The 56357-nt window shown below is 74.6% G+C and carries 47 protein-coding genes and 2 pseudogenes (1 of these 49 running past the window's edge); 20 read left to right on the top strand and 29 right to left on the bottom strand.

The features are described from left to right. Positions 1-92 precede the first annotated feature (92 nt). On the top strand, positions 93-3992 hold the full coding sequence (locus tag ACZ3TI_RS08685) for an nSTAND1 domain-containing NTPase (RefSeq protein ID WP_465724854.1): 3900 nt from the start codon (positions 93-95) through the stop codon (positions 3990-3992). 19 nt (positions 3993-4011) lie between these two features. Here the strand turns inward: ACZ3TI_RS08685 and ACZ3TI_RS08680 are convergent, their stop codons facing one another. The 3 genes from ACZ3TI_RS08680 to ACZ3TI_RS08670 all read right to left on the bottom strand — a co-directional run bounded on the left by ACZ3TI_RS08680 (position 4012) and on the right by ACZ3TI_RS08670 (position 9173). Beyond that, positions 4012-4968 (bottom strand): DUF4232 domain-containing protein, encoded by a 957-nt coding sequence (locus tag ACZ3TI_RS08680; protein WP_465724852.1) that lies wholly within the window; start codon positions 4966-4968, stop codon positions 4012-4014. Between the two features lie 104 nt (positions 4969-5072). After that, positions 5073-7916: a protein kinase domain-containing protein gene (locus ACZ3TI_RS08675; protein ID WP_465724850.1), complete on the bottom strand. Its 2844-nt coding sequence runs from the start codon at positions 7914-7916 to the stop codon at positions 5073-5075. A 78-nt stretch (positions 7917-7994) separates the two neighbouring features. Beyond that, positions 7995-9173: a hypothetical protein gene (locus ACZ3TI_RS08670; RefSeq protein WP_465724848.1), complete on the bottom strand. Its 1179-nt coding sequence runs from the start codon at positions 9171-9173 to the stop codon at positions 7995-7997. Between the two features lie 269 nt (positions 9174-9442). Here ACZ3TI_RS08670 and ACZ3TI_RS08665 point away from each other — a divergent pair, with 269 nt between their 5' ends. Continuing rightward, a complete protein-coding gene (locus ACZ3TI_RS08665; protein WP_465724846.1) occupies positions 9443-10561 on the top strand; it encodes an NADAR family protein in 1119 nt (372 codons plus the stop codon). Positions 10562-10595: 34 nt separating this feature from the next. Here ACZ3TI_RS08665 and infA read toward each other — a convergent pair whose 3' ends face one another. Then, positions 10596-10820, bottom strand: coding sequence for a translation initiation factor IF-1 (infA, locus tag ACZ3TI_RS08660; protein ID WP_465724844.1), 225 nt, complete (start codon positions 10818-10820; stop codon positions 10596-10598). Between the two features lie 61 nt (positions 10821-10881). Beyond that, positions 10882-11676 (bottom strand): GNAT family N-acetyltransferase, encoded by a 795-nt coding sequence (locus tag ACZ3TI_RS08655; RefSeq protein WP_465724842.1) that lies wholly within the window; start codon positions 11674-11676, stop codon positions 10882-10884. 500 nt (positions 11677-12176) lie between these two features. Here ACZ3TI_RS08655 and ACZ3TI_RS08650 point away from each other — a divergent pair, with 500 nt between their 5' ends. After that, on the top strand, positions 12177-12461 hold the full coding sequence (locus ACZ3TI_RS08650) for a hypothetical protein (RefSeq protein ID WP_465724840.1): 285 nt from the start codon (positions 12177-12179) through the stop codon (positions 12459-12461). Here the strand turns inward: ACZ3TI_RS08650 and ACZ3TI_RS08645 are convergent. From ACZ3TI_RS08645 to ACZ3TI_RS08615, 7 genes and pseudogenes are all read right to left on the bottom strand, one after another. Next, positions 12433-13926 carry an SDR family oxidoreductase gene (locus tag ACZ3TI_RS08645; protein ID WP_465724838.1) on the bottom strand — a complete coding sequence of 498 codons (1494 nt, stop codon included), beginning with the start codon at positions 13924-13926 and terminating at the stop codon, positions 12433-12435. The two genes, ACZ3TI_RS08650 and ACZ3TI_RS08645, sit on opposite strands and share 29 nt — an antisense overlap. Before the next feature lie 134 nt (positions 13927-14060). Beyond that, positions 14061-14327 (bottom strand): annotated as a pseudogene (locus tag ACZ3TI_RS08640) (MerR family transcriptional regulator); the annotation flags it as partial. Positions 14328-14630: 303 nt separating this feature from the next. Then, complete coding sequence (locus ACZ3TI_RS08635) at positions 14631-15977, bottom strand: carotenoid oxygenase family protein (protein WP_465724836.1); 1347 nt, start codon at positions 15975-15977, stop codon at positions 14631-14633. 69 nt (positions 15978-16046) lie between these two features. Beyond that, entirely contained in the window at positions 16047-16487 is a 441-nt protein-coding gene (locus ACZ3TI_RS08630) for an SRPBCC family protein (RefSeq protein WP_465724834.1), read from the bottom strand. A 126-nt stretch (positions 16488-16613) separates the two neighbouring features. Continuing rightward, on the bottom strand, positions 16614-17180 hold the full coding sequence (locus ACZ3TI_RS08625; RefSeq protein WP_465724832.1) for a TetR/AcrR family transcriptional regulator: 567 nt from the start codon (positions 17178-17180) through the stop codon (positions 16614-16616). Between the two features lie 105 nt (positions 17181-17285). Beyond that, complete coding sequence (locus ACZ3TI_RS08620; RefSeq protein WP_465724830.1) at positions 17286-18383, bottom strand: baeRF3 domain-containing protein; 1098 nt, start codon at positions 18381-18383, stop codon at positions 17286-17288. 77 nt (positions 18384-18460) lie between these two features. Beyond that, the gene (locus ACZ3TI_RS08615; RefSeq protein WP_465724828.1) at positions 18461-18610 is read right to left on the bottom strand and encodes a hypothetical protein; all 150 of its coding nucleotides are present in this window, start codon (positions 18608-18610) and stop codon (positions 18461-18463) included. Between the two features lie 316 nt (positions 18611-18926). Between ACZ3TI_RS08615 and ACZ3TI_RS08610 the strand changes: the two genes are divergently transcribed. The 3 genes from ACZ3TI_RS08610 to ACZ3TI_RS08600 all read left to right on the top strand — a co-directional run bounded on the left by ACZ3TI_RS08610 (position 18927) and on the right by ACZ3TI_RS08600 (position 23272). Beyond that, positions 18927-19394, top strand: a complete 468-nt coding sequence (locus tag ACZ3TI_RS08610) for a MarR family winged helix-turn-helix transcriptional regulator (protein WP_465724826.1) — start codon at positions 18927-18929, stop codon at positions 19392-19394. 294 nt (positions 19395-19688) lie between these two features. Beyond that, positions 19689-20885, top strand: a complete 1197-nt coding sequence (locus tag ACZ3TI_RS08605; RefSeq protein ID WP_465724824.1) for an MFS transporter — start codon at positions 19689-19691, stop codon at positions 20883-20885. Between the two features lie 377 nt (positions 20886-21262). Further along, the gene (locus tag ACZ3TI_RS08600; RefSeq protein ID WP_465724822.1) at positions 21263-23272 is read left to right on the top strand and encodes an NHL repeat-containing protein; all 2010 of its coding nucleotides are present in this window, start codon (positions 21263-21265) and stop codon (positions 23270-23272) included. A 344-nt stretch (positions 23273-23616) separates the two neighbouring features. On the opposite strand, the gene ACZ3TI_RS08595 is transcribed toward ACZ3TI_RS08600, so the two are convergent. Beyond that, on the bottom strand, positions 23617-24000 hold the full coding sequence (locus ACZ3TI_RS08595; RefSeq protein ID WP_465724820.1) for a hypothetical protein: 384 nt from the start codon (positions 23998-24000) through the stop codon (positions 23617-23619). Between the two features lie 147 nt (positions 24001-24147). On the opposite strand from ACZ3TI_RS08595, the gene ACZ3TI_RS08590 reads away from it, so the two are divergent. From ACZ3TI_RS08590 to ACZ3TI_RS08580, 3 genes are all read left to right on the top strand, one after another. Further along, complete coding sequence (locus tag ACZ3TI_RS08590) at positions 24148-24795, top strand: hypothetical protein (RefSeq protein ID WP_465724818.1); 648 nt, start codon at positions 24148-24150, stop codon at positions 24793-24795. A gap of 143 nt (positions 24796-24938) precedes the next feature. Then, the gene (locus ACZ3TI_RS08585) at positions 24939-25586 is read left to right on the top strand and encodes a hypothetical protein (RefSeq protein WP_465724816.1); all 648 of its coding nucleotides are present in this window, start codon (positions 24939-24941) and stop codon (positions 25584-25586) included. Positions 25587-25729: 143 nt separating this feature from the next. Further along, positions 25730-26365, top strand: coding sequence for a hypothetical protein (locus ACZ3TI_RS08580; protein ID WP_465724814.1), 636 nt, complete (start codon positions 25730-25732; stop codon positions 26363-26365). A gap of 252 nt (positions 26366-26617) precedes the next feature. Here the strand turns inward: ACZ3TI_RS08580 and ACZ3TI_RS08575 are convergent, their stop codons facing one another. From ACZ3TI_RS08575 to ACZ3TI_RS08565, 3 genes are read right to left on the bottom strand one after another with little or no spacing between them, the layout of a single operon-like run. Beyond that, a complete protein-coding gene (locus ACZ3TI_RS08575; protein ID WP_465724812.1) occupies positions 26618-26923 on the bottom strand; it encodes a DUF7701 domain-containing protein in 306 nt (101 codons plus the stop codon). Further along, positions 26920-27453, bottom strand: coding sequence for a RipA family octameric membrane protein (locus tag ACZ3TI_RS08570; RefSeq protein ID WP_465724810.1), 534 nt, complete (start codon positions 27451-27453; stop codon positions 26920-26922). The genes ACZ3TI_RS08575 and ACZ3TI_RS08570 overlap by 4 nt, the downstream gene beginning before the upstream one ends. Positions 27454-27509: 56 nt before the next feature. Beyond that, positions 27510-30302: an AfsR/SARP family transcriptional regulator gene (locus ACZ3TI_RS08565; protein WP_465724808.1), complete on the bottom strand. Its 2793-nt coding sequence runs from the start codon at positions 30300-30302 to the stop codon at positions 27510-27512. A gap of 351 nt (positions 30303-30653) precedes the next feature. Between ACZ3TI_RS08565 and ACZ3TI_RS08560 the strand changes: the two genes are divergently transcribed. Together ACZ3TI_RS08560 and ACZ3TI_RS08555 are read left to right on the top strand one after the other, a co-directional pair. Next, complete coding sequence (locus ACZ3TI_RS08560; RefSeq protein ID WP_465724806.1) at positions 30654-32048, top strand: uracil-xanthine permease family protein; 1395 nt, start codon at positions 30654-30656, stop codon at positions 32046-32048. Between the two features lie 134 nt (positions 32049-32182). Further along, complete coding sequence (locus ACZ3TI_RS08555; RefSeq protein WP_465724804.1) at positions 32183-32905, top strand: heparin lyase I family protein; 723 nt, start codon at positions 32183-32185, stop codon at positions 32903-32905. A 70-nt stretch (positions 32906-32975) separates the two neighbouring features. Here ACZ3TI_RS08555 and ACZ3TI_RS08550 read toward each other — a convergent pair whose 3' ends face one another. From ACZ3TI_RS08550 to ACZ3TI_RS08540, 3 genes are all read right to left on the bottom strand, one after another. Beyond that, entirely contained in the window at positions 32976-33191 is a 216-nt protein-coding gene (locus ACZ3TI_RS08550) for a DUF397 domain-containing protein (RefSeq protein ID WP_465724802.1), read from the bottom strand. A 132-nt stretch (positions 33192-33323) separates the two neighbouring features. Then, positions 33324-33539, bottom strand: a complete 216-nt coding sequence (locus tag ACZ3TI_RS08545) for a DUF397 domain-containing protein (RefSeq protein WP_465724800.1) — start codon at positions 33537-33539, stop codon at positions 33324-33326. Then, on the bottom strand, positions 33536-34363 hold the full coding sequence (locus ACZ3TI_RS08540; protein WP_465724798.1) for a helix-turn-helix domain-containing protein: 828 nt from the start codon (positions 34361-34363) through the stop codon (positions 33536-33538). The genes ACZ3TI_RS08545 and ACZ3TI_RS08540 overlap by 4 nt, the downstream gene beginning before the upstream one ends. 131 nt (positions 34364-34494) lie before the next feature. Between ACZ3TI_RS08540 and ACZ3TI_RS08535 the strand changes: the two genes are divergently transcribed. Then, positions 34495-34740, top strand: a complete 246-nt coding sequence (locus ACZ3TI_RS08535) for a hypothetical protein (protein ID WP_465724796.1) — start codon at positions 34495-34497, stop codon at positions 34738-34740. Positions 34741-34787: 47 nt separating this feature from the next. After that, entirely contained in the window at positions 34788-35297 is a 510-nt protein-coding gene (locus tag ACZ3TI_RS08530; protein ID WP_465724795.1) for an NUDIX domain-containing protein, read from the top strand. A 109-nt stretch (positions 35298-35406) separates the two neighbouring features. On the opposite strand, the pseudogene ACZ3TI_RS08525 reads toward ACZ3TI_RS08530, so the two are convergent. The 3 genes and pseudogenes from ACZ3TI_RS08525 to ACZ3TI_RS08515 form a co-directional block, all read right to left on the bottom strand. Further along, a pseudogene (locus ACZ3TI_RS08525) lies at positions 35407-35475 on the bottom strand (DUF397 domain-containing protein); the annotation flags it as partial. A gap of 19 nt (positions 35476-35494) precedes the next feature. Beyond that, entirely contained in the window at positions 35495-37153 is a 1659-nt protein-coding gene (locus ACZ3TI_RS08520) for a PLL family lectin (RefSeq protein WP_465724793.1), read from the bottom strand. Between the two features lie 59 nt (positions 37154-37212). Further along, positions 37213-38898, bottom strand: coding sequence for a PLL family lectin (locus tag ACZ3TI_RS08515; RefSeq protein ID WP_465724791.1), 1686 nt, complete (start codon positions 38896-38898; stop codon positions 37213-37215). Positions 38899-39077: 179 nt separating this feature from the next. Here ACZ3TI_RS08515 and ACZ3TI_RS08510 point away from each other — a divergent pair, with 179 nt between their 5' ends. Continuing rightward, complete coding sequence (locus ACZ3TI_RS08510) at positions 39078-41885, top strand: AfsR/SARP family transcriptional regulator (protein WP_465724789.1); 2808 nt, start codon at positions 39078-39080, stop codon at positions 41883-41885. Positions 41886-42095: 210 nt separating this feature from the next. On the opposite strand, the gene ACZ3TI_RS08505 is transcribed toward ACZ3TI_RS08510, so the two are convergent. Further along, the gene (locus ACZ3TI_RS08505; RefSeq protein WP_465724787.1) at positions 42096-42917 is read right to left on the bottom strand and encodes an alpha/beta fold hydrolase; all 822 of its coding nucleotides are present in this window, start codon (positions 42915-42917) and stop codon (positions 42096-42098) included. A gap of 428 nt (positions 42918-43345) precedes the next feature. Here ACZ3TI_RS08505 and ACZ3TI_RS08500 point away from each other — a divergent pair, with 428 nt between their 5' ends. The 3 genes from ACZ3TI_RS08500 (at position 43346) to ACZ3TI_RS08490 (ending at position 46371) form a co-directional block, all read left to right on the top strand. Beyond that, positions 43346-44800, top strand: a complete 1455-nt coding sequence (locus ACZ3TI_RS08500; RefSeq protein ID WP_465724785.1) for an MFS transporter — start codon at positions 43346-43348, stop codon at positions 44798-44800. A 179-nt stretch (positions 44801-44979) separates the two neighbouring features. Then, positions 44980-45405 carry a carboxymuconolactone decarboxylase family protein gene (locus tag ACZ3TI_RS08495; RefSeq protein WP_465724783.1) on the top strand — a complete coding sequence of 142 codons (426 nt, stop codon included), beginning with the start codon at positions 44980-44982 and terminating at the stop codon, positions 45403-45405. Positions 45406-45726: 321 nt separating this feature from the next. Beyond that, positions 45727-46371, top strand: a complete 645-nt coding sequence (locus ACZ3TI_RS08490; protein ID WP_465724781.1) for a hypothetical protein — start codon at positions 45727-45729, stop codon at positions 46369-46371. 66 nt (positions 46372-46437) lie between these two features. Here ACZ3TI_RS08490 and ACZ3TI_RS08485 read toward each other — a convergent pair whose 3' ends face one another. From ACZ3TI_RS08485 to ACZ3TI_RS08465, 5 genes are all read right to left on the bottom strand, one after another. Further along, positions 46438-47571 carry a hypothetical protein gene (locus ACZ3TI_RS08485; RefSeq protein ID WP_465724779.1) on the bottom strand — a complete coding sequence of 378 codons (1134 nt, stop codon included), beginning with the start codon at positions 47569-47571 and terminating at the stop codon, positions 46438-46440. Next, a complete protein-coding gene (locus ACZ3TI_RS08480) occupies positions 47568-48398 on the bottom strand; it encodes a hypothetical protein (RefSeq protein WP_465724777.1) in 831 nt (276 codons plus the stop codon). Before ACZ3TI_RS08480 ends, ACZ3TI_RS08485 begins: the two co-directional genes overlap by 4 nt. Beyond that, complete coding sequence (locus tag ACZ3TI_RS08475; RefSeq protein ID WP_465724775.1) at positions 48395-49255, bottom strand: hypothetical protein; 861 nt, start codon at positions 49253-49255, stop codon at positions 48395-48397. The genes ACZ3TI_RS08480 and ACZ3TI_RS08475 overlap by 4 nt, the downstream gene beginning before the upstream one ends. A gap of 83 nt (positions 49256-49338) precedes the next feature. Continuing rightward, entirely contained in the window at positions 49339-50277 is a 939-nt protein-coding gene (locus ACZ3TI_RS08470; protein WP_465724773.1) for a hypothetical protein, read from the bottom strand. A 140-nt stretch (positions 50278-50417) separates the two neighbouring features. After that, on the bottom strand, positions 50418-51458 hold the full coding sequence (locus ACZ3TI_RS08465; RefSeq protein ID WP_465724924.1) for a GlxA family transcriptional regulator: 1041 nt from the start codon (positions 51456-51458) through the stop codon (positions 50418-50420). Between the two features lie 152 nt (positions 51459-51610). Here ACZ3TI_RS08465 and ACZ3TI_RS08460 point away from each other — a divergent pair, with 152 nt between their 5' ends. Both ACZ3TI_RS08460 and ACZ3TI_RS08455 read left to right on the top strand, forming a co-directional pair. Next, the gene (locus tag ACZ3TI_RS08460; RefSeq protein WP_465724771.1) at positions 51611-51937 is read left to right on the top strand and encodes a cupin domain-containing protein; all 327 of its coding nucleotides are present in this window, start codon (positions 51611-51613) and stop codon (positions 51935-51937) included. Between the two features lie 138 nt (positions 51938-52075). Then, positions 52076-54928, top strand: coding sequence for a M4 family metallopeptidase (locus ACZ3TI_RS08455; protein WP_465724770.1), 2853 nt, complete (start codon positions 52076-52078; stop codon positions 54926-54928). Between the two features lie 96 nt (positions 54929-55024). Here the strand turns inward: ACZ3TI_RS08455 and ACZ3TI_RS08450 are convergent, their stop codons facing one another. Beyond that, the gene (locus ACZ3TI_RS08450; protein WP_465724768.1) at positions 55025-56008 is read right to left on the bottom strand and encodes a hypothetical protein; all 984 of its coding nucleotides are present in this window, start codon (positions 56006-56008) and stop codon (positions 55025-55027) included. Positions 56009-56279: 271 nt separating this feature from the next. Between ACZ3TI_RS08450 and ACZ3TI_RS08445 the strand changes: the two genes are divergently transcribed. Then, a protein-coding gene (locus tag ACZ3TI_RS08445; RefSeq protein WP_465724766.1) for an alpha/beta hydrolase crosses the window boundary here: on the top strand, positions 56280-56357 show its beginning. Its footprint extends 1116 nt past the window's final position; only the first 78 of its 1194 coding nucleotides appear in the window; the start codon lies at positions 56280-56282; its stop codon lies off the right edge, out of view.

Raw genomic sequence — 56357 nt, 5'->3', positions numbered from 1 at the left:
TCCACTCCTTCGAGGGGTCGGGCCGACACCCCGTGACCGGCCCCGCGCGGGCTCGTTGAACGGTTGGGACACGACCGGATCGGGGGCGGCGGGTGGACACGGAGGGCAAGCAGGGGCGGGTGCCCGGGCAGCAGGGACGGAGCCGCGGGGCAGCGGAGCCGGAGCCGGGCTTCGGGGCGGTGCTGCGCGAACGGCGCCGGGCGGCCGGCCTCTCGCAGTCCGAGCTGTCCCACCAGGTGCACTACGACAAGTCCCACATCAGCAAGGTCGAGAACGGCGACAAGCCCGCCACCGCCGACTTCGCCCGCGCCTGCGACCAGGCGCTGCGGGCCGGCGGCGAGCTGGTGGAGCTGGCGACCCGTGGCCAGTGCCCCTACCCGGGGCTCGCCTCCTTCCGGGCGGAGGACGAGCGCTGGTTCCACGGCCGCGAGCGGGCCCGCGGCGAGCTGCTCGGCCTGCTCGGCGAGCGGCTGGCGGACCGCGGCGGGCCGGTGGTGGTGGTCGGGCCCTCGGGCGCGGGGAAGTCCTCGCTGCTGCGCGCCGGGCTCGTGCCCGCGCTGCGGCGCGGCGCCCTGCCGGGCCTGGGCCCGGCGACGGCCGAGGTGTTCTCCCCCACCGCCGCGCCGCTGGAGCGGCTGGCGGCCCTGGCCGACGGCCCCGCCCCGGTCTGGATCGTCGACCAGGCCGAGGAGCTGTTCACCCTGTGCGCCGACGCCGGCGAGCGGCGGGCCTTCCTGGACCGGCTCTGCGTGCAGGCCGGCCCCGACGGCACCCGGCTGGTCGTCCTGGGGGTGCGGGCCGACCTGTACGGGCACTGCCTGGCGCACGAGGGCCTGCTGCGGGCGGTGCGGCGCGGCCAGCTCGCCCTCGGCCCGATGAGCGCCGCGGAGCTGAGCCAGGCCATCACCGCCCCGGCCCGCACCGCCCGCCTGGACCTCGAACCCGGCCTGCTGGAGCTGCTGCTGGCCGACCTGGGCCTGGCCGGCGGCCCGGCCGCCCGGCCGGGCCGCGACGCGCACGCCTACGACCCGGGCGCGCTGCCGCTGCTCGCGCACACCCTGCGCGCGGTCTGGCAGCAGCGCACCGGACGCTCCCTCACCCTGGCCGACTACCGGGCGATCGGCGGGCTGCACGGCTCGGTGGCGCTGACCGCCGAGCGCGCCTGGTCCCGGCTGGACGAGCCGGCCCGGGCCACCGCCCGCCGGGTGCTGCTGCGGCTGGTCCACCTCGGACCCGACGGCCAGGTCTCGCGCCGCCGCGCCGAGCACTCCCGGCTGGCCGCCGCCGACACCGACGCGCGCCACCCCGGCCGGGCCCTGGACCGCGTCCTGGCCTCCTTCGCCGCCGACCGGCTGATCACCCTGGACGCCACCGGGGCGACGCTCTCCCACGAGGCCCTGCTGCGCGCCTGGCCGCGGCTGCGCGCCTGGATCGACGAGGGCCGCAGCGGTCTGCGGCTGCACCAGCAGCTCGCCCAGGACGCCGAGCACTGGGCCGCCTCGGGGCGCGAGGCCGCCCTGCTCTACCGGGGCAGCCGGCTGGAGGTCGCCCGCCGGTGGGCGGCGGACGACGGCGACCAGGCCCTCACCCCGGTCGAGCGGGAGTTCCTGGCCGCCTCCGGCGCCCGCGCCGAGCAGGAGGCGCGGGCGGAGCGGCGCCGGGTGCGGGCCCGGCGCCGGGTGGCGGGCGCACTGGCGCTGCTGCTGGTGTCGGCGCTGCTCGCGGGCGGGCTGCTGTGGCAGGAGCACGACCGCGCGGTCACGGCCGTGCGCGGGCGCACCGCGCTGACGCTGCTCACCGACGCGCAGCGCAACACCGCCCGCGACCCGTACGCGGCGCTGCTGCAGTCGGTGGAGGCGCGCCGGGTCGCCGGGTCCGCCGTGCCCGAGCTGCGCCGCAGCGCCGACGACGCGGTGCTCAGCACCCAGTCCCAGTACCTGGCCGGGCGGATCCCCGGCTTCCCGTGGGGCGTCAACGCACTCGCGCTCAGCCCCGACGTCCGCCTGGTCGCCACCGGCGACTCGCGGGGCCGGGTGGCGCTGTGGGACACCGCCACCACCGCCCTGGTCGCCGAGCTGCAGGGCGACGTGGAACATCCCGTGCAGGACGTGGAGTTCAGCCCCGACGGCCGGCTGCTGGCCGCCGCGCTCACCCGCGACCCGCAGCGGCGCGTACTGCTGTGGCGGGTGGCCGACCGGCAGCGGCTGCCCTCCCCGGTGATGCCGACGAGCACCACCGGCGCGCCCACGGTCGCCAAGCGGCTGGCGTTCAGCCCGGACGGCACGCTGCTCGCGGCGGGCACCAGCGACCCCGACCTGCCGGGGCAGGTGTGGGTCTGGCGCACCGACGCGGGCGCCGCCCCGCCGGTGCGCACCCTGGTGGACCACACCGGGGCGATCCAGGGCCTCGGCTTCGGCGCCGGCCACCGGATCGCCTCGGCCGCCACCGACGGCACCGTGCTGGTACGGGACCTGGACGCGCCGCCGCGGGCGGACGGCGGGGCCCCGGTGGTGTTCTCGGGGCGCTCGCCGTCCCCGCGCTCGCTGGCCTTCGCCGCCGACGGCACCCTGCTGGCGGTCGGCGACGAGCAGGGCGGCATCCGGCTGTGGCGGCCCCCGGCAGGCAGCGCGGGTACGGGCGGCGCGGGTACGGGCGGCGCGGGCACCGCGGGCGCAGGCATCACCGGGGCCACCGGCGCCGCGTGGGAGGAGGCCGAGCCGCAGGACTGGCCGGCCACCGACCTGCCGGCCCGTCACCTCGGCTCGGTCAACGCCCTGGCCCTCACCCCCGACGGCGCCACCCTGGTCTCCGCCGGCGCCGACCGCAGCGCCCTGGTCTGGGACCTCGCCACCCGCCGGGTCACCGCCGAGCTGCGCGGCCACCCGACCTTCGTCCTCGGCGTCGCCGCCGGCAGCGACAACCGCACCGTCGTCACCTCGGCCGGGATCAGCCCGCCCTCCGGCAGCGTGCTGGTCTGGGACCTGCGGCGCGGCACCGACCTGGCGCCCGGCCCGGACCGCCCGCCCGTCACGGCCGTCGCCGCGGCCGGGGACCGGGCGGCGGTCGGCACCGCCGACGGCCGCACCGCGCTGTGGGACGTCTCCGGGCCGGTGCCCCGCCCGGTCACCGTCACCCCGGCGACCGGGAAGCCCGTCACCGCCCTGGCCCTCGACCGCGCCGCCCGCACCCTGGTGAGCGCCGGTGCCGACGGCACCCTGCACGTGCGCAGCGCCCGGGACGGCTCCCCGCGGGCCTCGGTGGGCGTCGGCGACGGCCCGGGCGGCGAGCCCACGGCCGTCGCCCTCAGCCCCGACGGCTCGCTCCTGGCGGCGGGCACCGCGGACGGGCGGCTGCTCACCGGCGCTCCGGACGGCTCAGCGCTGCGCCCACGCTGGCACCACGACAAGGACCGCGTCCAGGCCGTGGCCTTCCTCGGCGACGGCGCCGAACTGGCCTTCGCCCACGACTCGCAGTACGTGCGCCTGCTCGCCGTCGCCGACCCGGCTGACCGGGTGCGGCAGAGCGCGTTCAGGCACGACGACCTCGTGCGCCGACTCGCCGTCAGCGCGGACGGCCGGCTGCTCGCCACCGCCGGGAACGACCGCCTCATCCACGTCTGGGACACCCGCACCGGCGAGCGGAAGGACAGCGGCGGGCGCGCGACCGGCGACGACACCGTCCAGGCCCTGGCCTTCGCCCCGGACGGGCGGGCGCTGGCCGGGGTCGGACGGGAGGGCAGGCTGCGGCTGTGGGAGCCGGACTCCCCCGCTGCCCCGGCCACGCTCACCGGGGCGGGGCAGCCGCTGAACGGACTCGCCTTCCTGCCCGACGGGCGGGCCCTGGTCGGCGGTGACAACGGTGCCGCCCCGGTGTGGAGCCTGGTGCCCGGCGACGCCGCCGCCGGGGCCTGCGCCGTGCTCCGCGCGCCGCTGGCCCGGGAGGAGTGGTCCCGTCTGGTGCCCGCCCTGCCCTACCGCCGGGGCTGCGGCTGAGCGCCGCGCGGAGGGGATGTCAGCTGCCCGGCCTGGTCGCCGGCGGGCGCGCGGCGGCGTCCTCCCTGGCCCAGGCGCCGATGCCCAGGCGCCCGGTGGTGCCCAGGTCGAGGTCCGGGGTGATCATCACCGGGGCTGCCGCCGGGTTGGCGCGGACCCGGACGTAGGGGACGTTCAGCGCGGCGCCGTCCCCGGTGGTGTTGCGCCACACCAGGGTGGCGCGGGCGCCCTCGCCCGGGCGCAGCGCGATCTTCTGCGGCGGGTTGTCCGCGCCGGTGCCGCCGGCGATCGCGGCGCCGCCGGACAGCAGCTGCACCCCGTCGACGGGCCGGTGCTCCAGGTCGAGCAGCTGCAGGGTCGGGTAGCCGTCGAGGTTCACCGTGGCGGTGCCGCAGTTGCGCAGGTGCACGCCCATCACGCGCAGGCCCATCGCGGCGTCGCCGTCGTCCGCGTACAGCCGCAGGCCCGAGGCCGGGCAGGGGCCTTCGGCGTTCGGGGCCTCGGCGGTGGGCACGCTGCGGACGTTGAGGATCTTCACCTTCGGTGCGGTTTCCGGCGTGGCCCGGCCGGGCGTGGCCAGGTCGAGCTGCCCCTTCGCGCTGGCCCCGGGGGCGAGCGCCGCGACGGTCCGCGACACCGTCTCCGCCCCGGTGCCCCAGCTCGCCGGCCGGCTGAACTGCACCGTGACGTCGGAGGGTTCGGTGCCCGGGTTGGTCACCTCGTACTCCGCGCAGACCGGGCTGACCGCCGTGATCCGCACCCCGTCCCGCGCGAGGGCGGACGGCGCCTGGACACCCCCGGTGGGCGACGGCAGCGCCACCCCGCACGGTCCGACGCTGCCGGACGCCGTCGGGCTGCCGCCCGCGCCGGCCACCTGGGACCCGCAGCCGGTGAGCAGGACGGCGGCGACCGCGGCGGCGGCGACCGCCGGCCGTCGGGCCGTCAGGGGGATCGGACTCTTTTCGAACTGACGCATCGACCGAGTCGATCATGCTCCGCACCCGAACGGCTGTGAGCCGGGCCACTCGCTGTGCAACAGCTGTGCAATGATCCGGGCCGCGGGGGCCGGCTTGCGGGAGGTCAGTCCGTGGTCTCGGGGTGTTCGGCCTCCAGGCGGGCGATGTGCTGCGGGGCGTCGGCGGCGCCGTACTCCTGTGCCCAGCGGTACCAGACGAGCGCCTGGCGGTGGGCGCCGCGCTGCTCGTGGATCCCGGCCCCCTCCAGCCAGGCCGCGGTGTCGCCGGCCTCGGCGGCGCGGCGCAGCCAGGCGAGGGCGGTCCAGTGGTCCCGTTCGTCGAGGTGGGTCCGGGCGACCGCGCGCATGGCGGGGACGTCCCCGGCCCGGGCGGCCCGCAGCTGCCAGCGGGGTGCGTTGACGTCGTCGAGGTCGATCAGGATCCGCACCGCGTCGAGGTCGCCCGCCTCGGCGAGGTCGCGGTAGCGCTTGAGTGCGCGCTTGCGCAGGCGCCGGCGCTCGACGCCCTCGGTGGAGCGGTCGCGCAGCTGCAGGCAGAGCCGGGCGACGTCGCGCTTGGCCTCCGGGTCGCCGGCGACCTCGGCGCGGGTGAAGGCCTCCAGTGCCTCGGCGAGCCGGCCCTGGCGTTCGTACGCCTCGGCCTCGGCGCGCGGTGACGGTGGTGCGGGCGGCGGGGGCGGTGGCGGGGTGGGCGGCTCTTCCCGGACGGGTACCTCCACTTCTGCCGCGGTGTCCTCGGTGTCGGTGTCGGCACCGGTCTCGGCCGGGGCCAGGGCGCACCGCAGGCGGTGGGCTTCCTTCCTGGCCTTGGGGTCGCGCCTCAGGGCGGCGCGGGCGTAGCACTCCAACGCCTCGTCGAGGCGGCCGAGCCGCTCGAGGATCTCCGCCGTGTCGACCAGGCAGTGCACGATGCCCTTCTCGGCCCCCGGGCGCAGCCGTGCCAGGGCCTCGGCGAGCCGGCCCTCGTCGCGGAGCCTGCGGCTCACCCACAGCACGGCTTCCTCGTTGCCGCGTTCCGCCGCCCGCCGGTACCACTCGGCCGCCTCGTCCTGCCGGGCCGGATCCCGCTTGAGCAGGTGGGCGGCCGACGTCATGGCGTGGGGGCTCCCCGCGGCGGCCGCGCGCAGGAACCAGCCGAGGGCCTGCTCGTCGCGCTTGCGCCCCTGGTGCCAGGAGCCGAGCGTCAGCATGGAGGCGACGGCCCTGTGCTCGACCGCGGCGAGTTCATGGCGATGCATCAGCGCCAGCTCCTGCTCGGTCAGTGAGCCGAACCGCTCCGCGAGGGCGGCCCGGACCCGGGCCAGGGCCTCGGGCGCGTCCTCCACGTGGAGCGCCGCTGCCCGCTCGTACCAGGCGATGGCCTCCACCGGCCCGGCCAGGCCCTTGCCCTCCGCCAGCAGTTCGCCCAGTCGCATCATCGACGCGGTGTCCCCGGCGTCGGCCGCCATCCGGTGGAAGGCGAGGAGTTCCGTACGGCGCCCGGTCAGCTGGCGCTCGATCATCTCGGCGGCCTCGCGGGGCGCCTCGCTCCGGCCCGCCTCTGCCGCGCTCCGGTACCAGAGCAGGGCCGCTTCCCACTGCCGGGCGCTGCGGTAGCTGGTGGCGAGCCGGTGCATGGCCTCGGGGTTCCCGGCTTCCGCGCCCGCCCGGTACCGGGCGCCGGGCATCCCGGGCCCGGGCAGCGGCGCGGCCGTCCCGGCCGGCGGGGGCGCGGACGGGGGCACGGGCAGGGGCGCGGGCAGGACGGCGGTCTGGTGCTCCTCCCCGCGCGGCCGGGGCGGCGGCAGGGTGGTGCCCTGGTGTCCGCGTTCGGTGGGCGGGGTGGGTGCCAGGTCGTGCTCCAGCCGCAGCCGGGCGCCGGGCACGGCCGACGACTCGTTCGGGGCGCAGTCCGGCCCGCCGGCCGGCCCGCCGTCGGGTTCACCGTCCGGTCCGTCGGCCCACGTGTCCGCCCGTGTGTCGACCCAGGTCGGCTCGGGCGTGGACGGCCGGGCGGGACGCGGCGGCGCCGGTGCGTACGGGCGGCGGCGCAGCGGCTCCTCGAGGTCGACGGCCAGGCCGGAGCGTTCCTCGACGGCCGCCCAGAGCGCGGGCGGGAACCAGTCGCGCTCCTCGGGCGGGGGTTCCGGCAGCAGGGCGGCGAGGTCCTCGAGCGAGGGGCGGTCGCGTGGGTCCGGCGCCAGGCAGGGGCGGACGACGCGCTCGGCCTCGGGCGTCAGCCCGTCCAGCCGCAGCCGCCCGTCGAGGATGTTGGAGACGATCTGCGCGGGGGCTCCCGGGCCGAAGGGGTTGCGGTTGAGGGCGACGGAGGCGAGGACCAGGCCCAGGGCGAAGACGTCGCAGGACGGTTCGACCGGCTGGTTGAGCAGTTGCTCGGGAGCGGCGAAGGTCATCGTCGCGGGGACCTGGGTGCCCGTCAGCGCGGCGTCGTCGGCGGGGGCGAGGTGGCGGGCGATGCCGAAGTCGATGACCCGCGGTCCGGCGCCGGCCAGCAGGACGTTGGCGAGTTTGAGGTCGCGGTGCACGAGGCCGGCGGCGTGGATGGCGCCGAGCGCGCCGACCAGGCCGGTGGCGAGCACCCGCCAGGTCCGCGGCGGGATCGGGCCGCCGCAGACCTCCAGCGCGGTCGCCAGGTCGACCCCGCGGATGTAGCCGGTGGCGAGCCAGGGTTCGGGGGCGTCGGGGTCGGCGTCGACCACCTCGGCGGTGTAGGCGCTGTCGACCGCGCGGGCCGCCGCGACCTCGCGGGCGAAGCGGGCGCGGAAGAGCCCGGGGTCGCGGGCGAGCTTGTCGGGCCGGATGGTCTTGAGCGCCACGCCGCGCCCGAACCGCGCGTCGTGGCCGCCGCGCCGCGCGTAGTAGACGTTGCCCCAGCCGCCTCGGCCGAGCCGGCCGAAGAGCCGGAACGGGCCGATCGTCTCGGGATCGTCCTCCTCCAGGTACTGCACCGCGAAAAACCTCTCACTGTTCCCGACCGGACCGCCGCCCACCGACGCCGGCCCCGACCCGCCGGCCCCGACCCGCCGTCAGCCCCGGCGCGTCGGCTCGTCGCCGTCCGGCGGGCGCCTGGGCGGCTTGGCGCGTACGCCCTCGGCGCGCTCGCCGGGCCAGCGCTGGCCGCTGCGGCGCAGGACGATCCCGGGCAGGATCTCGATCTCGTCGTCGGGGCCGAAGGCGTGGAACAGCCGTTCGCGGGGCCGTTGTTCGCAGGCCTGCCGCTGGTGCGGCAGCGGCTTCCACGGGGTGGGTTCCTGCTCGGGGCGGACGGTGCGGATCCTGCTGACGGCCGTGCCGCTGGTGTCGAGCGCCCGCAGGGTGCCGCGGCGCGAGACGACGACCAGGTGCCGGCGGGAGACCGCGAGGCGCCGCTCCTCGTCCAGGTGCTGCTCCCCGATCCGGGCGAGGTTGCCCCGGCCGAGGACGAATTCGGTGCGGTCGTCCTCGGACAGGTTCTCCCAGGCCCGGCACTCCCCGTCGATGACGATCTTGAGCTGGGCCCGGCGCCGCCGGGGGCCGGCGTCCTTGAGCAGCGTTCCGTGTACGCGGCAGACCACCTTGCCCCGTCGTACGGCGGGGCCGGGGTGGCAGCCGGACACCGGGCACAGCCAGGCGTGGTCGAGGATCTCGGCGCGGGGCCGGCCGCGGACCAGCAGGTTGCTCGCCCGCAGGGCGTCGATCTCGCGCTCTCGGGAGACCACCCGGTCGGCGAAGACCCGCATGTCGCGGCGGACCAGGCGCACCGGGCGGCCGCCGCCCCACACGGGGCCGAGGAACTGCTCGCGGTTGCCCTGGATCCAGGGGTGGCGGCCGCGGTGGCCGGTGTAGAGGTCGCTGCTGATGACCGGGGTGCCGAGCCGCTCGGCGTGGTCGAGCAGGTCCGGGTCGGCGCTCTCGCGGGAGGTGATCAGGCCGCGGTCGCGCCATTCCCGCAGCAGGGCGCCCTCGGCGGGGTCGGGGTACTGCGCGTCGTCCTCGGGGCGCAGCAGGCTGTCGTCCGCGATGGCGTGGACGGTGACCTCGCGGTCCTGTTCGAAGGCGCGCAGCGCCGCCAGGACCAGGCGCAGCCGGGCGAGCGACCTGGGGGCGGCGCCGCCGAGGCCGCGTTCGCGGACGATGTTGGAGAGGTCGAGCAGGTAGTCGGCCCGGTCGGGCCGTCCCCGCAGATGGCGTTCCATGCGGCGCAACGCCGCCAGGTCGCTCGCCACGCCCTCTCCCACCCCACGCCGTTCGCCCGCCGTTGTGCCGGTGTAGAGGCTATGCACTTCGGGGGGTGTCGCGCGGGCAGTTCCCGGACGGTGCGTCAGTCTCGTTACGCGATCGGGAAGTTCGCGGGCGACCGGCCCGGTGGTCCCCGTGGGGTGCCCCGGGGAGCCGGCGGCGTCGGGCGTGGTCGGCCGTCGTCGGGCGTCAACGGCGGTGGACGTCGCAGGGCCTGCCGGAGGGCCGTGGGAGGCCTCCCTCTACGCTGGCGGCCATGTCAGGCTCCCGGCGCACCTTCAGGCAGGCGGACGGCGAACGCGTCCCCGGCACGTGGCGGCACGTGTTCATCAACAACGGCGGCACCTACTTCCTCAGCGATCTGATCGTCTACGCCGACGCCCTGGTCGACTGCTGGGGCCTGGTCACGCTCGAGGAGTTCGCCGAGAAGCTGGACGACGGGTGGGTCGCCACCGGGCTCGAGGAGGGCGCGCAGGCCTCGGCCCACCACGTGGGAGCGTGGACCTTCGGCGAGGTCCACTGGTCGATGACGCCGCAGGAGCTGCTGGGCGAGGTCCGCGACGAGATCGACCGCCTCAACGACCGGCCGGACTCCTCCGGGCGCTGCCGGGCCGCCGCCGCGGAGTTCTGCGCCGACCCGAGCGAGGAGCGGCGCGCCGCGCTGCGCGAGGCGTACCTGGCGATCCCCCCGCACCTGCGCCGCTACGCGCTGGGCGACATGGACCGCAAGGACTGGCCGCTGAGGGTCCTCGCCGCCGGCCCCGGGGCGCCCGTGCCCGGCGAGGGGCCGGTCGTCACCGAGGAGATGCACCGCGAGGCGCTGGAGTACTTCGCCGAGCGCGACGCGGCCGGCGAGCGGGCCGCCGCGCGCCGGCCCGCGGACGGCCCGGACCGCGCGCACGCCCCGGCCGTCGAACTGCAGCAGGTCCACTACCCCGGGGGCTGGCCGGCCGACCCCGGGCCGCTGGCCCTGCGCAACGAGTACCCGGCGCCGATCGAGGTCGACGGCGCGGTGTACCCGACCGTCAGCCACGCCTACTGGGCGCTGTCCACCGCCGACGAGCGGCAGCGGGAGGCCGTCCGCACCGCGGACACCCCGTACGCCGCGCGCGAGGCGGCCGCGCGGGCGCCCCGGCGGGCCGGCTGGGAGCAGGCCCGCGCCGCGGTGATGGCCCGGCTGCTGCGCGCGAAGTTCGCCCAGCACCCCGGCCTGGCACAGGTCCTGGCCGACACCGGCGACGCCACCCTCCTCTACACCGACACGGACTCCCGTTACTGGGACTGGTACGGCGAGGCGGGACGCAACTGGACGGGGCGACTCCTGGAGCTCGTCCGCGCCGAACTCGCCGCGCAGCAGCACGCTCTGGCGTACTGACCGCGCGGCGGGCCCGGCGGGCGGGCCCGTCGCGCTATGACCGGTAGCGGTAGCGGATCCGGCCGCGGGTGAGGTCGTAGGGGCTGAGCTCCACGAGTACCCGGTCGTGCGGGAGGATCCTGATGCGGTGCTTGCGGACCTTGCCGCTGATGTGGGCGAGCACGGTGTGCCCGTTGGGCAGTTCCACCTTGAAGGTGGCGTTGCGCAGGCACTCGGTGACGGTGCCTTCGACTTCGATGCCGTCTGTTGTCTTGGTCATGTCTCTCACCTCTTCGTTCGTTGCTGGGGTGTCGGTTGCTGGGGTGTCGGTTGCCGGGGTGTCAGGGGCGGGCGAGTTCGAGGGTGGCGCCCGTGCGGCGGGCGCCGATGCCCTCGAAGAGGGCGGTGGCGGGCGCGTTGGACTCCGTCACGTCGGCCCAGACCGAGGCGACGCCGTCGTGGTGCAGCGATTCCAGCGCGTGGGCCAGCAGCGCCCGGGCGATGCCGCGGCGCTGGTGGTCGGCGCGGACGGCGAGCAGCCCGATCCGCGGGCGGCGGGGCGGCGCGATCCGCAGCAGCCCGACGTAGCGGCCGTCGTGGCGCGCCACCGCGTACTTCGACGGGTCGACCACGGTGGTGCAGTCCGGTCGGGGCAGCACCTGGGCGGGCATCGCCGGCCAGCCGAGGCCGGCCGCGACCTCCTCGTGGATGACGCGGTCCAGCTCGCGCAGCGGGCCCTCCTCGGCCTCGCCGGCGGGCACGATGGTCACGCCCGCCGGGGGTCGTGCCGGGGCGAGCCCGGTGGCCCGCGGGTCGGTGGGCACGGCGTAGGCCCGCTCGCGGCGCACGGTCGTGAAGCCGGCCCGCTGCCAGGCGGCGGTGGTGTCCTGGTCGTCCTCGTCGGTGACGGTGTGCAGCGGCTCGGGCAGGTCGGCCGACATCGCCGCGGCGAGGCGGTCGAAGACCGCGCCGTGCCAGGCGTCGACGCTGACGAACAGCCGCCCGTCGGGCCGGCGCGAGGTGTCGCCGGAGCCGACCACGCGGTCGTGCTCCACGGCGTGCCACTGGGTGTCCGAGATCCGGGTGACCACGAGCGCGCGGTCGTCGGTGCCGGGAATGGGAAGCGAAGCGTTCATGGTGGTGCCTTTCGGGAGTGCCTGGTCTGAGGCGCTCCCGGGCGCGACACCTCCGTCAATCGCCCGCCGTGGTGGAGAGGGGGAGCACCCACACGGATACAGCCTTCATGGGTCTCACCTCCTCGCGTCGTCTCACGGCTGCCCAGACGCTAGCAGCTCTTTACCGTCCCGCCCAAACGATTTGTTCGCGTCCGCTCGCGCAGGGCGGCCCGGGGTGGCGCCGCCGGCGGCCCGCCGCGGTGTCCCGCAGTGTGAGACGACCCGTCCCAGCCGCGCGGGTTTCTGCCAGCATGCGGGGCATGCAGCAGCAGCTGATTACCGGCGGCGGCGTGCCGGCACCGCGCCGGGAGGAGTGACCCTCCCCGGCCCACCGCCCGCACGCAGACCTCTCGCACTCCGCGAGGGGTCTTTCTGCTTTTCCGACGCTCTTTCCGACGCGTTTCCGACTCCTCCCGACGCCTTCCGGCCCGCCAGTCCCACCCACAGACAGGACCGCCGCCATGGAACACACCCGGCTCACCGTCACCCTGCGCCCCACCGCCGGCACGCTCGCGCGCCTCGCCTCCACCCTCAACAACCACCGGGTCCTGGACCTCGCCTTCAGCAGCGCGGCGCCGGCCTCGGCGCGGGCGGTCGTCCGCGTCCCGCGGCCCGAGGCGGTACGCGTCCAGCAGAAGCTGCGCAGGATGGTCGACGTGCTGGACGTGGCCCTGGAGCCGGCCGAGGCCGTCGACGGGGTCGGACCGGTCGACAAGGTCAGCCGGGACGCCTGGCGCGGTCGGTGATGTTGCGGGCCATCGCGCCGAACACCAGGCCGTGGAAAGGCGCCATCGACCACCAGTAGGCGTGTCCGGCCAGTCCGTGCGGGTGGAACAGCGCGCGCTGGCGGTAGAGCGCGCCGCCGTTCCCGTCGGGGGCGACCCTGAGTTCGAGCCAGGCCAGGCCCGGCAGGCGCATCTCGGCCCGCAGGCGCAGCAGGCGGCCGGGCTCGATCTCCTCCACCCGCCAGAAGTCGAGGGCGTCGCCGACCCGCAGGCGGTGGCGGTCGCGGCGGCCGCGGCGCAGGCCGACGCCGCCGGCCAGGCGGTCGAGGGTGCCGCGCAGGGCCCAGGCGAAGGGAAGGGAGTACCAGCCGTTGTCGCCGCCGATGCCCTCGACCACCCGCCACACGGCGGTGGGTTCGGCGGCCACGTGCCGTTCGCGCAGGTCCTGGTAGAGGCTGCCGCCGGCCCAGTCGGGGTCGGTGGGCAGCGGGTCGCTGGGGGCGCCGGGCAGCGAGGCGGAGGACCAGCGGGTGTCGACGCGGGCGTCGCGGATGCGGCGCAGGGCGAGTTCGACGGCGTGGTCGAAGCCGGTGAGGCCCGCGGGAGGGTCGGGGATCCAGCGGGCGATGTCGTGCTCGTGGCAGACCACCTCGTGGCGCAGTGACTCCACCAGCGGGCGGGCGAGCGGGCCGGGGACGGGGGTGACCAGGCCGACCCAGTGGCTGGACAGGGCCGGGGACAGGACGGGCACGGGCACGATCAGCCGCCGGGGCAGGCCGGCCGCCTCGGCGTAGCGCCGCATCATCAGACGGTAGGTCAGCACGTCCGGTCCGCCGATGTCGAAGGCCCGGTCGGCCTCGGGCGGCAGGGCCGCGGCGCCGACCAGGTAGGACAGCACGTCGCGTACGGCGATGGGCTGGATGCGGGTGTCGACCCAGCGGGGGGTGACCATGACGGGCAGGCGCTCGGTGAGGTAGCGGAGCATCTCGAAGGAGGCGGAACCGGAGCCGATGATGACCGCGGCCCGCAGTTCGGCGGTGGGCACCCCGGTGGAGCGCAGGACCCGGCCGACCTCGGCGCGCGAGCGCAGGTGCGGGGAGAGCCCGGACGGGGGGACGCCGGCGGGCAGCAGCCCGCTGAGGTAGACGATCCGTGCCACCCCGGCCGCGGCGGCGGCCCGGGCGAAGGCGCGGGCGGCGCGCCGGTCGGTGTCCTCGAAGTCCGGGCCGGTGCCGAGCGAGTGGACCAGGTAGTAGGCGACGTCGACGCCGTCGAAGGCGCCGTCCAGGGTCCCGGGCCGGGTGACGTCGCCGGCTGCCGCCTCGACCTCGGCGCGCCAGGGCTGGTCGCGCAGGCGTCCGGGGTCGCGGGCCAGGCAGCGCACCCGGTACCCGGCGGCCAGGAGTTCGGGCACCAGCCGTCCGCCGATGTAGCCGGTGGCTCCGGTGACCAGGCAGCACCGCCCGGTCGGGGGTCGCTCGTCCATGGTCCGCTCCTTTCGGTGGCCGCGCCGGGCGGCCTCGGTCAGCGCAGCAGTCGTTCCAACTGGTCGAGGGCGGTGGCCAGGTCACGGGGCCTCAGGGCGTCCGGCGGGCGGCGGGGGCCGGCCCAGCCGGGGCCGGCGGCCAGGACGACGGGGCCGGTGCGGGCGGCCAGGACGGCGCGCGCGGCTTCGGCGGGAGCGACGCCGCGGGCGGTGAGGCTGCACATCGCCTCCAGCACGGCCACGTCGTGCGGCCCCCACCGGCGGTGGCGTCCGGGGTCGCGGTGGGCGGGGCCGATGCCGTAACGGCTCTCCCAGGAGCGGATGGTGGTGGGCGAGACGCCGAGCCGGCGGGCGAGGGCGCCGGTGGTCAGTGCGGCGGCCGCGGCGGCGGGGGCGGTCACGGCGGTGAGCCTACGACGGGGCGGGCCGGGGCGCCGGGCGGACGCGCGGACCGCCGCGGCGGGAGGCCCTCGAAGGCCCGCTCGTCCGCGCGCGCGGTACGGGCCGTCGGCGCGCGCAGCCCGGCCCGCCCGTCACCGGGTGCCCCGGCGGGTGCTTCACGGGCGGGTGTTTCGGGGGCGGGCGCTGTGGTCCACCCTGCCCGGGTGGGCACCGACTGAACCCGGCCGCCCCCGCCGGCGGCGCCGCCCCTGCGGGCCCGCTCGCCGGGGCCCGCCGGGGCGGCTTCCGTGGGACGGCCGGGTTCAGTCGGTGCCGTCCGGGATCCAGGAGCCGTGGATGCCCGCCGTGACGCGGCGCGGCAGGTGGACGGCGGCGACCTGCTCCAGGCCGGAGGCGTCCAGGACGAGGAGCCGGGAGGCGTCCTGCTTGAGGTCGGAGACGACGGTGAGCAGGTAGCCGTCGTCCTCGCGGGTGGCGCCGGCGGCGGGGACGAAGACGGCCTCGCTGGGCATCCGGGCGTCGCCGACCCGGTGGATGCGGCGCTCCCCGGTGGCGCGGTCGTACTTGACGACGCCGTAGCCGCCGAGGCCGTGGTCGTCCGGGAAGGAGACGGCGTACTGGTAGCGGTGCTCGGCGCCGAGCAGGTCCTCGTTGATGGTGGGGAACTCGGTGGCGAGATCGTCCACGGTGTGTTCGCGGACCGTCCCGGCGGCCGGGTCGACCACCCAGCGGCGGGTGCGCGAGCGGGCGGTGGGCTCGGTGCCGCGGCCGGGGGCGCCGACCCACCAGTTCCAGGAGAGTTCGAAGCCCTCGCGGTCGACGGTCGGGCCCTCCAGGACGATCCGCCCGCGGGCGTCCTCGTAGGCGTTGGCGGCGTGCAGCATGCTGCCGGGCTCGACCGGGTACCAGCGGATCCGCGCGGCGCCGCCCTCGCCGCGCGGCATCACGCCGATCCGGGCGGGCTGCTCGTCCTTCCAGCCGTACGGGATCCCGGAGCGCTCGGCGGGGTCGAAGGTGACGCTGCCCTCGACGAACACCACGTGGTGGCGGGTGAGGCCGAAGTCGTGCTTGAGGGCGGCGCTCGCGCCGGGGACCTCGACGCTGCGCACGAGCTGCCCGCTCGCGTCGGCGACGTGGTAGGTGAGGTACGGCGGGACGGGCGAGGAGCCGAAGAAGTGCAGCTCGCCGGTGACCGGGTCGCTCTTGGGGTGGGCGGTCATCGCGGTGCGCAGCCTGCCGCCGAAGTCGTAGGCGCCGACGGTCTCCAGCTCGGGGGTCAGCTCGAAGGGCAGGGCGGCCTCGCTGAGCGCCAGCAGGCGCCCGGCGTGCTCGATGACGTGGGTGCCGGCGGTGCTGGCGGTCAGGTCGGGGCCGTACTCGGTCAGGTAGGGGGCGCCGTCCAGGGCGGGGGTGTGCACCCAGCGGTTGCGGTACCACTCGGCGCGTCCGGCGCGCAGCCGGATGCCGTGGACCATGCCGCTGCCCGTGAACCAGTGGGCGGGGGTGACGCCGGGCTTGGGATTGTGGCTGTTGCGGACCAGCCGACCGGTGAGCTCGGGGGGCAGGGTGCCGTCGACGGTCAGTGCGGTGGCGGTGATCTCGTCGACGGCCGGGGCGTAGTGGCCGGTGAGGTAGGGCTTGGCGGTCATGGTCGGGTCCTCGCTGTCTCGGTGGCGTGACGTGGCGTGACGTGGTGCGGCGGAGCGGGTGCCGGGCGGTCAGGAGCGCTTCTCGGCGCGGTTCTTGAGGCAGGTGAGCCAGTTCTCCAGGGAGGTGCGCAGGGCCTGTCCGAGCTCCTCGGGGGCGGCGTCGACGGGCTCGCCGCTCCAGGACTCCTCGGTGCGGACGGTGACCTGCCCGCCGGTCTGCTCGAAGGTCCAGACGTGGACGCCGTGGATGCCGTGGGCGGGGCCGCCCCAGACGATCCGGGCGCCGGGCACCAGCTCGCGGACGGTGGAGGTGACGGTCAGCCCGTGGGTGCGCCAGGTGAAGGCGGCGCCCTCGGCGAGCGGGCCGTCGAGGCGGGCCTGGTCGATGTCGGTGTTCCAGACGGGCCAGTCGCCGATGCCGGTGTGCAGGGCCCAGACGGTGGCGAGCGGTGCGTCGATCACGGTGGACAGCCGGACGACGACGGGGGCGGTGGGGTCGATGGTGTGCACGGCGGGCTCCCTCTCGATTGGTATGTGTGGTTGACCACTCACACTCGTGGCCGAAGAAACGGCGAGGCGCGCGCAGCCGGTGCGCGCCCCGCCGGCGCCGGGCCAGGCGTGGGGCCAGGCGTGGGGTCAGTAGTGGGTGATGCCGGCGGACAGGGTCCTGGTCCAGGGCGCGTCGACGGCGTCCGCGCCCATCGAGACCAGCAGGTGGCAGAGCATCCCGGTGGCGAAGAACTCCTGGACCTGCCGCTCGTCGCCGCCGGAGGCGCCGCGGACGTACTCCACCAGGCGGGCGTAGCCCTGGCGGACCGCCTCGCGCACGGCCGGCTCGGAGACCGCCGCCGCCTGGGCGTGCAGCTGGATCAGCATCAGGTCGTTGTCGCTGATCAGCCGGGCGTAGGACTCCCCCATGGCGTGCAGCACCACCTCCGCCGAGCCGCCCTTCGCCTCGGCGGCGGCCCGCTCCAGGCTGGCCCGCACCTGGACGAAGCAGTGCTCGACCACGGCGACGAAGAGCGACTCCTTGCTGGGGAAGAGCCGGTAGACGTAGGCCTGGGAGATGCCCGCCGCCTTGGCGACCTCGGTGGTGGTCGTCCCGAAGTAGCCGCGGGCGGCGAAGGCCCCGATCGCGGTGCGCAGCACCGTCTCCCGGCGCTCCTCGGCGGTGGACAACTGTCGGCGTCGTTCCGTCTGCATGTGAGTACTCAACCACTCACACTTACGGGGCGTCAAGAACCCGACGCGCGGCGGCTGCCCGCCGGAGGGCTCCGGCGGGCGGCCGCGAGGAGGGGAAGCGGCGGGTCAGTAGCGCAGGGCGGCGGCGATCCGGCCGCTGTCGGCGAGGGTGTCGTCGGGGACGAAGCCGATCGTGGCGCCGGTGTCGAGGGCGCGCTCGATGACCTCGTCGACGATGTCCTCGCGGGCGCCGGGGGCGTCGGCCTCGGCGGGGACGAGGTGCTCGCCGTCGTCGCGGACGGTGGCGCGGTAGTTCTCCTCGACCACCAGGCGCTCGACCCGGCCCTCGCGGGCGGCCTGCCAGACCTCGTCGAGGCCGGCGGCGAACCCCTTGCCGCCGCGGGCCTTGTCGAGCAGGGCGAGGGCGTCGGCGACCTCGCGCTCGGCGCGGGCGCGCACGGCGGGCCGGACCACCCGGCGCACGGTCTCGGCGTCGGCCTGGGCGAGTCCGCCGTGCGGGATCTGCGCGGCGGCCTGCTGGGCGATCGGGCCGACGGAGTCCAGCAGGGCGAGCGCGGCGGCCTCGCCGACCACGTACAGCGGGCGCGGGTCGGCGGCGAGCACCTTGCCGATGCCGGTGTCGGCCTGCCGCAGGAAGGTCTTGGTCTCCTCGTCGCGGAAGGTGCTGGGCGTGTCGCCGATCTGCTCCTGCCGCTCGGGGTCGGGGTTGTCCTGGACGCGCACCAGCGGGAAGCCGTCGCCGGTCTCCTCGGCGACCCGCTCCTCGGTGCCGCCCCACAGCGCCACCCGGTCGGCGGCGATCGCGACCACCCAGTGCGGGCGCTCGGCGGCCTGGGCGGCGACCAGGTTGCGGGTCAGGAAGGTGTCGGACAGGACCACCCGGGCGGGGGCGGTGCGCCCGAGTGACCAGACCTGGTGCTCGCCGGGCGCGGCGAGGATCGCCAGGCCGTCCTCGGCGTGCACCAGGTCGACCTCGGCCAGGGCCCGGTCGAGCTGCTCCAGCACGTCGATCCGCTCGGCGCGGGAGACCCTGGGGTCGGCCTGGACCTTCGCCTTCGCCTCGGCCAGCAGGTTGCGCAGCCTGACCGGGTCCTGCGCGTTGTCCGGCTCCCGGCGGTGAGTGGGCATCAGGATCGACACCGCCGGGTAGGGCCGGGGCCGGCGCAGCTCGGCGAGGGCGGCGGGGCTGAGGGTGGGGTGCATGGAGACCCTTTCCGAAGGCGGTTCGGCCTTCTGTGCGTGGACGCGCGAAGCCTGGCACTGCTGCCCCCCAAATGTCCTCAATGTACCGATCTGCGGCTTCCGCGGCGTCTACGGCGTCCCGCCGGCGCCGCCCGGGCGGGGGCGGGCGCCGCCTCGATCTCCCAGGTGAAGGTGAGCTGCTGGCCGGCCACGGCCGCGGCGGCCGCGATCAGGTGGCGTGTGCGCATGATGCTCCTCCGTGGGGGTGGATGGAGTGGGGCGCGGGGCGTGCGGCGGGCGTGCGCGTGGGGGTGCGCACGGGGCCCGGTCGGGACCTGGCGTGCCCGCGCCAGACCGGTTGCCCGACACCGTAGGAGCTGCCCTCCCCGCGCGTCACTGGTCTGAACCATTGCGCCAACTCCCCGCAACCACAAGGTAATTGCCGGACATCGAGTGCCGTTCGGACAGATGATTGCACAGGCCCTATACAGGCCCCAGCCGATATTTCCATTCATGGCTTATCCTGGCTGGAGTACAGCTGTACCCGGAAGGAGGCCAGGCCCCATGACCGCCACGGACCCCGCGCTCACCGCCCTCGCCAGCGGTTGGGGCGCACTGTCCCTCCTGCACGGCAGGATCGAGTCGCACATCGAGCGCGCCCTGCAGTCCAAGCACGACCTGAGCGTGCGGGAGTACTCGCTGCTCGACGTGCTCAGCCGCCAGCACGACGGCGAGGGCGGGCACCTGCAGATGAAGCAGGTCGCCGACGCCGTCGTCCTGAGCCAGAGCGCCACGACCCGCCTGGTCACCAGGCTGGAGGACCGCGGCCTGCTGCTGCGCTACCTGTGCCCGACCGACCGCCGCGGGATCTACACCAACGTGAGCGAGGACGGCCTGAAGCTCCTCGAGGAGGCCCGGCCGACCAACGACGCCGCCCTGCGGGAGGCGCTCGACCAGGCCGCCCAGAACCCCGAGCTGGCCTCGCTGGTCAAGGCGGTCGAGGCCGTGGACGCCGCCTCACCGCGCCGCTGACCCCCCAGACGGCCCCCGCCGGCCCGCTCCCCCACCCCCTCCCACCGGGCCCGACCCGCCCTGCCGCCCCGCGCGGCACGGACGAGTCGGGCCCGGCCGCGTTTCCGGCCCCCGCCATCCCCGCCCCTTACGGCCCGCCCTTCGCGAACCCGCCTTCGCGGCCCCACCCCTTACGGCCACGCCCGATCTTTGGCGCACGCCCTCTGTCCGCGCTTGGACGTATCGCGCGCCTGCAACTATTGTGGAAGCACGCTAGGCGCTCGCTCAAGCAACATCCAGAAGGGATGGGCCCCCATGCCTCTCGCTCTCCTCGCCCTGGCCATCGGCGCGTTCGGGATCGGGACCACCGAGTTCGTGATCATGGGCCTGCTGCCCCGGATCGCCGACGACTACGGCGTCTCGATCCCCGATGCGGGCCTGCTGGTCACCGGCTACGCCCTCGGCGTCGTCGTCGGCGCGCCGCTGATGACCGCCCTCGGCACCCGGATCAGCCGCAAGACGATGCTGATGCTGCTGATGGGCCTGTTCGTGGCCGGCAACCTGCTCTCCGCGTTCGCCCCGAGCTTCCCGGTGATGCTGGCCGGCCGCCTCGTCACCTCGCTGGCCCACGGCGCGTTCTTCGGCATCGGCTCCGTCGTCGCCGCCGACCTGGTCGCCCCCGAGAAGAAGGCCGGCGCCATCGCCACCATGTTCACCGGGCTGACCGTCGCCAACATCGTCGGCGTGCCGGCCGGCACCTTCATCGGCCAGGCCGTCGGCTGGCGCACCACCTTCGGCATCGTCGCCGCGCTCGGCGTGGCCGGCCTGCTCGGCATCGCCAAGCTCGTACCCGCCCTGCCGCGCCCCGAGGGCGCCCGCCTGCGCCGCGAGCTGACCGCCTTCCGCAACCCGCAGGTGCTGCTCGCCATGGCGATGACCGTGCTCGGCTTCGGCGGCGTCTTCGCCGCGATCACCTACATCGCCCCGATGATGACCGAGGTCGCCGGCTACTCCGAGGGCGCCGTCACCTGGCTGCTGGTGCTGTTCGGCGTCGGGATGTTCCTCGGCAACCTGATCGGCGGCAAGTTCGCCGACCGCAAGCTGATGCCGATGCTCTACGCCTCCCTCGGCGGCCTGGCGGTCGTCCTGGCGCTGTTCACCCTGACCGCGCACAACAGGATCCTCGCCGCCGCCACCGTCCTGCTCGTCGGCGCCCTCGGCTTCGCCACCGTGCCCCCGCTGCAGAAGCGGGTCCTGGACCAGGCCCACGGCGCGCCCACCCTGGCCTCCGCCGTCAACATCGGGGCGTTCAACCTCGGCAACGCGCTGGCCGCCTGGCTCGGCGGGACGGTCATCGCCGCCGGCCTCGGCTACACCGCCCCGAACTGGGTCGGCGCCGCCCTCGCCGCCGCCGCGCTCGTCCTCGCCCTCTGGTCCGCCGCCCTCGAGCGCCGCACCCCCGCGCCCGCGGCCACGGCAGCCGCTCCGGCTCCCGTCCCCGTCCGCCACTGATCCCCTCCCCCATCCCCCTACGCGACGGACTCATCAGCGCCCGGACCGTCCGCTACACCCTCACCGCCCGCGACGGCTGAGAAGCGGTCGCCGCCACCGACCGCGCCCTGCGCACCGGCCCGCCCCCGGACCGGTGCGACCGACGCGACCGGCCGGACGGCCCACCCGTCCCGGGCAGCCCGCCCGCTGCCCGGGAACGGGCCCCGGCCCCGCAGAGCGCCTGAGCGGGCGCCGCCTCGCCCGTACCGGGCAATTTCCGCCGCGTCCCGCGGCCGGTCGCGCGCCGGCGGCCCCCGGATGTGGCAGGCAGGAGGACGGCGGCCCCGCCCGTGGCGGGCACCCCGGCCGCCGCCCTCCTGCGACCGAACGGAGCCCCCATGCGCCGACGCCGCGGCGTCCTGCTGACCGCCGCCCTCCTGGCCCAGCTCGCCGCCGGACCCTCCCACGCGGCGACGTCCCCCGGGTGGCAGCCCACCGGCCAGTGCGGAGTGGTCCGCAGCGGCGACACTCCGCTCGGCGGCGCCCAGGTGACGCTCTACCAGGCCGGCGACGGCCAGGGCGCGGCGCCGCGGGTGCTGGCCCGCACCCGCAGCGCCGAGGACGGGCGCTTCACCCTCGACTACCGCCGCCCGCACGACCCGCACGCCGTGCTCTACGTGCTCGCCGACCTCGGGCACCCCGGCAGCCGCGCCCCGCAGGACGCGCCACCGCCCCAGGACCGACCGGACGGACCGGCCGTGCTCGCCGCCGTGCTCAGCGGCGCCGACGCCCCGCCCGAACTCGTCGTCAACGAACGCACCACCGTCGCCGTCGCCTACGCCCTGGCCCGCTTCACCGGCCCGACCGGCGTCTCCGGCACCCGCCCCGGCCTGCAGAACGCCGCCGCCATCGCCCACAACCTGACCGACACCGCCACCGGCGACATCGCCGCCCCGCTCGCCACCGAGCCCAACGGCGCCCTCACCTCGACCATGGCCGAGTTCAACACCCTGGCCAACCTCCTCGCCTCCTGCGTCACCGGCGACGCCTGCGACCAGCTGTTCGACCTGGCCCGCCGCCCCGGCCACGACCGCCCCCGCGACACCCTGCGGGCCGCCGTCGACATCGCCCACGACCCCGGCCACAACGCCGCCGCCCTCTTCGCCCTCGCCGACACCACCCCCCGCTACCGGCCCGCCCTGCCCGCCGCCCCCGACGCCTGGACCGTCGCCCTGCGCTACGACGGCAACGGCCACGAGCTCGACGGCCCCGGCAACATCGCCTTCGACACGGACGGCAACGCCTGGGTCACCAACAACTACGAGTACGGCCCCGACCCCACCGTCCCGGTCTGCGGCGGCCGCACCGTGCTCAAGTTCACCCCCACCGGCCACGACGCCCCCGGCGCGCCCTACCGCGGCGGCGGCCTGTACGGCGCCGGCTTCGGCATCACCGTCGACGCGAAGGGCAGCGCCTGGGTCGCCAACTTCGGCTTCCAGGGCAGCGGCTGCCCCATCGACCCGACCGAGCTCGAACGCAGCCTCTCCCGGTTCGCCCCCGACGGCACCCCGCTCTCCCCGCCCGATGGCTGGCGCGCCGGCGGCATCGCCCAGCCGCAGGGCATGGCCGCCGACCGCTCCGGCACCGTCTGGGCCGCCGACTGCGGCGCCGACAGCGTGACCCGGATCCCCGACGGCGACGCCACCCGCGCCCGCCAGGTCCCCACCCCCGCGCTGAGCAAGCCCTTCGGCGCCGCCGTCGACCCCGCCGGACGGCTGTGGGTCAGCGGCAACGGCAACGACAGCGTCCAGGTCCTCGCCCCCGACGGCACCCCCGAGCGGACCGTCACCGGCGGCGGCCTGCGCCGCCCGCTCGCCGTCGCCACCGACAGCAAGGGCTACGCCTGGGTCAGCAACAGCGGCATCCTGCCCGTCCCCTGCGGCAACACCACCGCGGACGACCTCGCCGCCGCCGTCGCCACCGAGGCCGGCCCGCGCCCGGGCGCCTCCGTCACCCTGATCGCCCCCGACGGCACCCCGGCCCCCGAACCCTTCACCAACGGCGGCCTGTTCCTGCCCTGGGGCGTCGCCGTCGACGGCGACGACACCGTCTGGGTCGCCAACTTCGGCGGCCACCGCGTCGCCCGGCTGTGCGGCACCGACCTCACCGCCTGCCCGCCCGGCCACCGCACCGGACAGCCCATCTCCCCGCCCGACACCGGCTACCCCAGCGACGGCCTGGAACGCAACACCGGCCTGCAGATCGACCCCTCGGGCAACGTCTGGCTGGCCAACAACTGGCGCACCGTGCCCGTCCAGACCAACCCCGGCGGCCACGAACTGGTCGTCCTGATCGGCGCCGCCGCCCCCGTCACCACCCCCCTGCTCGGCGGCCCCGCCCGGCCCTGACCGCCCCGCGCCCCCCGACGGCCCCGACCCCCACCGCGGGGCCGGGGCCGTCGGGGCGCCTACCCACCGGTACTGGAGGAAGCCGGATGTCACCACGCGGCGTGGCGATCCCCGACGTGCGCGAGCGGCTGTTCTCGGCGGCCGAGCGGGTGCTCGCCCTCGAGGGCCGGCCGGGCTGACCAACCGGGCCGTCACCGAGGAGGCGGACTGCGCGATGCCGGCGCCGGCCCTCGTGGGCACGGTCCACCACCTGCTGATGTACGGGGACCGGTAGGCCGACGGCCCGGCGCTGGTCCGCCGTCTGGTCACCGCTGGTGCCTGGCGTCTGAGCGCCCCGGGGCCCGTCAGGCGCAGTCCACGGCAGCCTGGACGATGTTGGCCTGGTGCTCCGCCTGGCGGGCCACCGGGAGCCAGGCGGGCCGGAAGCGGTGCTGGTAGCGGGCGCACCAGTCCTGCAGGAGGGCGTCGAGGCGGGCGGTGTCCGGGGCGATGCGGGCGTCGGCGGGCTCGACGGCGCGGCGCAGCAGGGCGGTGGCGCGGACCGGGATGCGGTGGGCCCACAGCTCGATGCCGGCGAGTTTGGCCCGGGTCATGAGCCCGGGGCGCAGCAGGGGGGTGTCGTCGCAGGGCAGGTGGGGTCGGGCGGTGTCGGAGAGTTCGGCGAGCGTGGGACAGCGGTCGTGGAGCAGGACGGCTTTGCCCGCGTCGGTCGAGGTGTCGGTCAGCATCCGGTTTCCCCCTGTGGTCGTCTTCTCCGGGCTCCCCCGGGGGCTCGGAGCGTACGACGGACGGGGGTGCGGGGCGGGGGTTTTCCGTAGGGCTCTGAGCTGACATATCATCCGATGATCTTGAGGGCTAGGAACGGGGAGTACGGTATGGCCGCGCACATCGGCACCACCGCACGGGGGCTGGGCATCGGCATCGCGACGATCGTGCTGGGGGGTGCGCTGAGCGCCTGCGGGTCGAGCCCGGTCTCGGGTGAACTGGCGGCCGGCGCGCAGAAGTGGGCGGACTTCCAGACCGTGCTGTCCGACAAGGTCGCGCTGAAGCAGACCCTGCCGGGCCGGGCGGCGATGCCCGGCTGGTCGGTCCACAACAACCGGGTCTCCGTCGAGGACGGCACCGACGAGGACTGCCTGGGCTGCAAGCTCGACGGCACCGCGGACTTCGAGGACGGTGTCGTCACCGCCTCGTTCCGGATCACCACATTCGGCAGCAAGGCCGAGGCCAGCGCGTACCTGGCGAAGCTGGCGGAGCACGCCGACAAGAAGAAGGGCGACGACTCGAAGGCCACCAAGTTCCCGGTGCCGACCATCGGCAACGAGACCGTCGCCTTCGGCGGCACGTACGAGAGCAGCGAGCGGAACGTCATCATGATGCGGGTGGGCACCACCGTCGCGGGTGCCATGCTCGAGGACTCGGCGGACGTGCCGAAGCTGCAGAAGCTGGCGACGATGCTCGCCCGGCGCGTCGAGCAGGCCGCCGCCGGGCAGCCCGTCGATGCCGGGCTGGACGCCGGCTGAGTTTCCCCCTGTGGTCGTCTTCTCCGGGCTCCCTCGGGGCTCGGAGCGTACGACGGACGGGGGTGCGGGGCGGGGGTTTTCCGTAGCGCTCTGAGCTGACATATCATCCGATGATCTTGAGGGCTAGGAACGGGGAATACGGTATGGCCGCGCACATCGGCGCCACCGCACGGGGGCTGGGCATCGGCATCGCGACGATCGTGCTGGGGGGTGCGCTGAGCGCCTGCGGGTCCAGTGCGGTCTCGGGTGAACTGGCCGCCGGCGCGCAGAAGTGGGCGGACTTCCAGACCGTGCTGTCCGACAAGGTCGCGCTGAAGCAGACCCTGCCGGGCCGGGCGGCGATGCCCGGCTGGTCGGTCCACAACAACCGGGTCTCCGTCGAGGACGGCACCGACGAGGACTGCCTGGGCTGCAAGCTCGACGGCACCGCGGACTTCGAGGACGGTGTCGTCACCGCCTCGTTCCGGATCACCACATTCGGCAGCAAGGCCGAGGCCAGCGCGTACCTGGCGAAGCTGGCGGAGCACGCCGACAAGAAGAAGGGCGACGACTCGAAGGCCACCAAGTTCCCGGTGCCGACCATCGGCAACGAGACCGTCGCCTTCGGCGGCACGTACGAGAGCAGCGAGCGGAACGTCATCATGATGCGGGTGGGCACCACCGTCGCGGGTGCCATGCTCGAGGACTCGGCGGACGTGCCGAAGCTGCAGAAGCTGGCGACGATGCTCGCCCGGCGCGTCGAGCAGGCCGCCGCCGGGCAGCCCGTCGATGCCGGGCTGGACGCCGGCTGAGTTTCCCCCTGTGGTCGTCTTCTCCGGGCTCCCTCGGGGCTCGGAGCGTACGACGGACGGGGGTGCGGGGCGGGGGTTTTCCGTAGCGCTCTGAGCTGACATATCATCCGATGATCTTGAGGGCTAGGAACGGGGAATACGGTATGGCCGCGCACATCGGCGCCACCGCACGGGGGCTGGGCATCGGCATCGCGACGATCGTGCTGGGGGGTGCGCTGAGCGCCTGCGGGTCCAGTGCGGTCTCGGGTGAACTGGCCGCCGGGGCACAGAAGTGGGCGGACTTCCAGACCGTCCTGACCGACAAGGTCGCGCTGAAGGACACCGTGCCCGACCGGGCGGCGATGCCCGGGTGGGAGATCCAGAAGAACGACGTCGACGTGAAGGACGGCGACGAGGACTGCCAGGGCTGCAAGGTGGAGGCCAGCTCCGAGTTCGAGGACGGCAAGGTCACCGCCACCTTCGACGTCACCACCTTCGCGACCAAGGAGCAGGCCGGCGCCTTCCTGGCGAAGACGGCGGCGGCGTTCGAGAAGAAGGCCCAGTCGCCGGCCAAGCTGGCGATGCCGACCATCGGGAACGAGACCGTCGCGTACGGCGCCACGTTCCGCAAGGGTCCGCGCAACATCGTGCTGATGCGGGTGGGCACCACCGTCGCGGGCGTCATGCTCCAGGAGTCCTCGGACATCAAGCAGTTGGAGAAGCTGGCGACGATGCTGGCCCGGCGCGTCGAGCAGACGGCCGCCGGGCAGGCCCCCACGGCCGCCCTGGACGCCGGCTGAGGCGCGGCCCCCGCGTCGGCGTCCCGCGCCCCGGTCGGCCGTCAGCGGCGGCGGCCGTCGGCGGGCGCGGGCCCGCGGGGTTCATCGGGCTCCGGCGGCGGCCGGCGCGGTGTCCGGCGCGGCGGGGCACGGACGCGGGGACACCGCCCGCCCCCGCCGGGGGCCGCCGCGCCTCGCACCCGGGCTGCGGCGGGGGTGCGCCACCGCCGCGGCCCCGGAAGCCCTGAGGCCCTGAGGCCCTGAAGACGGGCCCTATCGGGCCGTGGGGTGGTGGAGGCGGCGGGCGGCGGCGCGGATGGCGCGGGTGTAGGGGGCGTCCAGGGCGCGGGTGGGGGCGTCGAGCTCGTCGAAGGGCACCAGGGCCTGGTGGGTGTTGTCGTCGGTGGACTGGGTCCAGGCGGTCCAGGCGTTGTGGACGTCCTCGTCGGTGACCGCCTCGCCCTTGGCCTGGAGCAGGACGGCGTAGAGGCGGAAGAGGTCGTCGGAGCCCGCGGGAGGTCTCGCCTCCGTGGGCAGGCAGTCGCGGATGAGTTCGGCGATCGGGTCGAGGTGGCTCATGAGGCAAGTGTGCCGGTGACGAGGCTGCCGGTGAGCAGGATCAGGTGGGCTGCCGCGAAGACCACCGGCACGGCCCGTTCGGTGGTGCCGAGTTCGGTGTAGTGCTTGTGCCAGCGCCCGGTGCGGGTGGCGTTCCTGAGGGTGTCCCACTCGTCGGTGTAGATCCGCGCCGCGAGGTCCTCCTCCAGGGCGTTGATGACCTTGAACTTGGCGGCGTTGAGGTCCCGGTAGCTGCGCAGCTGCATCCACCAGGCGCCGGAGAGGGTGATGCCGGCCAGGGCGACGGCGGTGGGCACCCACCACGGCGACTCGGAGAGCTTGGGTATGCCGAACCCGATGAGGGTGACCAGGGCGGTCTGCACGGACAGGAAGAAGGTGTTGGCGGTGCCCCGGCGGGCCGATACGCGGTCGGCCATCTCCACGGCGAGCTTGTAGAGCTCCAGCCGTTCGCTCTGGCGGGTCGGTTCCGGCGGCACGGTCATCGCGGCTCCCTCGGTCGAGCGGAAGGCGAGGACGAGCCGTTCGGCCACGGTGCCGCCCCCCGCTGGCACTGACGGAGCGTCATCTTCCCCTGCGGGGCGGGGTTCTACCTCCGTGGCGGACCGGCCGTTGCGGTCGCCGCGGCCGTGGCGGTCACGGGTGCCGCTGCCGCCGGCGCGGTCCGCAGCGCGTGCAGGGCCGCGAGGGCGGCCGCCTCGCCGTCGCCGTACTGGTCGGCGCGGGCGGCGCGGACGGCGGCGTCGAGGTGCCGGGCGGCCTCCTCCGGGTGGCCGGTGGCGGCCAGGGCGCGCCCGTAGAGGGTCTGCAGCAGGACGCGGCGGGCGGCGGGGAAGGGGGGTTCGGCGACGGCCAGGCCGCGGGCGGCGTGGTGGGCGGCCTCCTCGGGGGCGCCGGCGGTCAGGCACTCCTGGGCGAGGTGCTGGCGGGCGAGGGCGACCAGGTCGGCGCGCCCGGCCCGCTCGGACAGGGCGAGGGCGCGCACCAGCAGGCCGCGCACCCGCGCGTTGCGGCCGTAGCGGCCGAGGGCGACGGCCAGGTTCATCAGGGCGACGGACTGCGCGGTGCCGTCCCCGGCCTGGGCGGCGAGGTCGGGGGCGCGTTCCAGGTGGACGAGGGCCTGCTCGTGGCGGCCCTCCTCCAGCAGGACCCATCCCAGCAGGGCGCGGGCGCGGGACTGGGCGGCCGGGTCGCGGTCGGCCTCGGCGGCGGCCAGGCCGTGTTCGAGCAGCGGCACCCAGCCGTCCCGGACCTGCCACACGATCAGCGGCCACTGCAGCAGGACCAGGCGCCAGGCCCGGTCGTGCAGCCCGGCCGCGACCGCCGCCTCGACGGCGCCGCGCAGGGTGTCCCGCTCGGCGGCGTACCAGGCCAGCGCGCTCTCCCGGCCCGGGAAGGGGCGCACGTCGGCGGGGCGCCGGGTGCCGGGCGGCAGGGTGCAGCAGGGCTCGCTGCCGGGTTCGGCGGCGTCGCAGGCGGCGACCAGGGTGTTCAGCAGGTGGTCGAGCAGGCGCGGCAGCACCTCGTCGTCGATGTCGCCGGGCAGGCTGCGGGCGTAGAGGCGCACCAGGTCGTGCAGGGTGTAGGCGTCCCGGCCGATCTCCACCAGCAGGTGGGCGGCGGCGAGTTGGCCGAGCGCGCCGGAGGCCTCGTCGGGGCGGCAGTCGGCGAGCGCGGCGGCGGTACGGCTGTCCAGGGTGGTGCCGGTGTGGGCGCCGAGGCGGTGGAACATCTGGCGGGCGCGCTCCGGCAGGTGCTGGACGGTGAGGGCGAGGGCGGCGGCGACGCTGGTGTCCTCCACCTCCAGGATGCCCAGCCGGCCCTGTTCGTCGGCCAGTTCGTCGGCGAGGACGGCGAGGTCGCGGGCCGGGCTGGTCGCGATGCGGGCGGCGGCCAGGCGCAGGGCGAGCGGCAGCCCGTCGCACAGGCCGGCCAGCCGCGCGGCGGCTTCGGGTTCGGCGGCGACCCGCTCGGCGCCGAGGGTGGCGCAGAGCAGGGTGACGGCCTGCGGGGGCGACAGTTCGGCGAGCGGGACGGGCCGGGCGGCGTCGGAGGCGACCAGGCCGCCGAGGCGGTCGCGGCTGGTGACCACGGTGACGCAGTCCTCGCCGTCCGGCAGCAGCGGACGGACCTGGTCGGAGCGGCGGGCGTTGTCCAGGACGATGAGCATCCTGCGCTCGGCGGTCAGCTCCCGGTAGCGGGCGGCCATCGCCTCCGGGGTGGCGGGCATCTGCTCGGCGGGCAGGCCGAGTCCGAGCAGCAGTTCGCGCAGCACCGCGGGGGTGGAGCGTTCGGGCAGCGGGCTGTGGCCGCACAGGTCGACGAACAGCCGGCCGTCGGGGAAGTCGTCCTGGCGGCGGTGGGCCCAGTACAGGGCGAGGGTGGTCTTGCCGATCCCGGCGCCGCCGGTGACGACGGCGATCGCGCCGGGGTCCGCGGTGGCCCGGTCGAGCGCGGCCAGTTCGTCCTCCCGGCCGGAGAAGCCGCGCGGACGCCGGGGGAAGGGCCAGCGCGCGGCCCGCGACGGGCGCACGGCGGAGGACGCGGGCACCGCGGGCGCGGGCGCCGGGTCGGGGACGGAGGCCAGGCCGCCAACCGTGGGCACCCGCGGCGGCGGGACCTGCGCGGGAGGCTTCGGGGCGGGGCCGCGCAGCAGCGACTCGTGGGCTTCGACGAGTTCGGGGCCGGGGTCGATGCCCAGCTCCTCGACGAGCGCCCGACGGGTGCGGTGGAACCAGTCCAGCGCCTCCGAGCGGCGCCCGGCCCGGCCGAGCGCCAGCACGAGCGCGGCGACCAGCGGCTCGCGCAGCGGGTTCACGGCGGCCTCGGCGGACAGCACGCCGGCCGCCGCGCCGTGGTCGCCGAGCCGGCCGTGGGCACGCGCCAGCTCCTCCACCGCGCCGAGCCGCAGCTCCTCCAGGGCGTGCGCGGCGCACTGCAGCGGGACGCTGGGCTCGGTCCCGGCCAGCGCCGGGCCGCGCCACAGCGCGAGCGCCTCCTCGAGCGCGGCGAGCGCCTCGGCGGTGTCGGGCGTCTGACGGGCGGAGCGGACGAGGCGTTCGAAGCGGTCGGTGTCCACCGCGAGCTCGGGCACCCGCAGCAGGTAGGCGCCGCCGTCGGTGACCAGCTCGACGCCGGTGGCGGGCGCGCCGTGGGCGGCGAGCAGCGCGCGCAGTGCGGAGACGTGGTTGTGGATGACGGTGCGTGAGTGCCGGGGCGGCTCCTCGTCCCACAGGGTCTCGGTGAGCCGCTCGACGGTGACCGGCGCGCCGGGGTTGAGCAGCAGCATGGCCAGCAGGCTGCGGCGCTTGGCGGATCCGAGCGCGAGCTCCCGGCCGTCCGCGGCCACTGCGGCCACCGAGCCCAGCAATCGGAAGTCCAAGACCCGCCCCTCATTTGATGTGACAAGCATATGACAGTAGGCGACTCGTCGATCACGGGGCGTCGCCCGGTGACGCCGGGGCGGCCGGTGGACGGCGGTCGGACCACTGTCGGGCGCCGCCGGGCCGCCGCCGGGCCGCCGCTTCTCGGTCGAGAGCTTGCACGGTGACCCGTCCCGTCCGCCAGCGGTCACGGGCAGTCAGGGACGGTGGAACGCCCGGACGGGCCCTGACCTGGGGGGATGCGGGGCCCCTGGAACGCGCGGGCGGGACGCGGGCGATTCGGTGGGACAGCGCGTCACCACGAGAATGGTGCGGTCAGTCCTTCGGAAGTACAGAAAGCGAAACCCCTCATGGATCTCGGCGTGCGCTGGAAGCTGCACGGCGACGGGCGCACGCCCGCGCCGGGGGCGGTGGTCCGCCCCGACGAACGGCTCTCCTGGCCCCGCACGGTAGGACTCGGCGCCCAGCACGTGGTCGCGATGTTCGGGGCGAGCTTCGTCGCGCCCGTGCTGATGGGGCTCGACCCGAACCTCGCGATCATGATGTCCGGCGTGGCGACCGTCATCTTCCTGCTCGCCACCCGCGGCCGGGTGCCCAGCTACCTCGGCTGCTCGCTGTCCTTCGTGGGCGTGGCGGCGGTGATCCGGGCGCAGGGCGGCACCAGCGCGACGGTGACCGGCGCGGTGTTCGTGGTGGGCGTGGCGCTGTTCCTGGTGGGCGTCGCCGTCCAGCGGTTCGGGGCGCGGATCATCCACGCGGCGATGCCGCCGATCGTCACCGGCGCGGTCGTCATGCTGATCGGCTTCAACCTGGCCCCGGTGACGGCGTCGGTGTACTGGCCGCAGGACCAGTGGACGGCGCTGCTGGTGATGCTCTTCACCGGGCTGGCCGTGGTGGGCCTGCGCGGCTTCTGGTCGCGGGTGGCGATCTTCCTGGGGCTGGTCTTCGGGTACGGGATCTCCTGGCTGTTCGACCGGGTCTTCGGGAAGATCCACTCGGTGGACGCGAGCGGCCACATGACCGACCACTGGCGCCTGGACCTGTCGGGCGTCGGCAAGGCGGACTGGGTCGGCCTGCCCACCCTGCACGGCCCGTCCTTCCAGTGGTCCGCGATCCTCGTCGCGCTGCCCGTGGTGATCGCGCTGGTCGCGGAGAACGCCGGACACGTCAAGGCCGTCGGCGAGATGACGGGCTCGAACCTGGACGACAAGCTGGGCACCGCGATCTCCGCGGACGGCGTGGCCTCCATGCTCTCCACCGCGGTCGGCGGCCCGCCGAACACCACCTACTCCGAGAACATCGGCGTCATGGCCGCGACCCGGGTCTACTCGACGGCCGCGTACTGGGCGGCGGCCGGCTTCGCGCTGCTGTTCGGCATCTGCCCGAAGTTCGGCGCCGTCGTCGCCGCGATCCCCGGCGGGGTGCTCGGCGGCATCACCGTCATCCTGTACGGGATGATCGGCCTGCTCGGCGCGCAGATCTGGACCAAGTCCGGGGTGGACCTGCGCAATCCGCTGAACCTGGTGCCGGCCGCGGCGGGCATCATCATCGGCATCGGCAACGTGACGATGAAGTTCACCGACACCTTCAGCCTCAGCGGCATCGCGCTGGGCACCCTGGTCGTCATCACCGGCTACCACGCGCTGCGGGCACTGGCACCGGCGCACCTCAAGACGCAGGAGCCGCTGCTGGACGAGGGCACCTCCTCGTACGACGAGCAGGCCGGCACCGGCACCGGCAGCTGACGGATCGTGGGAGTACCGGCGGAAGTGATCGCAGGATTACTTCCGCCGGTCGTTCCGCCTGGTTCGCGGGCCCGGCGGATGGTCGAATCGCTGCGTACGCCCACGTCGCAGCCCATTCGACCCCGGGGAGAGGCATGTCCCTTCCGTCCGACCGCCGCAAGCTCGCCTACGGGGGCGTGGCCACCGCCGTCCTCGCGCTCTCCTGGGCCACCGTGACCCCCAGCAGCGCGGCGGGCCAGGTCCTGTGGACCCCGAGCACCAGCAAGGGGGCGTCCTCCTTCGCCGCCGTGCAGTGCGCGTCGGGCAACTTCAAGGTCGTCAACGACGCCGCCAAGGGCAAGGTGTGGCGGGCGTACCAGGCCGCCGGCGAGGAGCGCTGCGAGACGCTCAGCCCGGACCTGAAGGAGGGTGACACCTTCTACCTGGGGTGGTCGTCCAAGGTGGACATCAAGGACGACAACAGCCGGTACGTCTTCCAGCTCAAGTGCTCGCCCAGCACCGACACGGCCAACCACCCGATCGAGATCGACGCCACCAACGGGCGCATCCGCCTGCAGGAGTGGGACACCGAGCACGTCTCGCACACGCTGTGGACCGCACCGACGACGAACGGCCAGTGGCACTCGTACGCGCTGAAGATCCGCCTGGGGCGGACGGACGGCACCATCGACTTCTGGTTCGACGGCAAGAAGCAGACGTTCACCACCGGCTCGGGCACCTTCAAGGGCACCACCTGGGACGGCGACCGGAACTACCTCAAGTGGGGCTCGTACCACGAGTCCACCGGTGACGCGACGAACACCTTCACCAGCCCGGTGATGGCGACGACCCTGGAGGCGGCCACCGCCGGCTCGTAAGGGACGGACGGACGGAAGAACGTCCGCAGGCCCGAACCGCATGTGGGGGCGGTCCGGGCCTGCGGCATGTTCAGACGTCGCCGAACTCGCCACTGCGGACAGCGGCGACGAACGACTCCCAGGCCGCAGAGGGGAAGAGAAGAGCGGGCCCCTGCGGGTCCTTCGAGTCACGGACCGGCATGACGTCCAGGTAGCCATCTGTAACCTCGACGCAGCCGCCCTGCCCGTTGCTGTACGTACTCTTCCGCCACCCGACACCGGCCAGATCAACTTCCAGAGCGCTCATAGACCTTCCGTGCCCTCCCCCGCTCACGCAAAACGCTCGGCTGGGAACCCCCCAGCCGAGCGCCTGGCTGACTTTCAAGGCCTGAACCCGGGCAACCGTCGACGGCCAGGGGCCGTCGATTCCAGCTGCGGCTCAGACGTCGCCGAACTCGCCACTGCGGACAGCGGAGATGAACGACTCCCACGCCTCGGCAGCGAAGACCAGGGCCGGTCCCTGCGGGTCCTTGGAATCGCGAACAGGCATCACGCCGGAGAAGCCGGGTGCCACCTCTACGCAGTTGCCCCCATTGTTGCTGTACCCGGACTTCTGCCATCTGGCGCCGGACAGGTCGAGAGCGGGGCTGATCATTCAAGGTCCTTCCGAGCAGCGCGAATCACGGCGAGCGAAGCCACTTTGGACAGCGACTCCACCTGGAGCTGATCGTAGTCACTGTCCCAGGCTTCGACTGCCCTACGCCCTCGCTCCACGATGCCACGCGCCTGCGACTCGGCATAGCCGACAATCGAGCGGTCTCGCAGGGTCAGCAGGACGATCGGCATCGTGAAGGGGACGTGCTCCCCAAGGGCGAAGGGTGCCACTTGCAGCGTGACGGTCGGAAGCTCGGCCAGGCTCTCAAGGTGTCGCAGCTGGTGGAGCATGACGTCGCGGCCCCCCACTGGACGGAGCAGGCAGCTTTCGTCCATGACGACGTGCACGGTTGGCGGCGGATCACGGCGAAGCACCTGCTGGCGCCCCATCAGGAAGTCGACCCGTTCCTTGGCTTGGGACTTGGTGATGCTGCCGCGAAGTACTGCCGCGCTTGCCAAGGCTGCCGCGTACGCCTCCGTCTGGAACAGACCGGGCACTACGTTTAATTCAAAGGTTCGGATCTTTCGGCACCGCGCCTCGGCCTCGACATACTCGTCGAATCCTTCCAGCAGGCTGGCGTTTGAGATCCGGCGCCACAGCTCGACAAACAGGCCGTCCGTCTCGAACACTCGGTCGGCCGCAACCGCGAATTTACGGGTTACAGGCTTCTTAGCCCCTTCGAGGTACGAGATCAACCCGTGGCTGTAGCCCATGCGCTCGCCAAGAGCGGCCTGAGACCAGCCCCTTGCACGACGCTGCCTGCGGAGTTCATTCCCGAAGCGCATAGCAGGGGACAGCGTTTGATCGTTTTCCTCAGGCTCCATGACTCTCCCTGCCTTGTCACTCGACAGAACCGTGAAGGTTGAAGCCTGGCGATCGTAGCGGGCGAGGCGCCACCATGGCTACATCCGGTGATTCCCCGGACGCACAGCGCAACCCATCTCATGGAGGCCCCATGCCCGACATCGACTTCCACCTCCACGAGGTGGTGCAGGACCTCACCCGCCTCAGGGACGACACCCCCTGTGAATTCGTCTTCGTGGAGGCGGCGTTCGGGAAGGCGGTGATCCGACCGCTGGGGGCGTCCACGCCCGAGCGGCGGGTCGACCTCTCCTCCATCCGGCCGCTCGAGCCGAGGGAGGTCGCGCCCGGGACCTGTGGGAAGTCGCGCCGGCGTCCGCTCGACGGGTGGCCGCTGTGACCGTCGGCTCCTCCCCGCTACGGCAATTCCTCGCATCTGGAGCAGAGTTGAGCACGACCCGCCTCACCGGCAGGCCCCCCGTCCGGCGATCCGTCCAGCAGGTCTTCGTCCTGCGCGAGGAGCCCGGGGGCTCGGGCGACCTCTTCGTCCTGCTGGTCGACTCCGCCCACCACGACGGGCTCGTCCTGCCCGGCGGCAGCGCCGAACAAAACGAGCTCCCCCACCTCGCCGCCCGCCGGCACCTCGAAACGCAGACCGGGCTCGTCCTGCCCCTGCGCACGATCCTCACGGTCGACTACACGCCGCCCGCGGCCGAACTCCCCGAGAGCCTCGACTTCGTGTACGCGGGCGGGGTGGTCACGCCCCGGCAGGCCGGGGCCGTCCGACCGCACCAGCCGCCGGCCGGCATCCGCGCCCTGCACTGGGCACCCCAGGCCAAGCTGCGCAGGGTGATGGCGGACGACCAGTACCGGCGCGTCGAGGACGCCTGGGACGCCTGGGAGCACGGCGCGGGCCTCCCCCTCCTCGTCCGGGGCGTCCCGGTCCCGGTCGGCTGACCGGGACCGGGACGCCGACGGCACTCACAGGCCCGGACCGCGAACGGCCCGGGCCTGCATGGTGGGTTTCTGCTCGGGCCTCGCCGAACTCGCCGCTACGCACAGCGGCAACGAACAGCTCCCAAACCCCGGCGGTGAAGATCAGGGCCGGCCCGTCGGGGTCCTTGGAATCGGGCATCTCACCGGCGAGCTGCGGCTCAGCTGGTCTTGAACGGCCTGTCGCCGAGGGTGTACCAGGGGGTGATGGGCTGGCCGTCGGCGGTGTAGGCCTTGGAGATCTTGCCGTCGATGCTGCCGATGCCGAAGACCTCGGCGGCGTGGTTGTCGGACTCGTAGACGGCTGACGGGGTGCCGGTGAAGGCCCACTTGGTGTTGAGGGACTCCCAGCCCTGCCAGGCGCCGGCGTTGAGGTTGTAGTCGTGGTTCATCGCGCCGTCCGTGCCGATGGCGAACAGCTCGATGGCGTTGGTCGTGGCGTTGTAGACGGCCGCCGGGCTGCTGGTGGCCTGCCACCCGTCGCCGAGGGACTCCCAGCCCTGCCACGTGGCACCGTTGAACAGGTAGGCGTGCGAGACCGCCTTGTTGGTGCCGGTGGCGAACACCTCCGTCACCTTGTTCACCGGGTTGTAGACCACCGCCGGGTTGAAGGCGGACTTGAATCCGCCGGCGACCGGGGACCACCCCTCGTAGGAGCCCCCGTCGGTGGAGTAGTTGTGGACGACGGCACTGCCGTCGTCGGTGGCGAACACCTCGGCAGTCCGGGTGTCGGGGTTGTAGACGGCGGCGGGTGTGCCGATGGCGAACTTCTTGCCGGTGTCGAGGGACTCCCAGCCGTGCCAGGCGCCGGCGTTGAAGTTGTAGTCGTGGTTCATCACGCCGTCGGCGCCGATGGCGAACACTTCGATGGCGTTGGTCGTGGCGTTGTAGACGGCGGTCGGACTGCCACCGAACTTCCATCCGTCACCGAGGGACTCCCAGCCCTGCCACGTGGCGCCGTTGAACAGGTAGGAGTGCAGCATGGCACCGTCGGAAGCGCGCTTGGCGAACACCTCCGTCACCTTGTTCACCGGGTTGTAGACCACCGCGGGGCTTCCGGCGAGCCCGGTCGAATCACCCACCAGCGGAACCCAGTCCGACCACGGCGCACCACCGGTGCTGTACGCGTGCCGCATCTGCCCCCAGGCATCCACGGCGAACGCCTCCGCCGTCTTCGTGTCCGGGTTGTAGACGCTCGCCACCTTCCCCGACACGAGCGAGGAAGCCGGCAACGGTCCCGAGGCCGGGGCGGTGCCGAGCGCGTCGACGACCTTCTGGCCGTTCGGCACCTCGGCCGCATAGCGCTCCGGGTACGCCGACACCTGGACCTTCTGGCAGACCTCGCCGATCGGCTGGGACTGCCAGCTGTTGTTGGGGTACTTCCGCAGCATCTCGTTGATGAAGGCAGTGGTCGACCAGGCCGGGTCGAGCCGCTGTTCGGTCGTGCCCCACCAGGTCTGCTGCTGGAACAGCCCGACGCTGGTTGCATCTATGACGTTCGGATTGTTCTCCAGGGCGCTCTCGACGATCGCGGTGGTCACGGCTGCGACGGCTGCACGATCCGGTAGCCCCATGCCGCGGACGGTGTTGACGATGGCCCGGGCGCAGGAGACGTTGTACGCGGACATCGAGTGGGCCAGGTTGCCGGTCGTGACGGCCGGAAGGAGCTGGGCGGCGACGGCGGCGTCCGCGGTGGTGATCGGGCCGCAGGGACGGTTCTGCGCGGCGCCGGCGGGTGTGGCGCCGATGGTGACCGCGCCCGCGAGGGTGGCGGCGGACAGGGCGAGCGCGGGCAGGGCCCGGCGTAGTCGGTGGTTCACAGGGTTCTGGCTCCTGGCTGTGGGCAGCGGAAAGGGCGGGCAGCGGGTGCCGGGCGGTGTCAGCTGGTCTTGAACGGCCTGTCGCCGAGGGTGTACCAGGGGGTGATGGGCTGGCCGTCGGCGGTGTAGGCCTTGGAGATCTTGCCGTCGATGCTGCCGATGCCGAAGACCTCGGCGGCGTGGTTGTCGGACTCGTAGACGGCTGACGGGGTGCCGGTGAAGGCCCACTTGGTGTTGAGGGACTCCCAGCCCTGCCAGGCGCCGGCGTTGAGGTTGTAGTCGTGGTTCATCGCGCCGTCCGTGCCGATGGCGAACAGCTCGATGGCGTTGGTCGTGGCGTTGTAGACGGCCGCCGGGCTGCTGGTGGCCTGCCACCCGTCGCCGAGGGACTCCCAGCCCTGCCACGTGGCACCGTTGAACAGGTAGGCGTGCGAGACCGCCTTGTTGGTGCCGGTGGCGAACACCTCCGTCACCTTGTTCACCGGGTTGTAGACCACCGCCGGGTTGAAGGCGGACTTGAATCCGCCGGCGACCGGGGACCACCCCTCGTAGGAGCCCCCGTCGGTGGAGTAGTTGTGGACGACGGCACTGCCGTCGTCGGTGGCGAACACCTCGGCAGTCCGGGTGTCGGGGTTGTAGACGGCGGCGGGTGTGCCGATGGCGAACTTCTTGCCGGTGTCGAGGGACTCCCAGCCGTGCCAGGCGCCGGCGTTGAAGTTGTAGTCGTGGTTCATCACGCCGTCGGCGCCGATGGCGAACACTTCGATGGCGTTGGTCGTGGCGTTGTAGACGGCGGTCGGACTGCCACCGAACTTCCATCCGTCACCGAGGGACTCCCAGCCCTGCCACGTGGCGCCGTTGAACAGGTAGGAGTGCAGCATGGCACCGTCGGAAGCGCGCTTGGCGAACACCTCCGTCACCTTGTTCACCGGGTTGTAGACCACCGCGGGGCTTCCGGCGAGCCCGGTCGAATCACCCACCAGCGGAACCCAGTCCGACCACGGCGCACCACCGGTGCTGTACGCGTGCCGCATCTGCCCCCAGGCATCCACGGCGAACGCCTCCGCCGTCTTCGTGTCCGGGTTGTAGACGCTCGCCACCTTCCCCGACACGAGCGAGGAAGCCGGCACCTGCGGGTTCGGCGGCGCAGGGGTGTCGTCGACGATGCTGTTGTTGCGGACCGGGGCGTAGCCGTTGCCCTTGATGTATTCGGGGAAGTACGGGTACGGGATGGTGCGGTGGTGGACGCCGGTCCCGCTGAACTCGTAGCCCACGTAGGACGTGTGCGCGGAGTTGGCCCAGCGCTCGAACAGGACGATGTGGCCGTCCTTGCCCGCGGCGTCGTTCAGCAGTGCGTCACCCGGCTTGAGGTCCTCCTTGCCGATCCCCGACGCGACTCCGCTCGGGATGAAGCTGGTGGTGTCCAGGCCGGGGGTGCCCAGCTTCCAGGCCATCGAGACGTAGCCGGAGCAGTCCTGGCGGTACCCGTCGTGGTAGGTGTACCAGCTGTAGTCCAGGCCGAGTGACACCCAGGACTGGGCCCGGGACAGGACCTCGGAGCGGCTGATCCGGGGCCCGGCCGATTGGGCCGTCAGCTGGGCGGGCGACTGGCCCTGCCCTGGTGAGGCGTACTCGACTCCCGGGCCCGGCTGGGCGTGCACCGGCAGGGATCCCAGGGTGAGCGTGGAGAGGCCCGCGGCGAGGAGGACGGATGCCGTGCGGAGGGCGGGGCTGGTGATGCGCATGGTGTGAGCTCCGGGAAGTTCGTACCTCACCGGACGGAAGGGAAGCGGGCCGCGGTGGCCCGTTCGCCCCCGACCGGACGGATGCGGTGATCGTTCCTCCGACTGCTCATGGTCATCTAATATGGTGATCACAGCGGTCCATGGCCGATGTGATTGTTCGTCACTTCGGGGGTGGTGGCATGGGAATCCGATTCGGGCTGCTCGGACCGCTTCAGGTGGAATGCGGCGGGCGGCCCCTGGAGATCACCGGCCCCAAGGTGCGCACGCTCCTGGCCGTACTCCTCGCCGCACCCGGTGAACCCGTCCGGGTCGACAGCCTGGTGGACCTGCTGTGGGACGGCGGTCCGCCCCGCACGGCGGTCTCGTCCCTCCACAACCACGTCAACCGGCTGCGGACGGCGCTGGGTTCGCACGGGCCCCGGTTGCGGTCGGTGCACGCCGGCTACCTGCTGTCCGTGGGGTCGGACGAACTCGACCTCGTCGCGTTCACCACCGCCGCCGAGCGGGTGCGCGACGCGCACGAGCGCCAGGACTGGCCGGCCGTGGCGGCGGAAGCGGGAAGGGCCCTCGCGCTGTGGCGGGGCGAGCCGTTCGGTGACATCCCGGCGCTCGCCGACTCCCCCCAGGCCACCCAGCTTCGCGAGACCCGCCTCACGCTGCTGGAGCGGACCTTCGCCGCGGGCCTGCGCACCGGCCGGCACCGGGAACTGGTCGCGGAGCTGACCGCGCTGACCGCCGAACACCCGCTCCACGAGGCGTTCCACGCCCAGCTGATGCTGGCGCTGCACGGCTGCGGCCGCACGGCGGAGGCCTTCGAGGTCCATCGGGCGCTGCGCACGGCGCTGGCCGAGGAGTTGGGCGTCGACCCGGGCGGCCTGGTGCGGGAGGCCCATCGGGAACTCCTGGCCGCGGACTCCTCACCGCACGCTCCCGGAACGGCTTCGAGCACCCCGCACCAGCTTCCCCGCCCCGCTTCCATCCTCGTCGGACGCGAACGCGAGCTGGGACAGGTGACCACCGCGCTCCGCGCGCCACGGGAGGCCGGCCCGGCGGACACCGCCGAAACCCTTCCGGTGGTCGTCGTCTACGGCATGGGCGGCCTGGGGAAGACCACCCTCGCCGTGCACGCGGCCCACCTCCTGCGGGCGGCGTACCCGGACGGACAGCTGTACGCCGATCTCAACGGCTACGGCACCGGCCCCGAACGCGAACCGCACGACATCCTGGCGCGGTTCCTCACCGACCTGGGCGTCAGCGGGCAGTGCCTGCCCGACCACCTCGACGACCGGGCCGCCCTGTACCGCGACCGCCTCGCCCGGCGCCGCGTCCTCGTGGTCCTGGACAACGCGCACGACCTCGCCCGGATCGCCCCGCTGATTCCCGGAAGCGGATCGTCCGCAGTGATCGTGACCACCCGTCGGGCGCCGTCCGGACAGTTCGACGCCGTCCGCATCCCCCTGCAGCCGCTCGGCCCGGCGAGCCGTGACCTGCTCGCCGTGGTGTGCGGCGAGCACCGGGTCGCCGCCGAGCCGGAAGCCGTCCGGCGCATCCTGACCGCCTGCGGCGGCCTGCCCCTGGCCATCCGCCTCGTCGGCGGCCGGATCGCCAACCGCCCGAGCTGGCCGCTGAGCGTGCTCGCCGACCGGCTGGAGGAAGCCCCGCGGGCGCTGGAACTGCTGGCCGCGGACGACACTTCGGTGCGCGCCGCGTTCGCCATGAGCTACCGGGCGCTCCTGGAGAGCAACAGCGCCAGGGACACGGACTCCGCCCGGGCCTTCCGCCTGCTGGGGGTGTGGCCGGGCTACCCGCTGTCCCTCGAAGCGGCCTCGGCCCTCCTGGGCGAGCAGGTCGATCGCACCCTCGACCTGCTCGACACCCTGGTCGACGCCCAGATGCTCCAATCGCACGCCCCGGGCAGCTACGTCCTCCACGACCTGGTCGCGGGCTATGCAGCCGAGCTGGCCCGCACGCAAGAACCCCCGCAGGCCCGGGAAGCCGCGCAGGACCGCCTGCTGGCCTGGTACGCCCGCGCGGTCCACCACGCCGGCAGGCTCTGCACTCCGTACTGCGGCGACCCCGAACCAGCGGACGCCCTCGCCCCCACCACCGCGCCGCTGCCCCGACTCGCTTCCCCCGCGGCCGCCCTCGCCTGGCTGCGCCGGGAGATGCCGGCCATTCGGGCGGCCGTCGACCGGGCGGGCGCCTCCACCCGGCCCCAACCTGCTTGGCAGATCGCCGGCTTGCTCACCGGATACGGGACCAGCTTCTGGTGGGAGGGCCACTGGCGTCCCCTCGTGACGCAGGCACTGGACCTCGCGCGGGAGCACGGTGTACGGCGGGCCCAGGCCCGCCTGCACCTCGCCCTCGCGACGATCTCCAGCCACAACCTGGACCATGCCGGGTGTCTGGCGCACCTGGGCACGGCGGAGGAGATCTATGCCGGCGAGGGCGTCGAATGCGGTCAGGCCATGGTGCTGCTCCTCAGGGCGCTGACCTTCCTCAGGACCGGCCGGGTCGCCGAGGGATTCACGACCGTCCGCGAGGCGATCGACCTGTTCCGGGCCGTCAACGGTCGGGACAACCCCGTGGCCCAGTTCACCCTGGCCCAGCTGCACCTGGAGGCGGGCAATGCCGAGGAGGCCGAGCGGATCTTCCGCCGGTCCCTGGAGGTGTTCCGTCGCGAGCTGCCCGGCCTGGTGCCCAAGACCCTGGGATACCTGGGCGAGTCCCTGGCAGCCCTCGACCGGCCGCAGGACGCGCTGTCGGCCCTGGCCGAGGCGCTGTCCATCGCGGAAGCACTCGGGGACCACGGCGCCGCCACGGCGGCCCTGCAGGCGACCGCCACCGTGCACGCCCGCTCCGGACAGGCCGACGCCGCCAGGGACTACCGGGCCCAGGCCCTCACCCTGGCCCGCCGGGCGGGTCTGCCTCCACGCGGCCCCGCGCGCTCCGGAAGGAGCGTGCGGGGCCGAGGGGTTGGCGTGTGATCACCCGTGGCCGCGTGCGCGTTGGACGCGAAGGAGAGCGGTAGCAGTGCTGCGACACCGGCGGCGGCGAGGAAGCGTACGGCTTTGGACATCGGCATGAGAATTCCCCCATCGTGGGCGGTTGAGGCGGGAATTCCGTGCGTGATGGCCCGGCTCCGGCAGAGCCGCGTTCGGGCACGAGGATAGGGGGATCGAATGCCGTGCGATCCGTCAAAGGTTCGATGACGGCTGAAAATGATGCTCCGGCCCTCGCCGGGCGGTGGTAAGGAAGTCCAGGACGAGCGGGCCGGCGTGGGCGCGGAACTCCTCGAAGTAAGCGTGCCGGGCGCCGGGGATCAGGTGCAGCCGGGCGCCGGGGATGCGGTCGGCGAGCAGGGGGGCGTTGGCGGCGGGGTTGAGCAGGTCGTCGCTTCCGTGGACGACCAGGGTGGGTGCGCCGATCTGCGGCAGGAGGTCCCAGGCGTCGTGCCGGTTGCTGGCCGCGAGGTGGTGGCGCCGGGCGTGGGCGGGCATGTCGGGGTCGCCGAGGGTGTGGTGCGGGCCGGGGTGGGAGTCGAGCCACCGGGGGGTGTACATCAGCTCCAGCAGGGCCTGTCGGGCGGCACCGGGCTGGGGTTGTGCCAGGGCTCGGCGGACATCGTTGCCGCGGTCGACGCCGTGCGGGCCGCCGGGTGAGGTGCAGCCGAGGACCAGGGCACCGACCCGGTGCGGGTGACGGGCCGCGAGGTGCTGGGCGACCCGTCCGCCCATGGACGTGCCGTAGACGTCGGCCCGGTCGATGCCGAGTTCGTCGAGGACGGCGATGACGTCCCGGGCGAACAGTTCGGTGCTGTACGGGGTGTCGGGCTTGTCGCTGTCCCCGGTGCCGCGGTAGTCGAGCGTGAGGGTGCTGCGGGCGGGGTGGAAGTCGGCGCGGACCGCGTCCCACCAGTGGTGGTTGTTGGCCTGGCCGGCCAGCAGGACCAGCGGCGCCCCCTGGCCCTGGAGCTGGTAGGCGATGCGGACGCCGTCCGGTGTCATCGCGTGCGTCATCGGCCTCGGCCCCCTCGTTCCCCGTGTCCGCCGTCAGGCTATCCCGCTCAGGCCCCGGGCCCAGCGCGAACGACGAACGACGAACGATGTGGCACGGGCCACACATAAGGGCCGATTGAGGGCCCCGGAGTGACCAGAGTCACGCCGCGTGCGCGATCCGGCGCCCAGGCGGCGCTCGGCCCCGGCAGGACTGGTCGAACCGTGAATCGGCACGGGCCAAGGGCCCGTCCGCTTCGGGACCTTGGTCATCGATCCGGTCGACCTTCGGCCCGGTGGTGACGGTGGCGGGCCCGGGCAACCGTGGACGGTCGCCCGGTGTGATCGGGCGGTGGCGCCGCCCGAGGTGGGCGGCGTCGTTCCCCTGCCGTCTACCCGGCGCACGGCGCGCGTGAAGAACGCGGCCGTACGCTCCGGAGGACCCCAAGCACATGTCCCAAACGATCGACAACGCCCCGTATACCGCCTTCCACCGCAGGCTGGCCCTCGCCTGCTCGGGCGGGCCGCTGCTGGACGGCTACATCCTGAGCATCGTCGGCGTCGCCCTGATCGGGATGCGCCCCGACCTCGGGCTGTCCACCGCCGAGGTCAGCCTGATCGGCGCCGCCGCCCTGGTCGGCATGTTCGTCGGCGGCGCGCTCTTCGGCGTGCTGACCGACAGGATCGGCCGGGAGGTGATGTACACCGCCGACCTGCTCGTGATGGTCGCCTGCTCGGTGGCCTCCTTCTGGGTCGACGCGGTGTGGGCGATCGCCGTGCTGCGCTTCGTGCTCGGCATGGCCGTGGCCGCCGACTACCCCATCGCCACCTCGCTGCTCGCCGAGTGGCTGCCCGCCAAGCACCGGGGCCGCCTGCTCGGCCAGCAGATCGTCGCCTGGTACGCGGGCTCGGTGCTCGCCTACGTGGTGGGCTACCTGTTCCTGGAGCTGGCAGGTCCCGGCAGCTGGCGGTGGATGCTGGCGAGTTCCACGGTGCTGTGCGCGGTCTTCCTGGTGATCCGCCGCGGCTCCCCCGAGTCGCCGCGCTGGCTCGCCGCCAACGGGCGGGTCGGCGACGCGGTGCGCGTGGTCGAGAAGCACCTCGGGGTGCGGGTCGACGGCCGCGAGCTGATGCCCGACCCGGCCGAGCGCGGCCGCCCCGCCGGGCTGCGCCTGCTGCTCACCCAGCCCTACCGGCGCCGCACCCTGTTCTGCGGCCTGTTCTTCCTCTTCCAGGTCGGCCCGCTGTTCGCGATGCTCACCTTCGGCCCGCAGATCCTCTCCTCCTTCGGCATGCCGGGCGGCACCGTCATGGAGACCCTCGGCACCGGCCTGATCAGCCTGGTCTTCCTGCTCGGCTGCTACCCGGCGCTGCGCCTGATCGACACCCGCGGCCGGCGCCCCGTCATCATCTGGTCCTTCGCCCTGATGACCGTCCCGCTGGCGCTGCTCGGCGTGTGGCCCACCGCGCCCGCCGCGATCGCCCTGCTGGCGCTGTGCGCGTACGCCTTCCTGTGCGGCGGGCCCAACGTGCTCGACTGGACGTACCCAAACGAGCTGTTCCCCACCGAGATCCGGGCCACCGCCGTGGGCGTGGCCACCTCGGTCAGCCGGATCGGCGCGGCCGTGGGCACCTACCTGCTGCCGCTGTCCCTGACCGGTCTCGGCACCGGCCCGACCATGCTCATCGCCGCCGGCACCACCGCGCTGGGCCTGCTGGTGAGCGTGCTGTGGGCCGAGGAGACCCGCGGCACCGCCCTGGGCGCAGCCCCGGCCGCAGCCGCCGCGCCGGCCGCCGGCCCGGTGCGGGCCGTCCCCGCCCAGGCCCAGGCCGTCGTCGCCGAGGGCCGCGCCGACGCCGAACTCGGCGGCGAGGTCCCCTCCCCCGTTCAGTACCACCGCGCCTGACGCCCCGACACCCCCGCCCGCCGGGCTCGGCGGGCGGACGGCGGGTGTCGGGCTTGAGTTGGAGCGCACTCCAAGTCCTACGGTTCTGCCGTGGTCCCCGCCCGCCGGGCTCGGCGGGCGGGGACCGGCCAGGACGGGACGTGGCCGCCGACAGGGGCGGCCGGGAGAGGAGCGCCACGATGAGCAGCACGGACGGGAACGACACGCAGACCCGCCAGGAGCGCTTCGAGCGCGGGCTGGAGGTGCTGGAGCGCATCGACGGCGAGGTCGGGCGCCGGGTCGTGGAGTCGCTGGACGACATCAGCCCCGAACTCGGGCACCAGATCGTCGCGTGGGGGTTCGGGGAGATCTACAACCGCCCCCAACTGGCGCCGCGCGACCGCCAGTTGGTCACCCTCGGGATGCTCACCGCGCTCGGCGGCTGCGAGCCGCAGCTGGAGGTCCACGTCAACGCCTCCCTGAACGTCGGGCTCACGCCCGAGGAGATCGTCGAGGCCCTGCTGCACTCCGCCGGCTACTGCGGCTTCCCCAAGGCCCTGAACGCCACCTTCGTCGCCAAGAAGGTGTTCGCCGAACGCGGCCTGCTGCCGGTCCGGGGCACCTGACGGCCGACCGTCATTGCTCGACAGGTGTGCGAAGCGGATGCGACAGCTGAACCACCTGGTGTCAGCGGCGGGATCGGTAGGGCTCACGGGAGCACCCCGGATCCGTGATCGCGCGTGCGCGGAGCGATTTTTCCGCCCCGGCGACGTGGCCGCCAAAGCCTCGGGGTTTCTCGGATTCCTCGCAAATCGCCGCGGGTGCAGGACGGTTCGGCATGCGGAGGCCGCGCCGCCGGTGCGCGCGGGCGGCGGGGGAACCGTCCACGGCCGGGGGGCGTCCGGGAGGGCGTACCCGAATTCCCGGACCGTCGAGGAGCCCCCGCCGTGCCCGACCGCCTGCCGCCGCCGCCGCCCGACGAGTCCTGGCTGCTGGGCGGGGTGACGGCCGTGCTGCAGGAGGGCATCGGACAGCAGCTGGGGTACTGGGTGGAGCCGGACACCGTGCTCACCCACGACGACGGGAGCGGCAACGGCTGGCGGCTGACCTGGCTGCCCGGCGGCCGGGCGGTGCTCAGCGGCTTCGACGTGGACTTCAGCACCGAGCGCGACGCGGCGGAGCTGCTGGCGGGCGCACCCGGCTGGGTGCCCGCGCCGGCGGACCGGGCCGGGTTCTGCTTCTGGTGGGAGCCGCACGCCGGGGCCTGGCGCGGCGCGCCGGAGGTACAGGATCCCGGCGCGGTCCTGACCGGCTCGACGGGGAAGGTCGAGGACCGGCTGGCCGAGTGGGTCTGGGAGCGGGTCCCGCAGGGCGAGGAGGACGAGTGGGCGTACGTCGCCGGCTTCCACCGTCGTCTGGACGAGTTGCTGGAGGCCGCCCGGGCACAGTGCCTGACGGAAAGTCAACTGACGCGTGCGATCGGCTACTTGGCCGATCGGCAGGACCTGCGGCCGGCGTCCGCCCTGGCCCTGGCCGCGCGGACCGGCTTCACCGCGGGCAGCCGCCTGCCGTGGGACGCGGTTGAGGGCTGACGCTGCCGCGCGGCCGGGCGCGGGAGGTCGGACGGGCCGACTTCCCGCGCTCGGCCGGGCCCCGGGTCAGGCCAGGATGTCGGACTGGAGGGTGACGACCTGGCGGAAGGGGGCGGTGGGGACGCCGTCGGGGTTGGTCATGGTGACGACGGCCAGGATGTCGGAGGCGGCGAGGTAGGCGACGCGGGCGGTGGGGCTGCCCTTGGCGCCGTTCGCGGTGGACTCCACGGCGGTCAGCTCGACGCCGTCGACGGTGTCCCAGTCCTCGTGGGAGGTGGACCGGGTGTCGGTGGCGGCCTTGGGGCGGCTCTTGGCGCGCAGGGAGGTGTAGGCGCCCCGGGACTCGCTGCTGGAGCCGAAGCGCAGCAGCCGGATCTGGGTGCGGGTGCCGTCGGAGGCCGTCCACTCGCGGACGGTGGCCGCGCGGCAGGCGTTCTCCAGGAGGGCTACGCGCAGCTTGGCCGGGTCCTGCTGCTCGGCGAGGATCGCGTCGCAGGGCACCCAGCCTGCGGCGGCCCCCGCGGCGGCCCCCGAGGCGGTCGCGTCGGGGGTGGGGGACGAGGTGGGGGTCGCCGCCGGGGAGCCGGAGGCGGTGGGGCTCGCCGTGGGGGCCGGGAAGGTCGGCGCGGTCACCGAGCCGCCGGCCTCCTTGGGGACGGGCAGCAGCAGGTGGCGCAGGTCCGCGTAGTGGGGGGACTTGCCCTTGGCGTCCGGCGCGCCCTTGCCGGCGGGCAGGGGCGGCAGGGTCAGCGGCGGGAAGGTGTAGCGGCCGTCGCTCGCGGTGGCCAGGCCCGGGATGTCGGTGCGCTCGGGGGCGGTGACGGCCAGCGCGGTGCCGGTGCCGGCGAGGGCGAACACCAGGGCGGCGCAGCTCCAGCGCACCGCGGCCTTGCGGCGCCGCGCCCGGTGGGCCGCCTGCTCGGCGAGGGCTTCGGGGGTCTGCGCGGGCTCGGTGAACTCCAGTGCCCCGATGGCCGCTTCGGGCTGCGCGGGCGGAACCGGCGGGGCGGTCGGCGCGGAGGCCGGGACCGGCGGGGCGGTCGGCGCGGAGGCCGGGACCGGCGGGGCGGTCGGCGCGGAGGCCGGAACCGGCGGGGCGGTCGGCGCGGAGGCCGGAACCGGCGGGGCGGTCGGCGCGGAGGCCGGGACCGGCGGGAGCGGGTCCGACGCGGGCGGCGGCGGGGTGGCGTGGTCGGTCATACGGACGCTCCCGGGCGGGCGAGGCGGTCGAGCTGCAGGGTGAAGAGGGCGACGATCTTGTCCTTGGGCAGCGGTGCCACGCCCTCGGCGTTCATGATGACCAGCAGGTCGCCCTCGGCGGCCGAGCACTCCAGGTAGTCGATCGGCGCGGACGGCGGCGCCGGCATCAGGTAGCAGTGCGCCTCGGGGTGGCCGGGGATCGCCGGGCCGATCCGGAACAGGCCGGTGTCGCCGGTGAAGACCGCGGTGTACTCGTTGATCCGCTGCACTTCCTGCTGGTTGAACTGGCGCAGCTTCAGGCCGATCACCAGGTCGTTCCCGCCGGCGAGGTAGGTGCGCACGCCGGTGGCCTTGACGTGCATGCCCTCCCAGTAGGAGCGGAGCTTGTCGCGCTTCTCCTTGGGGACCTGCTGGAGTTCGGCGTCCAGCTCGGCGGACAGCTGCGCGCCGCTCATCTCGGTGTCGTTGCCGTAGACGCCGTCGTCCGGGCCGGGTTCGTAGCCGGCCGGGACGGGCAGCAGCAGGTCGCGCAGCGAGCCGAAGTGGCTGCCGTTGGACTTGGCGCCGAACGGGGTGGCGGTCGCGGTCGGGGTGGGAGCGGTGGCCGGGGCGGCGGCGGTGGCCGGGGCCGGGTCGTCGTACCGGGTCTTGATGATGCCGATGCCGATGGCCACGCCGACCAGCGCGGCCGCGGCGGTCGCGGCGCCCGCGCGCAGCAGGCGGCGGGAGCCGGGGCCGGGGGCGGCGGCCTCGGCGGTGGGCGGGGCGGCGGCCTCGGGCGCGGGCGTCGGCTCGGCCGGGTCGGTGGTCACGGTGTCGTCGTTCATGCGAGGCGCTCCCACTGCCGCTTGGCGAGGTCCTTGAGGGCGTCGGCGTTCACCGGCTGGGGGCCGAAGACCTCGATCGTCATCCGCAGCGAGCCGCGCTTGGCGACGGCCTCGCCGAAGTAGAACTGCTCGGTGCTCTCGGCCCAGTGCTGGGGCACGGTCTCCACGTTGTAGCCGCCGCTGGCGCCGTCGGCGAACGACGGCCAGGTGGCCGATCGCGCCTCCTCGGCGCGGTCCGGTGCGAACTGGACCAGCGAGACGCGGTAGCGGACGTCGTCCTTCTTCCAGTCCACCTCGGCCGCGCGCCGGAAGCCGCGCGAGGCGAGGTCGCGGAAGGTGAAGGCGGAGCTGCCGCTGCGCTCGGCGATCTCGCCGATCGAGACCCAGGCGGGCTTGTCCGGGTAGTCGGCCCAGGGGGTGCTGCCCTCGGGGGCGGTGATCAGCAGCTTGGTCAGGTCGCCGTCGATGGGCAGCGGCGTGGGCTGCTCGGCGGCGAGCGCGGCCGGGTCGAGCGCCTCGGCCGGGTAGGACGGGCGCGCGACCTGCAGCGGCGGCAGCGGCGTGGGCGGGCGCTGGGCCTGCACGGCGTAGCCGACGCCGCCGCCGGCCAGGGTGCCGAGCACCAGGGCGTACGCCGCCAGCAGCACCGGGCGGGGGCGTCGTGGGGCACCGGGCGCGCGGGACGCGCGCTCGGGGCCGGCCTCCAGCAGGTCGCCCCGCCCTGCGGCGGACGGGTCGGCGCTGAACTGGTCGGCACCGAACGGGTCGGCGCTGAACGGAGGAGGCGGCGGTACGGCGGGTGCGGGCGGCACGGCGGGTGCGGCGGGTACCGGCTCCACGGGCGGTTCGGTGGTCACGGAAGTGGCTCCAGAGGAGGAGAGGAAGAAGGGGCGGCGTCGCAGGACGGACGAGCGGACTGACGGAAAAGCAGCGCGCGGGCTCAGCCGCCCGAGGCGAGCCAGTCGCGCTGGCGCTTCATCAGCTCGCTCAGCAGTGCCTTGTCCGGTGTCCCCTTCACGTCGACGTCGATCGTGTACTGGACGTCGCCCTGGCTGGCGATGCCGGTCATCGAGCCGGTGTACGCCTGCTGCTTGGGCTTCTTCAGGTAGCCGCGGGCGTCGGGCAGGCCGTCGATGTCGACCGGGTCCAGCGACTTGATCTTGTAGCCCTTGACGAACTCTGTCGCCATCGCGGCGGAGCCGAAGTGCAGCAGGGTGACGGTCACCTCGGCCTTGCCGTCGGCCGTCCGGTACTGCCGGCTCGCGCCCTCCTTGTAGCCGTAGGAGGCGAGGATGTCCTTGATGCCGTCCTGCTTGCCGAAGATGTCGGCGACGTCCGCGTCGGTCATCGTCATCCCGTCCGCGGGCCCGTAGGACTCGCCGCCGGCGGGGATCGGGAGCAGGAAGTAGCGCAGGTCGCCCTCGTGCTTGCCGCCGCTGACGGTGCCCTTGACGGTGCTGGCCGGGGCGGGGACGGTCGGGACGGCGGTGGGCACCGGGACGGGCTCGGCGGTGGGCGACGCACTGGCGGTGGCGCTCGCGCTCGCCGCCGGGGTGGCGGCGGGGGCGGGGGCGGCGATGGGGCGGGCGTCGGGCTTGCCGACGGCGACGGTCACCGCGGCGCTGGCCGCCGTGACGGCGAGCAGCCCGGCGGTGGCCAGCGCGACGCCGACGGCGCGCGGCAGCCGGCGCGCGGCCGCCTGCGGCTCCGTGGCCGCGGCGGGCTCCTCGACCGCAATGGCAGCGGGCGCGGGCACGACGGGCGCAGCAGGCACGGCGGGCGCAGCGGGCGCGGCGGGCGCAGCGGGCGCGGCGGGCGGCTGGGCCGGTGCCGGAGGCTCGGCGGCGGCGCTCTCGTTCTCGGGCTCGGGCTCGGACAAGGGGCTCCCCCCAGGGAAAGGACGCGGATTCCCACGCGCGGGGCCCTCGTGGGCGCCCGCTCCCCCAGCGGGTTCTCCGGACTGTCCGTCGCGCGTGTCAGCAGGAATTATGAGAGTCCGCTGACAGCGCTGCCAACAATTCAATCACCACGATTTCGCCCAATGTTCGATGAACCGGACACGTCGTGATCCAACCGCAATCGGGCGCCGCTCTGACGGCCCGTCCCCGGGGCGGCCTGTCCGGCGGGCCTGGTGCCGAAGGTGCGGCGGTAGGCGCCGGGGGTGGTGCCGAGGGCGGTGTGGAAGCGGCGGCGCAGGTTGACGGCGGAGGCGAGGCCGACCTTGGCGGCGACGGCCTCCACCGGCAGGTCGGTGCGTTCCAGCAGGGCCCGGGCGGCGTCGATGCGGCGGGCCAGCAGCCACTGGCCGGGGCTGGTGCCGAGCTGCTCGGCGAAGCGGCGGGCCAGGGTGCGTCCGGACACCCCGGCGCGGGCGGCCAGCTGGTCCAGGGTCAGCCGCTCCCCCAGCCGCCGCTCGGCCCACTCCAGCAGCGGGGCCAGCGACTCGTCCGCCCGGGCCTGCTGCGGGGCGGCGGCGTACTGCAGCTGGCTGCCCTCGCGGTGCGGGGGCAGCACCATGTGCCGGGCGACCTGGGCGGCGTAGGCCGCGCCGTGGTCGCGGCGCAGCAGGTGCAGGCACAGGTCGATGCCCGCGCCGGACCCGGCGCTGGTGGCGACGTCGCCGTGGTCGACGTACAGGACGTCCCGGTCGACCAGCAACGCCGGGTATTCGGCGGCGAGTTGGGCGGTGCGGCCCCAGTGGGTGGTGGCGCTGCGGCCGTCCAGCAGTCCGGCCTGGGCGAGGACGAAGGCGCCGGTGCAGATGGAGACGATCCGGGCGCCGCGGGCGTGGGCGGCGCGCAGCGCGGCGAGGACGTCGCCGGGGGCCGGGGAGCCGGGCGGCTGCCAGCCGGGGACGACGACGGTGTCGGCCTGCTCCAGTGCCTCCAGGCCGTCGCCGACCAGCAGCGGGACGCCGAGGGTGGTGGGTACGGGGCCGGGGGTGCGGGTGCACAGCCGGAAGTCGTAGTGGGTGGCGAGTCCGGGTCGTTCGGCGCCGAAGGCCTCGGCGGCGCAGGCGAGTTCGAAGGGCGCCTGGGGTGCGCCGAGCAGGGCCACCACCCGGTGCCGGCGGGCTGCGGGGCCGGTGCGGGCCGTACCGGCCGTGCGGGCTGCGGGGTCCTCGGCGGCTGCGGCGCTCATGGCAGGAATGTACCCGAGGATGTCTTTCTGGACTCTGGGGCGGTGGGCGGGGGCGCGGCGAGAGTGGGGGCATGGACGACAACGACACGGAACTGAAGACGTCGCTGCTGGTCGAGGAGGTGGAGCCGGTGGAGGTCGCGCCGGGGATCGTGGCGCGCCGGCTGGTGCGGACCGGGTACGCGCGCGGCTGGCTGATCGACTTCGCGCCGGGAAGCCGGTGGCCGGAGGTGGACGTGCACGACACCGAGGAGCGGTACTTCGTGCTGAGCGGCGAGGTGATCGAGGGCGAGGAGCGCCACCCGGCGGGCAGCTACGTGGTGTTCGCGCCGGGCAGCCGTCACCGCCCGCGCACCGAGACCGGCGCGCGGATGCTCGGCTTCACCGTGCTGAACGCCTGAACACCCGAACGTCCGGACGCGCCTCAACGCCCCGACACCGCAATAGGCAGTCGATCGACATATACCGTCTGACTGCCTATTGTGGGCGGTGCGGTGGCCGTCGTGCCGCCGCTCCCGACCACGTGCGAGAGGACCGCCGTGCCCCGAATCCCCCGTACCACAAGCACATTCGCCCTCGGCGCCGCCGCCGTCGTGACGCTGGCGCTGGCCGTGCCGCCCGCCCTGGCCGTGCCGGCGGCGGGTGCCCCCGCTGCGGACGCGGACCCGGTGCCGGCCCTGGTGGCGGGCACCGACACCGCCGCCCCGCAGCTGGTGACCGGCCTGTCCGACCCCGCCCCGGGCGATCCGGTCCGGGCCGCCCTGGCCCACCTCGCCGCCCACCCCGACCGCTACCGCGTCGACACCGGCGAGCTGGCCGAACTCGGTTCCGCGCAGGGCTCCTCCGCACCGGGCCCGGGCGGCCGGCGCACCGTCAGGTTCGAGCAGCGCCACGGCGGGATCCCGGTGCTCGGCGGCCGGTACCTGGTGCGCCTGTCGGGCCAGGGCGCCGGACAGAAGGTGGAGTCGGCGGGCGGGCGCTACTTCACCGGACTGAACACCCCCACCGCCCCCGCCCTCCCGGCCGAGACCCTGCGGCAGGCGGCGCTCACCGCGCTCGCCGACCCCGCGAGCGACCCCCGGAGCACCCCCCTGAGCGGCCCTCAGGGCGACCCGCGGGAACGCGCCGCCGCCACCGCCGAGGACCACGGACCGGTGATCCTGCCCGGCGGCCCCGGCCGCCTGACCGAGCACTACACCGTGCGGGGCACCGTGCGCGGCACGGCGGGCGGCACGGCGGGCGGCACCGCCCGGGAGGTGTACGTCGACGCCACCACCGGCACCGTCGCCCTCGCCCACGACGCCCGCGCGCCCCGGCCCGCGACCGGGCCCGCGACCGGGGCTACGACCGGACCCGCGACCGGGCCCACGACCGGGCCCGCCCGGGCCGCCACGGCCGACGGGCTGCAGCCCGCCACCGGCACCGCCCCCGACGCCCACGGGCGCACCGCCGCGGTGAACATCGCCAAGAAGGCGGACGGCGGGTACCAGCTCACCGACCTCACCCGCCCCGCCGCCATCACCACCTACGACGCCGCCGGCCGCGACGCGGGCGACCTCGACCGCGTGCCCGTCCCGGCCGACCTCGCCCCCGCCTCCTCCCCCACGCCCGACTTCCCCGCCGCCACCGGGGACCACGGCGCCACCGACGCGCACCTCAACGCCGGGCTCGTGTACGACTTCTACCGCGACCGGCTCGGCCGCGACGGCCTGGACGGCCAGGGCGGGGCGATCGTCTCCGTGGTCAACGTGAGCGACGGCGGCAACCCGTACCCGAACGCGTTCTGGGACGGCTCCAAGATGGTCTACGGCTCCGGCGGCCCCACCTACTACCCGTTCTCCGTCGCCCTGGACGTGGCCGGACACGAGATGACCCACGGCGTCGTCAAGCACACCGCCGACCTGCTCTACCTCGGCCAGTCCGGCGCCATGGACGAGGCCATCGCCGACTACTTCGGCAACGCCATCGAGGTCACCGCCCGCGGCCTGTCCATGGACGACCCCGCCGCCGCGCTGCTCGGCGAGGGCCTGTGCCGCACCGGCACCCCGCAGGCCTGCGCCCAGCGGAACCTGAACGACCGCCGCACCACCACGGCCGACTACCTGGGCACCCGCTACTCCATCGACGCGGGCGGGGTCCACCTCAACTCCACCATCTTCGGCGGCGCGCTGTGGGACATCCGGCGCACCCTCGACCCGCTCACCGCCGACCGCGTCGTCTACCACGCGCTCGCCGATTACCTCACCCCGCTGGACGACTTCCAGGCCGGACGCGACGCGGTGCTCGCCGCCGGCCGCGACCAGGGCCTGGACAAGCGCCAACTGCGCGCGCTGGCCGCCGCGTTCGACGCCCACGGGATCCGCCCCGGCTGGCAGCGCCGGCTCGGCACCGACAGCCGCACCCTGCTGCAGAACGTCTCCAACGGCATGGCCGTCCCGGCCGTCGCGCGCGGCCACTGGGTGATCCTCGGCGACGGCCCCGCCGGCACCGGGCTGTACACCGGCACCGTCGACGGCCGTGGCACCCCGGTGCGCCTGAGCCCCGAGGACGGCCGCATCCACAGCTGGGCCTCCACCGACGGCACGAACGCCGCATGGGTGGCCATGGGCGGCCCCCGGGGCGCGGGCCAGGAGGTGCTGACCGCCCCGCTGAGCGGCGCCGGCCCCGTACGCAGCGTCCACCGCTCCGCCGCCCAGCAGCTCGGCCGCGCCCGGATCTCCGGCACCGACATCGCCTTCACGGTCGAGGAACAGGGCCACGCCCGGCCGTACCTGAGCCACGACGGCGGCGAGCCGGTCGCGCTCCCGCTGCCCGAGGGGCACGGCGTGGCAGAACTCGTCGTCAAGGACGGCCTCGTCGCCTGGAACGAGACCTGGCGGGACGGCGACCGGCTGGTGACCGCCCCGACCGTCTACTCCGTCGCCGCCGGGAAGGTCACCGCCCGGTACCCCGAGCACGCCCCGGTCGGCTCCGGACCGAGCAGCGCCGTCTCCCTCACCCTGGCGGGCGGGCGCCTGCTGTGGCTGGACTTCCCCACCGGGCGCACCACCCGCAGCGGTGCGATCCGCTCCGCGGCCGTCGACGGCTCGGGCATCGTCGACGTGCTGAGCGCCGACTCCCCGAACGCCCCGCGCGCCACCGGCCTCGCCGCCTCCGACCAGGCCGTGACCTACCAGGTCGACAGCGACAAGCCCGCCGGCGGCTGGACCAACGCCGCGCTGCCCAAGCTGTGGCAGGTCCCGCTCGCCGGCGGCACCCCGCAGCGCCTGTCCTGCAACCGCGGCGGCCAGTACGACGCCGCCGCCGACCAGGGCACCCGGGTGCTCTGGCTGGACGCCACCACCGGCCGCACCGACCTGGTGGTCCGCGACCGCCCGGCGGGCACCTGCTGAGGTCGCGTCACCGGCGGTAGGGCGGCGGGGCCGCGGGGCGAACCTCCCCGCGGCCCCGCCGCCCCGTCTCACGACCCCCGCCTCACAGCCCCTGTCTCACAGCCACCCCCGGCGTGCCGCCTGCACGCCGGCCTGGAAGCGGGTGGTGGCGCCCAGGTGGGCGAGGAGGACGGAGACGCGGCGCACCACGGTGCGCCGGCCCAGGCCCAGGCGGCGGGCGATGGCGTCGTCGGTGGCGCCGCCGGCCATCAGGGTGAGGATGCGCCGGTCGCGTTCGTCGATGCGCAGGTCGACGCCGTCGACGCTGGCCGGCACCGCCAGGCGCCACAGGGTCTCGAAGACGCCGGTCAGGGCGTTCAGCAGGCTGGAGGGGCGGATCAGCAGGGAGACGACGCCGGGGCGGTCGTCGGCGGGCAGGGTGACGATGGCGAGGTCGTCGTCGCCGATGGCGAGCTTGAGCGGCGGCTCGTCCAGGGTGCGCGCCTGCTCCCCCGCCTCGACCATGCGCGCCATGTTGGGCCCGGCCACCGGGTCCTCGAACGCGCAGCCCTGGTAGATCGCGCGGTAGACGACGCCCGCGGCCATCCGGCGGCGCTGCAGCACCTCCTGGTCGGCGTAGTGGGCGCTGCTGCCGGAGTACGGCGGCACGTCGATCACCCGTACCTGGTGCCGGGCCGCCAGCTGCAGGCGGCGGCTGGCGGCGAGCACCTCGGCGGGGTCCTCGACCACCTCCAGCGCGCCGTAACTGCCGGCGTCGCGCCGCGCGAAGCGGTAGAGGCGCTCGAGCTCGGCCCCGGCCCGGCGCGCGGTGGCCTGGCGCAGCGCGTCGCGTTGCAGCACCGCCTCGACCACCCGGCCCGGCGGCAGCGCCTCCCAGGCGTGGTCGCGGTCGTCGGCGCTGCCCGCGGTGTCGAAGGCGACGGCGACGCCCTCGTCGGCGAGGTCGCGCAGCACGGCGAGCACGGTGTCCTCGTCCAGGCCCGCGCAGCGCGCCAGGTCGGCGACGCGGGCGCGTGGCTGCCCGACCAGGCCGCGGTAGACGCGGCCGCGTTCGGAGTCCGGATCCAGTACGTCGTGCACGACATCCCCCGGTCATCGCGTCCCCTGCCGCCCGGGCGTGGCGGGCGGCCGAGGGAGCCTACCCGGGCGGATGGCGCACATGCGCCAGTGGCCCAGGTGGGCCGCCGGGGGCTCTGGCGCGGAGGCGGGCCGTGTGGCGAGAGTTGTCGATGTTCAGACAGCCAGGTGGGATGGATCGTCGGATCGTCGCGATCACGGATCACCATGACGGGTCGTCAGGACAGCCCGTCACCACCGGACCACCGACCGCGGAAGGCCGAGGAGGACCCCGATGACCCCAGCCCGGCTCCTGCCCGTGCGGCTGCGGCGCGCCCGGACGGCCGTCGCCGCCCTGGCCGCCGGCCTGCTC

The sequence above is a fragment of the Kitasatospora sp. NPDC023120 genome, from assembly GCF_055560835.1.
This window is presented reverse-complemented; position numbering and strand designations above follow the sequence as displayed.

Coding starts and splice junctions, on each gene's coding strand:
- ACZ3TI_RS08680 (WP_465724852.1), bottom strand. CDS start 4,968: ATGCGTCAGTTCGAAAAGAGTCCGATCCCCCTGACGGCCCGACGGCCG.
- ACZ3TI_RS08665 (WP_465724846.1), top strand. CDS start 9,443: ATGTCAGGCTCCCGGCGCACCTTCAGGCAGGCGGACGGCGAACGCGTC.
- infA (WP_465724844.1), bottom strand. CDS start 10,820: ATGACCAAGACAACAGACGGCATCGAAGTCGAAGGCACCGTCACCGAG.
- ACZ3TI_RS08655 (WP_465724842.1), bottom strand. CDS start 11,676: ATGAACGCTTCGCTTCCCATTCCCGGCACCGACGACCGCGCGCTCGTG.
- ACZ3TI_RS08650 (WP_465724840.1), top strand. CDS start 12,177: ATGGAACACACCCGGCTCACCGTCACCCTGCGCCCCACCGCCGGCACG.
- ACZ3TI_RS08645 (WP_465724838.1), bottom strand. CDS start 13,926: ATGGACGAGCGACCCCCGACCGGGCGGTGCTGCCTGGTCACCGGAGCC.
- ACZ3TI_RS08635 (WP_465724836.1), bottom strand. CDS start 15,977: ATGACCGCCAAGCCCTACCTCACCGGCCACTACGCCCCGGCCGTCGAC.
- ACZ3TI_RS08625 (WP_465724832.1), bottom strand. CDS start 17,180: ATGCAGACGGAACGACGCCGACAGTTGTCCACCGCCGAGGAGCGCCGG.
- ACZ3TI_RS08620 (WP_465724830.1), bottom strand. CDS start 18,383: ATGCACCCCACCCTCAGCCCCGCCGCCCTCGCCGAGCTGCGCCGGCCC.
- ACZ3TI_RS08615 (WP_465724828.1), bottom strand. CDS start 18,610: ATGCGCACACGCCACCTGATCGCGGCCGCCGCGGCCGTGGCCGGCCAG.
- ACZ3TI_RS08610 (WP_465724826.1), top strand. CDS start 18,927: ATGACCGCCACGGACCCCGCGCTCACCGCCCTCGCCAGCGGTTGGGGC.
- ACZ3TI_RS08605 (WP_465724824.1), top strand. CDS start 19,689: ATGCCTCTCGCTCTCCTCGCCCTGGCCATCGGCGCGTTCGGGATCGGG.
- ACZ3TI_RS08600 (WP_465724822.1), top strand. CDS start 21,263: ATGCGCCGACGCCGCGGCGTCCTGCTGACCGCCGCCCTCCTGGCCCAG.
- ACZ3TI_RS08595 (WP_465724820.1), bottom strand. CDS start 24,000: ATGCTGACCGACACCTCGACCGACGCGGGCAAAGCCGTCCTGCTCCAC.
- ACZ3TI_RS08590 (WP_465724818.1), top strand. CDS start 24,148: ATGGCCGCGCACATCGGCACCACCGCACGGGGGCTGGGCATCGGCATC.
- ACZ3TI_RS08585 (WP_465724816.1), top strand. CDS start 24,939: ATGGCCGCGCACATCGGCGCCACCGCACGGGGGCTGGGCATCGGCATC.
- ACZ3TI_RS08580 (WP_465724814.1), top strand. CDS start 25,730: ATGGCCGCGCACATCGGCGCCACCGCACGGGGGCTGGGCATCGGCATC.
- ACZ3TI_RS08575 (WP_465724812.1), bottom strand. CDS start 26,923: ATGAGCCACCTCGACCCGATCGCCGAACTCATCCGCGACTGCCTGCCC.
- ACZ3TI_RS08560 (WP_465724806.1), top strand. CDS start 30,654: ATGGATCTCGGCGTGCGCTGGAAGCTGCACGGCGACGGGCGCACGCCC.
- ACZ3TI_RS08555 (WP_465724804.1), top strand. CDS start 32,183: ATGTCCCTTCCGTCCGACCGCCGCAAGCTCGCCTACGGGGGCGTGGCC.
- ACZ3TI_RS08550 (WP_465724802.1), bottom strand. CDS start 33,191: ATGAGCGCTCTGGAAGTTGATCTGGCCGGTGTCGGGTGGCGGAAGAGT.
- ACZ3TI_RS08545 (WP_465724800.1), bottom strand. CDS start 33,539: ATGATCAGCCCCGCTCTCGACCTGTCCGGCGCCAGATGGCAGAAGTCC.
- ACZ3TI_RS08540 (WP_465724798.1), bottom strand. CDS start 34,363: ATGGAGCCTGAGGAAAACGATCAAACGCTGTCCCCTGCTATGCGCTTC.
- ACZ3TI_RS08535 (WP_465724796.1), top strand. CDS start 34,495: ATGCCCGACATCGACTTCCACCTCCACGAGGTGGTGCAGGACCTCACC.
- ACZ3TI_RS08515 (WP_465724791.1), bottom strand. CDS start 38,898: ATGCGCATCACCAGCCCCGCCCTCCGCACGGCATCCGTCCTCCTCGCC.
- ACZ3TI_RS08510 (WP_465724789.1), top strand. CDS start 39,078: ATGGGAATCCGATTCGGGCTGCTCGGACCGCTTCAGGTGGAATGCGGC.
- ACZ3TI_RS08505 (WP_465724787.1), bottom strand. CDS start 42,917: ATGACGCACGCGATGACACCGGACGGCGTCCGCATCGCCTACCAGCTC.
- ACZ3TI_RS08500 (WP_465724785.1), top strand. CDS start 43,346: ATGTCCCAAACGATCGACAACGCCCCGTATACCGCCTTCCACCGCAGG.
- ACZ3TI_RS08495 (WP_465724783.1), top strand. CDS start 44,980: ATGAGCAGCACGGACGGGAACGACACGCAGACCCGCCAGGAGCGCTTC.
- ACZ3TI_RS08485 (WP_465724779.1), bottom strand. CDS start 47,571: ATGACCGACCACGCCACCCCGCCGCCGCCCGCGTCGGACCCGCTCCCG.
- ACZ3TI_RS08480 (WP_465724777.1), bottom strand. CDS start 48,398: ATGAACGACGACACCGTGACCACCGACCCGGCCGAGCCGACGCCCGCG.
- ACZ3TI_RS08460 (WP_465724771.1), top strand. CDS start 51,611: ATGGACGACAACGACACGGAACTGAAGACGTCGCTGCTGGTCGAGGAG.